Origin of the sequence: Nostoc commune NIES-4072 (genome assembly GCF_003113895.1) — a bacterium.
In the GTDB taxonomy this organism is placed as follows: domain Bacteria; phylum Cyanobacteriota; class Cyanobacteriia; order Cyanobacteriales; family Nostocaceae; genus Nostoc; species Nostoc commune.
This window is the reverse complement of the sequence record NZ_BDUD01000001.1, coordinates 5,362,950-5,420,620: the sequence shown is the minus strand read 5'-3', so window position 1 is coordinate 5,420,620 and position 57,671 is coordinate 5,362,950. Positions and strand designations below refer to the sequence as shown.

At 41.4% G+C, this 57,671-nt stretch carries 57 protein-coding genes, 1 tRNA gene and 4 pseudogenes (2 of these 62 cut by a window edge); 25 read left to right on the top strand and 37 right to left on the bottom strand.

Translation table 11 applies throughout. The features are described 5' to 3' along the window. The 5 genes from CDC33_RS24090 to CDC33_RS37935 form a co-directional block, all read right to left on the bottom strand. Window positions 1-147 carry the start of an ADP-ribosylglycohydrolase family protein gene (locus tag CDC33_RS24090; RefSeq protein ID WP_109011064.1) on the bottom strand. It extends 786 nt beyond the left edge of the window, so the window shows 147 of its 933 coding nt (coding positions 1-147); it begins with the start codon at window positions 145-147; the stop codon falls past the left edge of the window. A gap of 77 nt (window positions 148-224) precedes the next feature. Then, the gene (gene aroQ / locus CDC33_RS24085) at window positions 225-686 is read right to left on the bottom strand and encodes a type II 3-dehydroquinate dehydratase (protein WP_244919335.1); all 462 of its coding nucleotides are present in this window, start codon (window positions 684-686) and stop codon (window positions 225-227) included. A gap of 7 nt (window positions 687-693) precedes the next feature. Beyond that, the gene (locus CDC33_RS39040) at window positions 694-834 is read right to left on the bottom strand and encodes a hypothetical protein (protein WP_167407621.1); all 141 of its coding nucleotides are present in this window, start codon (window positions 832-834) and stop codon (window positions 694-696) included. Window positions 835-1,312: 478 nt separating this feature from the next. Beyond that, complete coding sequence (topA, locus tag CDC33_RS24080; protein WP_109011062.1) at window positions 1,313-3,961, bottom strand: type I DNA topoisomerase; 2,649 nt, start codon at window positions 3,959-3,961, stop codon at window positions 1,313-1,315. 85 nt (window positions 3,962-4,046) lie between these two features. Next, a complete protein-coding gene (locus tag CDC33_RS37935) occupies window positions 4,047-4,292 on the bottom strand; it encodes a hypothetical protein (protein ID WP_146195857.1) in 246 nt (81 codons plus the stop codon). Between the two features lie 224 nt (window positions 4,293-4,516). Between CDC33_RS37935 and CDC33_RS24075 the strand changes: the two genes are divergently transcribed. Together CDC33_RS24075 and CDC33_RS24070 are read left to right on the top strand one after the other, a co-directional pair. Next, complete coding sequence (locus CDC33_RS24075; protein WP_109011061.1) at window positions 4,517-4,810, top strand: DUF8820 family protein; 294 nt, start codon at window positions 4,517-4,519, stop codon at window positions 4,808-4,810. Further along, on the top strand, window positions 4,797-5,888 hold the full coding sequence (locus CDC33_RS24070) for a DUF6745 domain-containing protein (RefSeq protein WP_109011060.1): 1,092 nt from the start codon (window positions 4,797-4,799) through the stop codon (window positions 5,886-5,888). Before CDC33_RS24075 ends, CDC33_RS24070 begins: the two co-directional genes overlap by 14 nt. A 206-nt stretch (window positions 5,889-6,094) precedes the next feature. Here the strand turns inward: CDC33_RS24070 and CDC33_RS24065 are convergent, their stop codons facing one another. Beyond that, entirely contained in the window at window positions 6,095-7,702 is a 1,608-nt protein-coding gene (locus tag CDC33_RS24065; protein ID WP_109011059.1) for an iron uptake porin, read from the bottom strand. Window positions 7,703-8,091: 389 nt separating this feature from the next. Here CDC33_RS24065 and CDC33_RS24060 point away from each other — a divergent pair, with 389 nt between their 5' ends. The 4 genes from CDC33_RS24060 (at window position 8,092) to CDC33_RS24045 (ending at window position 10,952) form a co-directional block, all read left to right on the top strand. Then, the gene (locus tag CDC33_RS24060; RefSeq protein WP_109012687.1) at window positions 8,092-9,033 is read left to right on the top strand and encodes a metal ABC transporter substrate-binding protein; all 942 of its coding nucleotides are present in this window, start codon (window positions 8,092-8,094) and stop codon (window positions 9,031-9,033) included. Window positions 9,034-9,146: 113 nt separating this feature from the next. Next, on the top strand, window positions 9,147-9,923 hold the full coding sequence (locus CDC33_RS24055; RefSeq protein WP_109011058.1) for a metal ABC transporter ATP-binding protein: 777 nt from the start codon (window positions 9,147-9,149) through the stop codon (window positions 9,921-9,923). An 11-nt stretch (window positions 9,924-9,934) separates the two neighbouring features. Then, complete coding sequence (locus CDC33_RS24050; protein WP_109011057.1) at window positions 9,935-10,804, top strand: metal ABC transporter permease; 870 nt, start codon at window positions 9,935-9,937, stop codon at window positions 10,802-10,804. 75 nt (window positions 10,805-10,879) lie between these two features. Further along, window positions 10,880-10,952 (top strand) — tRNA-Phe (locus tag CDC33_RS24045). A 604-nt stretch (window positions 10,953-11,556) separates the two neighbouring features. Here the strand turns inward: CDC33_RS24045 and CDC33_RS24035 are convergent. Further along, entirely contained in the window at window positions 11,557-13,284 is a 1,728-nt protein-coding gene (locus CDC33_RS24035; RefSeq protein ID WP_109011055.1) for an Rqc2 family fibronectin-binding protein, read from the bottom strand. A 518-nt stretch (window positions 13,285-13,802) separates the two neighbouring features. Further along, window positions 13,803-15,038, bottom strand: a pseudogene (locus CDC33_RS24030) (glycosyltransferase family 4 protein); the annotation flags it as partial. A gap of 673 nt (window positions 15,039-15,711) precedes the next feature. Between CDC33_RS24030 and psaK the strand changes: the two are divergent. Continuing rightward, window positions 15,712-15,972, top strand: a complete 261-nt coding sequence (psaK, locus tag CDC33_RS24025) for a photosystem I reaction center subunit PsaK (RefSeq protein WP_109011053.1) — start codon at window positions 15,712-15,714, stop codon at window positions 15,970-15,972. 157 nt (window positions 15,973-16,129) lie between these two features. On the opposite strand, the gene CDC33_RS24020 is transcribed toward psaK, so the two are convergent. From CDC33_RS24020 to CDC33_RS23990, 7 genes and pseudogenes are all read right to left on the bottom strand, one after another. After that, window positions 16,130-16,870 (bottom strand): DUF3891 family protein, encoded by a 741-nt coding sequence (locus tag CDC33_RS24020; RefSeq protein WP_109011052.1) that lies wholly within the window; start codon window positions 16,868-16,870, stop codon window positions 16,130-16,132. Between the two features lie 387 nt (window positions 16,871-17,257). Then, complete coding sequence (locus CDC33_RS24015; RefSeq protein ID WP_109011051.1) at window positions 17,258-17,950, bottom strand: manganese catalase family protein; 693 nt, start codon at window positions 17,948-17,950, stop codon at window positions 17,258-17,260. Window positions 17,951-18,122: 172 nt separating this feature from the next. After that, window positions 18,123-18,423 (bottom strand): annotated as a pseudogene (locus CDC33_RS24010) (GlsB/YeaQ/YmgE family stress response membrane protein). A 331-nt stretch (window positions 18,424-18,754) separates the two neighbouring features. Then, window positions 18,755-19,186 (bottom strand): EamA family transporter, encoded by a 432-nt coding sequence (locus CDC33_RS24005; RefSeq protein ID WP_109011050.1) that lies wholly within the window; start codon window positions 19,184-19,186, stop codon window positions 18,755-18,757. Between the two features lie 347 nt (window positions 19,187-19,533). Next, a complete protein-coding gene (locus CDC33_RS24000; RefSeq protein ID WP_109011049.1) occupies window positions 19,534-21,639 on the bottom strand; it encodes an acylase in 2,106 nt (701 codons plus the stop codon). Window positions 21,640-22,199: 560 nt separating this feature from the next. Then, window positions 22,200-23,582, bottom strand: a complete 1,383-nt coding sequence (hemN, locus tag CDC33_RS23995; protein ID WP_109011048.1) for an oxygen-independent coproporphyrinogen III oxidase — start codon at window positions 23,580-23,582, stop codon at window positions 22,200-22,202. An 88-nt stretch (window positions 23,583-23,670) separates the two neighbouring features. Beyond that, complete coding sequence (locus tag CDC33_RS23990) at window positions 23,671-24,348, bottom strand: biliverdin-producing heme oxygenase (RefSeq protein ID WP_109011047.1); 678 nt, start codon at window positions 24,346-24,348, stop codon at window positions 23,671-23,673. A 421-nt stretch (window positions 24,349-24,769) separates the two neighbouring features. Between CDC33_RS23990 and acsF the strand changes: the two genes are divergently transcribed. Next, window positions 24,770-25,846, top strand: coding sequence for a magnesium-protoporphyrin IX monomethyl ester (oxidative) cyclase (acsF, locus tag CDC33_RS23985; RefSeq protein ID WP_109011046.1), 1,077 nt, complete (start codon window positions 24,770-24,772; stop codon window positions 25,844-25,846). Window positions 25,847-26,225: 379 nt separating this feature from the next. Here acsF and CDC33_RS23980 read toward each other — a convergent pair whose 3' ends face one another. The 4 genes and pseudogenes from CDC33_RS23980 to CDC33_RS41990 all read right to left on the bottom strand — a co-directional run. Beyond that, complete coding sequence (locus CDC33_RS23980; RefSeq protein ID WP_109011045.1) at window positions 26,226-27,191, bottom strand: MvdD family ATP-grasp ribosomal peptide maturase; 966 nt, start codon at window positions 27,189-27,191, stop codon at window positions 26,226-26,228. 77 nt (window positions 27,192-27,268) lie between these two features. Beyond that, on the bottom strand, window positions 27,269-28,273 hold the full coding sequence (locus CDC33_RS23975) for an MvdC family ATP-grasp ribosomal peptide maturase (RefSeq protein WP_109011044.1): 1,005 nt from the start codon (window positions 28,271-28,273) through the stop codon (window positions 27,269-27,271). A gap of 169 nt (window positions 28,274-28,442) precedes the next feature. Then, window positions 28,443-28,751 (bottom strand): microviridin/marinostatin family tricyclic proteinase inhibitor, encoded by a 309-nt coding sequence (locus tag CDC33_RS23970; RefSeq protein ID WP_109011043.1) that lies wholly within the window; start codon window positions 28,749-28,751, stop codon window positions 28,443-28,445. A gap of 151 nt (window positions 28,752-28,902) precedes the next feature. Then, window positions 28,903-28,989, bottom strand: a pseudogene (locus tag CDC33_RS41990) (transposase); the annotation flags it as partial. Window positions 28,990-29,509: 520 nt separating this feature from the next. Here CDC33_RS41990 and CDC33_RS23965 point away from each other — a divergent pair. The 4 genes from CDC33_RS23965 to CDC33_RS23950 all read left to right on the top strand — a co-directional run bounded on the left by CDC33_RS23965 (window position 29,510) and on the right by CDC33_RS23950 (window position 34,347). Next, complete coding sequence (locus CDC33_RS23965; protein WP_109011042.1) at window positions 29,510-31,771, top strand: DUF1796 family putative cysteine peptidase; 2,262 nt, start codon at window positions 29,510-29,512, stop codon at window positions 31,769-31,771. A 266-nt stretch (window positions 31,772-32,037) separates the two neighbouring features. Beyond that, window positions 32,038-32,841 carry a TIGR04255 family protein gene (locus CDC33_RS23960; protein WP_109011041.1) on the top strand — a complete coding sequence of 268 codons (804 nt, stop codon included), beginning with the start codon at window positions 32,038-32,040 and terminating at the stop codon, window positions 32,839-32,841. Continuing rightward, a complete protein-coding gene (locus tag CDC33_RS23955; RefSeq protein ID WP_109011040.1) occupies window positions 32,838-33,518 on the top strand; it encodes a transcriptional regulator in 681 nt (226 codons plus the stop codon). Before CDC33_RS23960 ends, CDC33_RS23955 begins: the two co-directional genes overlap by 4 nt. Continuing rightward, window positions 33,427-34,347: a hypothetical protein gene (locus CDC33_RS23950; protein WP_244919334.1), complete on the top strand. Its 921-nt coding sequence runs from the start codon at window positions 33,427-33,429 to the stop codon at window positions 34,345-34,347. The genes CDC33_RS23955 and CDC33_RS23950 overlap by 92 nt, the downstream gene beginning before the upstream one ends. A gap of 23 nt (window positions 34,348-34,370) precedes the next feature. Here CDC33_RS23950 and CDC33_RS23945 read toward each other — a convergent pair whose 3' ends face one another. From CDC33_RS23945 to CDC33_RS23935, 3 genes are all read right to left on the bottom strand, one after another. Continuing rightward, window positions 34,371-35,870: an acyl-CoA synthetase gene (locus CDC33_RS23945; RefSeq protein ID WP_109011038.1), complete on the bottom strand. Its 1,500-nt coding sequence runs from the start codon at window positions 35,868-35,870 to the stop codon at window positions 34,371-34,373. A gap of 109 nt (window positions 35,871-35,979) precedes the next feature. Next, window positions 35,980-36,960, bottom strand: a complete 981-nt coding sequence (locus CDC33_RS23940; RefSeq protein WP_109011037.1) for a magnesium transporter CorA family protein — start codon at window positions 36,958-36,960, stop codon at window positions 35,980-35,982. 302 nt (window positions 36,961-37,262) lie between these two features. Beyond that, entirely contained in the window at window positions 37,263-39,323 is a 2,061-nt protein-coding gene (locus CDC33_RS23935) for a tetratricopeptide repeat protein (RefSeq protein WP_109011036.1), read from the bottom strand. A gap of 400 nt (window positions 39,324-39,723) precedes the next feature. Between CDC33_RS23935 and CDC33_RS23930 the strand changes: the two genes are divergently transcribed. Then, on the top strand, window positions 39,724-40,569 hold the full coding sequence (locus tag CDC33_RS23930; RefSeq protein ID WP_244919333.1) for a hypothetical protein: 846 nt from the start codon (window positions 39,724-39,726) through the stop codon (window positions 40,567-40,569). Window positions 40,570-40,597: 28 nt separating this feature from the next. Here CDC33_RS23930 and CDC33_RS23925 read toward each other — a convergent pair whose 3' ends face one another. After that, window positions 40,598-42,490, bottom strand: a complete 1,893-nt coding sequence (locus CDC33_RS23925) for an aspartate kinase (protein ID WP_109011035.1) — start codon at window positions 42,488-42,490, stop codon at window positions 40,598-40,600. Between the two features lie 286 nt (window positions 42,491-42,776). Between CDC33_RS23925 and CDC33_RS23920 the strand changes: the two genes are divergently transcribed. From CDC33_RS23920 to CDC33_RS23900, 5 genes are all read left to right on the top strand, one after another. Continuing rightward, complete coding sequence (locus CDC33_RS23920) at window positions 42,777-43,250, top strand: OmpP1/FadL family transporter (RefSeq protein ID WP_109011034.1); 474 nt, start codon at window positions 42,777-42,779, stop codon at window positions 43,248-43,250. Between the two features lie 357 nt (window positions 43,251-43,607). Then, window positions 43,608-44,090, top strand: a complete 483-nt coding sequence (locus tag CDC33_RS23915) for a tetratricopeptide repeat protein (protein WP_109011033.1) — start codon at window positions 43,608-43,610, stop codon at window positions 44,088-44,090. Window positions 44,091-44,111: 21 nt separating this feature from the next. Continuing rightward, window positions 44,112-44,606: an ABC transporter substrate-binding protein gene (locus tag CDC33_RS23910; protein ID WP_109011032.1), complete on the top strand. Its 495-nt coding sequence runs from the start codon at window positions 44,112-44,114 to the stop codon at window positions 44,604-44,606. Between the two features lie 51 nt (window positions 44,607-44,657). Then, on the top strand, window positions 44,658-45,116 hold the full coding sequence (locus CDC33_RS23905) for an ABC transporter ATP-binding protein (protein WP_244919332.1): 459 nt from the start codon (window positions 44,658-44,660) through the stop codon (window positions 45,114-45,116). Window positions 45,117-45,130: 14 nt separating this feature from the next. Beyond that, entirely contained in the window at window positions 45,131-46,006 is an 876-nt protein-coding gene (locus tag CDC33_RS23900) for an ABC transporter permease (protein ID WP_109011031.1), read from the top strand. On the opposite strand, the gene CDC33_RS37925 is transcribed toward CDC33_RS23900, so the two are convergent. After that, a complete protein-coding gene (locus CDC33_RS37925) occupies window positions 45,946-46,143 on the bottom strand; it encodes a hypothetical protein (RefSeq protein ID WP_146195856.1) in 198 nt (65 codons plus the stop codon). The genes CDC33_RS23900 and CDC33_RS37925 overlap by 61 nt on opposite strands. Before the next feature lie 56 nt (window positions 46,144-46,199). Continuing rightward, on the bottom strand, window positions 46,200-46,643 hold the full coding sequence (locus CDC33_RS23895; RefSeq protein WP_109011030.1) for a hypothetical protein: 444 nt from the start codon (window positions 46,641-46,643) through the stop codon (window positions 46,200-46,202). Between the two features lie 45 nt (window positions 46,644-46,688). On the opposite strand from CDC33_RS23895, the gene CDC33_RS23890 reads away from it, so the two are divergent. Next, window positions 46,689-46,913 carry a hypothetical protein gene (locus tag CDC33_RS23890; RefSeq protein WP_109009340.1) on the top strand — a complete coding sequence of 75 codons (225 nt, stop codon included), beginning with the start codon at window positions 46,689-46,691 and terminating at the stop codon, window positions 46,911-46,913. Window positions 46,914-46,966: 53 nt separating this feature from the next. Here the strand turns inward: CDC33_RS23890 and CDC33_RS23885 are convergent, their stop codons facing one another. The 4 genes from CDC33_RS23885 to CDC33_RS39030 form a co-directional block, all read right to left on the bottom strand. After that, window positions 46,967-47,344: a hypothetical protein gene (locus CDC33_RS23885; RefSeq protein ID WP_109011029.1), complete on the bottom strand. Its 378-nt coding sequence runs from the start codon at window positions 47,342-47,344 to the stop codon at window positions 46,967-46,969. 3 nt (window positions 47,345-47,347) lie between these two features. Next, complete coding sequence (locus CDC33_RS23880) at window positions 47,348-47,689, bottom strand: hypothetical protein (RefSeq protein WP_109011028.1); 342 nt, start codon at window positions 47,687-47,689, stop codon at window positions 47,348-47,350. Window positions 47,690-47,792: 103 nt separating this feature from the next. Beyond that, window positions 47,793-48,902 (bottom strand): hypothetical protein, encoded by a 1,110-nt coding sequence (locus CDC33_RS23875; protein WP_146195855.1) that lies wholly within the window; start codon window positions 48,900-48,902, stop codon window positions 47,793-47,795. Beyond that, window positions 48,884-49,039 (bottom strand): hypothetical protein, encoded by a 156-nt coding sequence (locus tag CDC33_RS39030; protein ID WP_181374116.1) that lies wholly within the window; start codon window positions 49,037-49,039, stop codon window positions 48,884-48,886. Before CDC33_RS39030 ends, CDC33_RS23875 begins: the two co-directional genes overlap by 19 nt. A 2-nt stretch (window positions 49,040-49,041) precedes the next feature. On the opposite strand from CDC33_RS39030, the gene CDC33_RS39025 reads away from it, so the two are divergent. Continuing rightward, entirely contained in the window at window positions 49,042-49,422 is a 381-nt protein-coding gene (locus tag CDC33_RS39025) for a hypothetical protein (protein ID WP_219930061.1), read from the top strand. Here the strand turns inward: CDC33_RS39025 and CDC33_RS40630 are convergent. Continuing rightward, window positions 49,352-50,242 carry a transposase gene (locus CDC33_RS40630; RefSeq protein ID WP_244919430.1) on the bottom strand — a complete coding sequence of 297 codons (891 nt, stop codon included), beginning with the start codon at window positions 50,240-50,242 and terminating at the stop codon, window positions 49,352-49,354. The genes CDC33_RS39025 and CDC33_RS40630 overlap by 71 nt on opposite strands. 115 nt (window positions 50,243-50,357) lie before the next feature. Here CDC33_RS40630 and CDC33_RS23855 point away from each other — a divergent pair. Then, window positions 50,358-50,615: pseudogene (locus CDC33_RS23855) on the top strand (photosystem II D2 protein (photosystem q(a) protein)); the annotation flags it as partial. Between the two features lie 608 nt (window positions 50,616-51,223). Here CDC33_RS23855 and CDC33_RS23850 read toward each other — a convergent pair. The 4 genes from CDC33_RS23850 to CDC33_RS23835 are packed head-to-tail and all read right to left on the bottom strand — an operon-like array spanning window position 51,224 to window position 53,743. Further along, window positions 51,224-51,619 carry a four helix bundle protein gene (locus CDC33_RS23850; protein ID WP_109007605.1) on the bottom strand — a complete coding sequence of 132 codons (396 nt, stop codon included), beginning with the start codon at window positions 51,617-51,619 and terminating at the stop codon, window positions 51,224-51,226. Between the two features lie 55 nt (window positions 51,620-51,674). Further along, complete coding sequence (locus CDC33_RS23845; protein ID WP_109011026.1) at window positions 51,675-52,940, bottom strand: hypothetical protein; 1,266 nt, start codon at window positions 52,938-52,940, stop codon at window positions 51,675-51,677. Next, window positions 52,941-53,426 carry a hypothetical protein gene (locus CDC33_RS23840; protein WP_109011025.1) on the bottom strand — a complete coding sequence of 162 codons (486 nt, stop codon included), beginning with the start codon at window positions 53,424-53,426 and terminating at the stop codon, window positions 52,941-52,943. 2 nt (window positions 53,427-53,428) lie between these two features. Next, window positions 53,429-53,743: a hypothetical protein gene (locus tag CDC33_RS23835; protein ID WP_109011024.1), complete on the bottom strand. Its 315-nt coding sequence runs from the start codon at window positions 53,741-53,743 to the stop codon at window positions 53,429-53,431. A 217-nt stretch (window positions 53,744-53,960) separates the two neighbouring features. Here CDC33_RS23835 and CDC33_RS23830 point away from each other — a divergent pair, with 217 nt between their 5' ends. Both CDC33_RS23830 and CDC33_RS39020 read left to right on the top strand, forming a co-directional pair. Then, complete coding sequence (locus CDC33_RS23830) at window positions 53,961-54,542, top strand: tyrosine-type recombinase/integrase (protein WP_109011023.1); 582 nt, start codon at window positions 53,961-53,963, stop codon at window positions 54,540-54,542. Continuing rightward, complete coding sequence (locus CDC33_RS39020) at window positions 54,539-54,691, top strand: hypothetical protein (protein ID WP_181374114.1); 153 nt, start codon at window positions 54,539-54,541, stop codon at window positions 54,689-54,691. The genes CDC33_RS23830 and CDC33_RS39020 overlap by 4 nt, the downstream gene beginning before the upstream one ends. Before the next feature lie 235 nt (window positions 54,692-54,926). Here CDC33_RS39020 and CDC33_RS23825 read toward each other — a convergent pair whose 3' ends face one another. From CDC33_RS23825 to CDC33_RS23815, 3 genes are all read right to left on the bottom strand, one after another. Beyond that, the gene (locus CDC33_RS23825) at window positions 54,927-55,388 is read right to left on the bottom strand and encodes an Arm DNA-binding domain-containing protein (protein ID WP_109011022.1); all 462 of its coding nucleotides are present in this window, start codon (window positions 55,386-55,388) and stop codon (window positions 54,927-54,929) included. Window positions 55,389-55,448: 60 nt separating this feature from the next. Further along, window positions 55,449-56,222, bottom strand: a complete 774-nt coding sequence (locus tag CDC33_RS23820; protein ID WP_109011021.1) for a hypothetical protein — start codon at window positions 56,220-56,222, stop codon at window positions 55,449-55,451. A gap of 124 nt (window positions 56,223-56,346) precedes the next feature. Next, window positions 56,347-56,739 carry a hypothetical protein gene (locus tag CDC33_RS23815; protein WP_109011020.1) on the bottom strand — a complete coding sequence of 131 codons (393 nt, stop codon included), beginning with the start codon at window positions 56,737-56,739 and terminating at the stop codon, window positions 56,347-56,349. 338 nt (window positions 56,740-57,077) lie between these two features. On the opposite strand from CDC33_RS23815, the gene CDC33_RS23810 reads away from it, so the two are divergent. Then, window positions 57,078-57,380 carry a hypothetical protein gene (locus CDC33_RS23810; RefSeq protein ID WP_146195854.1) on the top strand — a complete coding sequence of 101 codons (303 nt, stop codon included), beginning with the start codon at window positions 57,078-57,080 and terminating at the stop codon, window positions 57,378-57,380. Then, window positions 57,355-57,671: the 5' portion of a MerR family transcriptional regulator gene (locus tag CDC33_RS23805; RefSeq protein ID WP_109011018.1), read on the top strand. It continues 154 nt past the right edge of the window; only the first 317 of its 471 coding nucleotides appear in the window; the start codon lies at window positions 57,355-57,357; its stop codon lies beyond the right edge, outside the window. The genes CDC33_RS23810 and CDC33_RS23805 overlap by 26 nt, the downstream gene beginning before the upstream one ends.

Sequence of the window (57,671 nt, the reverse complement as noted above, 5' to 3'; positions counted from 1 at the left end):
CAACGCAATCAAACTCTCAGTACCTAGAACCGCCATTCTGCCCAAATCCAGGTAACTCTGAGACTGTATATTACCAGTACTTAAACTTTCCCCTAGGAATGCTCCGAGTAAAGTACCTCTAAACCGACTTATAGGAGAGTAACGCATACAATTTTAGATTTTAGATTCAAGAATTTAATCTAAAATCCAAAATCCAAAATTTAAAATCAATTGATTTTTCATGCTTATATGCTTCTTAAATGATTAACCAGTGCTTGTAAGCCTAACAAGTAACTTTGTGCGCCAAAACCACTTATTTGACCAATCGCTACTGGGGCGATGTACGAATGATGGCGAAAATCTTCCCGACGGTAAATATTACTTAGATGTACTTCGACTGTGGGCAAGTTAACAGCCGCGATCGCATCTCGCAATGCCACACTTGTATGGGTATATGCCCCTGCATTAATCAAAATCCCGTGATGTTGTCCTAATGCGGCATGAATAGTATCTACCAAAATTCCTTCATGATTTGACTGCACAGAAAAAACTTTCGCCTGTATCTTGAATCCCTCTTCTTCTAACAGGCGGTTAATTTCAGCTAGAGTCAACGCACCATAAATTCCTGGTTCTCGCTGTCCTAGCAAATTTAAGTTTGGCCCATGCAGTGCCAGAATGCTTAAGGATTGCAACGTCGAGTTGAGCACTTTGAGATTAGTGGCGACGACGCGAGCGATCGTTTACAGGAATCGGAATCAGTTCCGGTTCCGGTTCTGCCTCTGGCCCTAACAGGCTCTCAATTAGCCTCCGTGCTAATTCCTTAACCTTTTCCAGCACCTTTTCTATATAGTCCATGAACTGACGGCTCCTGAGATACTACCTCAATTTTTGATTAACAGGTACGCAGAAATTGGCATATTTTCGCACCTCTGGCTTCCAACCGGGCTGATAAACAATCCCGTGTTTGGGACATAAGCCACTTCTAAAATTTGGCGTTGTGTTTTCCCTTACTTTTTAGAGTATCACACTTGCACCTACTGAACTGCATCCTATCAAGGATGGATATCAAGGGTCAAGAGTTAGGGATCGGACTTTGGACTCTTGATTAGGAATTTTAGATTTTAGATTTATTTTGCTTACAAGGGGCAGGGCATAAACCAATACGCTTGGGTTAAGCAAATTTATCTGTTAAAGCAGGCTGTTCTTGAGCAGGGGAGGCAGGGGGAGAGAAAAAAGCTTAACTGAACTGTATTGGGGCATAAACCCCAAAATTCTTTTAATTCAAAATCGTTCGACTGAGCAAAGTCGAAGTCCAAAATTAGCTGACTTACAATTAACCTTCTGTGCCCTTTTTTTTCGTAGAGGTTGTTGACTTAGCAGTTGACTTAGATTTGGAAGTCGTTGATTTAGTCGTTTTGCGAGTCGATTTCCCTGTTGATGCTTTAGCTGACAACAAGTTCAGCGCCTCAGCCAGGGTTATATTTTCTACCGTTTGACCTTCTGGGATACTCACATTAGTTTTGCCATGCTTAATGTAAGGGCCATAAGGGCCATCGTAGATGTTTATTGTTTCTCCATCATCTGGATGTGTACCCAATTCGCGTAAAGCGGCCTTAGATTTGCTGTTTGTAGAACTGCGTCCTTTTTTGGGTTCAGACAATAACTCCAATGCACGTTCTAAGCTAATTGTCAATACATTATCAGCAGCTTTTAGAGAACGGTAGTCTTTCCCTTCCTTACCCTGGTCATGAACTACATAAGGGCCAAAGCGCCCTAAACTTGCTTGGATTTTGCCGCCAGTAACTGGATGAACTCCTAATGTCCGGGGTAGTGCCAACAGACCAACAGCCATTTCTAGGGTAACGGTTTCTGGGGTGACACCCTTGAGTAGGGAGGCTTGTTTAGGTTTGGGGTTTTCGTCGGTTTTGTCACCCAATTGGACATAAGGCCCATAAGCACCAATTTTCACATAAATTGGTTCGCCAGTTTCGGGATGCCGGCCTACCTGGTCGGGGCCTGTGATTTTTTGTCGCAGCAATACTTCTACCTGTTTGGGGTCGAGGTCGGCTGGTGTCAAGTCTTTGGGAATTGAAGCGGTGATAACCCCCTCACCATTTTCAACTTCAATGTAAGGGCCATATTTCCCAATGCGGACTTTGGCATCTAGATTCTCCAGTTCTACAGTCCTAGCTTTGGTGGCATCAATTTGACTTTCCTGTTCTTTTACCAGGGTTTCTAGCCCTTTTTCTCCCAAATAGAATTGCTGCAAGTAGGGTAGCCATTTCGCTTCACCTGTAGCAATGTCATCCAAGGTTTGCTCCATCTTTGAGGTAAAACTGGGATCAACAACGTCCGGGAAATATTTTTCCAATAAGTCGGTGACGGCAAAAGCGGTGAAGGTGGGAATAAGAGCGTTACTCACCAAATGGGCATAACCTTTGTCAATTATTGTGCCAATAATGCTGGCGTAGGTACTGGGACGACCGATACCTTCGCTTTCTAAGGTTTTCACTAAAGAAGCTTCGGTGTACCTAGCTGGCGGTTGGGTTTCGTGCCCAACTGCTTCTAAATCTGTACAATCGGGATGATCTCCGACTTTCAGATTCGGCAAAATCACTTCCTGGTCTTCCAGTGCTGCTTCTGGGTCGTCTGAACCTTCAACGTAGGCACGTAAGTATCCTGGAAATTCAATCCGTTTACCAGAAGAACGGAATCCAGCATCCTCAACTTGCAATTGCACGGTAATTTGAGTTTGGCGGGAATCAGCCATTTGACAGGCGACAGTCCGCTTCCAAATCAAATCGTAGACAGCAAGTTCTCGACCGCCCAGACCAGTTTCTTGGGGGGTGCGGAAGGTGCTACCTGCTGGACGAATTGCTTCGTGCGCCTCTTGTGCGCCTTTAGATTTGGTGGTGTATTGCCGTGGTTGGGGACTGAGGTATTGTTGACCGTAAAGCTTTTCTACACAACTCCGAGCAGCTGCGATCGCTTGATCTGACAAATGTACCGAATCTGTCCGCATATAGGTAATATACCCCTGCTCGTACAAATTCTGGGCAACCCGCATCGTGTCACGAGCTGAGAGGCGCAATTTCCGGTTAGATTCTTGTTGCAACGTTGAAGTGGTGAACGGTGGCGACGGTTTGCGCGTCACTGGGCGTTCCTCCATCTCGGTAACACTCCAGGTTTTCCCTGTTAGGCGTTCCTTGAGGGCTACAGCTTGGTCAACGTTTAGCAACAAGACATTGCGACCTGCGGTAATTTGTCCAGTTGCTGCGTCAAAATCGCTGCCGTTAGCGATTTTGGTTCCTGCCAATGTTACCAGTTGGGCAGCAAAGGGGGTTTTTTCCTTTGATAAACTAGCTTTCAAATCCCAGTACGTACCCTCGCGGAAAGCGCGGCGTTGGCGTTCCCTAGTGACTAAAAGTCGCACAGCTACAGATTGCACTCGCCCAGCAGATAATCCCCAGGCGATTTTTTTCCATAGCAGTGGAGACAGAGTATAACCCACCAGTCGATCTAAGATCCGCCGTGTTTCTTGGGCGCGAACCAACTGCTCATCGATATTGCGGCAGTTTTTCAGGGCTTTTTTGATCGCCTCTTGGGTAATTTCGTGAAACACCATCCGCTTAGTCGGAACTTTCGGCTTCAGCAATTGGTATAAATGCCAACTAATGCTTTCACCTTCCCGGTCTTCGTCCGTTGCCAGAATCAGTTCATCTACATCTTTGAGGGCATCTTTGAGCTGGGTAACAATTTTCTTTTTGTCTTTCGGGACAACATACACCGGTTCAAAGTCGGCGTCCACATTTACCCCTAGCTGCGCCCATGATTCTCCTTTGACGGCAGCAGGAATTTCACTAGCCGACTGGGGGAGGTCACGCACATGACCCATAGACGCCTCCACCCGATAGCCTGCTGGCAGGTAGTTGCGAATGGTACGAGCTTTGGTTGGAGATTCGACAATGACGAGAGTTGACATGGAAATTTTAATAAAAAGAAGAGCTACTAAGCTAAACAGTCAAGTTGAGGTAATTTTTGCAAATTGTCAAGATAAAAGGTCACGCTTAGGGCAGTGATTTAATCCTCACATAAACTGCCTGCTTGGGATAAAATCTGCTGAACTTATGGCCCAGCCTGTCCCAGAGGGTAGAGGAGGGGAACGCTGGGTGTGAATTTCCAGCTATTTCAATCTTTAACTTATCTAACGCATAATTGGCGACTACAGTTTTCAAAATATCTTGGGGCATGGGGCATGGGGCATTGGGCATGGAGGGATGAAGGAGATAAGGCAATGCTGCTCGGTTAAGCATTTTCAACCCGGAATTGAGTTTGGGGAAAAGGGAAAAGGGTTTTTCTCCCTTTCTCCTTATTTCCCTTAATCGACAAGTATTGGAAGATAAGGTAGAAATAAGCAATTCCCAATGCCCCATGCCCAATTCCCAATGCCCACTTTCATATAGCTTGTGCCAAAATTAAACCAAATTTGAAAGCAAAAGCGAAGTAGGGTTTGTACCCATGTCAGGAAAGCAAAACCATGAAACCGATTCGCCAAGGTGATGTAATTTTACTGCCTGTGCAGCAAATTGAAGGACAAAAAATACCTCACTTAACTTTGGCAGAAGGCGAAGTTACAGGGCATAAGCATCGCATTACTGAGGGAGACGCGGAATTATACGATAAAGATAGCACACTCTATTTGCGTGTGTTTTCAGAGTCGGCATTACTTGCCCATGAGGAGCATAAAGCTATTTCTATTCCCCAAGGTGACTGGATGGTGAAAATTCAACGGGAATACGAGCCTGAAGGTTGGCGATATGTCGCTGATTGAGAAGTTAACGCCTGAGCAAGAAGCTTTGATTCCAGTGTATCGGGAAAAGTGGAGAGCGATCGCTCTTTCAACTGAGCGAATTGATCGTGAAAAAGCGGCGGAAGCGGTCAAAGCTGCCTATATTGCAATTGACTATGAACAGCCTGAAATCTTTTTTCAGGATAGTCCTTATGCAGCCTGCAACTGGATGCTAAAACGAATGTCATCTCAATTTATAGACAATTACCTCAATGAACCAAATAGTTTAGGGAGCTTATTTTCGTTACTTTTTTTTCACGAATTGTTGAGTAAACTCAATCAACTGTTTGGAAGCCAAGTATGTAAGCAATTAGATAACTGTTTTTTTTATGTGGTAGATGATCCCTTAAATCATAAAATATACAACGATTTAAGTGAAAACTTTAGCATTGAACTAAACGAGCAAAGAGAGGATTTTTCGTGGTGGATTGAAATGCAACTTAATGACTGCTTTAAACCTGAAAGCCACGGTAATTGGATGACTGGGTTTGATTTCTGTATCTCTGTTTTGAACATTGTTTATCCTCAAGAGGAATGGAAAGTATTGCAATCTTTAATTCAAGAATGTGGTTGGTTGTTTGCGTATGATGATATTTGTATTATTTGCGATCGCCCCCTTCACCTGCGCTTCGACAATCAAAATCGCCTCCACGCTGAAGGCGAACCCGCCATTGAATTTACTGATGGATATAGCCTCTACTCCTACCACGGTGTAACCTTACCTGAAAAATACGGTAAAATCCACCCCCAACAATGGCAATCTCAATGGCTTTTAACAGAAGAAAACGCTGAACTACGCCGAGTGTTAATTCAGGGTATCGGTTACGCTAGAATTTGCCAAGAATTACAAGCTATTGAATTAGATTTTTGGAAAGAATATACTCTATTAAAAATAGATAATGATGTAGATGAAGAACCAATTTACTTATTAAAAATGACTTGTCCCAGTACAGGATTCATTCATGTCTTGCGAGTTCCGCCTGATATGAAATCAGCGCGTGAAGCAATTCGCTGGGTAAATTGGGAAATTGATCCAGAAGAATTTGCTGTACAAAGCTGAGTTTATCAAACCGAGCATTTTTACTGGGTTCGATTTTTGCTTTTGCACAAAAAATAAAAGACGCAAATTTTAATTTTGCGTCTTCTTTGGAGATTTTGAAAATTATACCAATTCAATTAATGATTGCAACACATCCTTGGGTAAAGACGCGATGAATCGCGTCTCTACAAATGGTCTATTTGTCGCATTCTCTTTTCAAATTGGTATTAGAAACTGAATGTGGTTCTCAGCGCGCCAATTACAACATCATCGTTGTCATTGTTATGATCTGGCGATGTTAACCAGATGACTCCTGGAGTAATGGTGATATTGTCAGTCAGCTTATATTGGTAAAATGCCTCAAGATGATAGGATGTATCCTGATCTCTATCTAATCCTGCGATGTTAGAGCTTGTCACTTTTGGCTCCACACCAGCGATGATACCTGCTAAGTTACCTTCTTTACCGAGGTCAGGAAAGCCGAGAGTGACGGCATAGTTCCAAATATCAACCTCTCCACGATCGCCATTTAATGTGCGGCTGTTGGTGTATCCAGCCCAACCACCTAAGACGATATTATCAGTGATGCCGATGGATGCTTGGACACCGTAAGAATTACTGGAAAATCGGGAATCTAACGTACCATTGCCATCTAAATCTAAGGGCGCGAGAGTTGCTGCATTGCTACCCGTAAGTAGTGGTTGGTTGTAAGAATTGATGTAAGTTAAACCGATAGTAATGCGATCGCTTGGTTTAACTGTCAACTGTGCTAGCGCACCGTAAGAACCATTAAACAAACCATTACTAGGCGTAGGGTCATTAGCTGTACCACTCAAATACCCTAGACTTAGTGCCAATTTTTCACCGAACTCGTGGGTTACTCCTAACCCTGCGCCGTTTATCTGGCCATAAATTGGGTTGCGTGTACCAAAGGTGGACAAAGCACCAAAAGAGCCATCACCGTCAAAGAGATTAATAGTATTGGTAAGGTCATCTGCTGCACCTGCGTTGGCAATAGCCACAACCTCTGTTTTTTCGCCCAACGGAAATCTGTACAAGAGTGCATCTATAGCAGCATTAGTAGTACCATCCTCGCCAGCAAAAAATAAGTTGCCCTCTGGTGTACCAATGTTAGGGCTGAGAATATTATTAGCCTGGATTCTGGTAAATAGTGTATCCTTTCCTGTGAAGCTGGTCACAAGTTCTATCCGCGCTCGTGCCCCTAAAGTTGTATTTTCCGCACCGTTGACTGTATTTCCTGACAAAACATCGCTAACGACTGCGACAACTTGTCCTTGCAGTTTAGTTGTGGTTGAGAACTGATTCGCCTCCAATTCAGCAGTTTTAGCTTCTACTGCATCCACACGACCTCGGAGTGTCGCCAGTTCGGCTGAAAAATCTTGTTGCAGCTTTTGTAATGTGGCTAAATCTTGTTTGTTAACTAAATCGCCTGTGGCTGTAGCAATAAGTTCGTTAACGCGGTCAAGACAAGCATTCAAACCAGCCGCAAACTCATACCGCGTCAATGCCCGATTACCGCGATAAGTGCTATTTGGGTATCCTGCAATACACCCATAGCGTTCAACCAAGGACTGCAATGCTTGAAATGCCCAGTCAGTGGGTTGTACATCAGAAAATTGAGACACAGATGTAACTTGCGCCATTGGATGAGCTGGCGCTATGTTCGTAACTCTTATATCTGGATTAGCTGAAACTTGCGGTTGATTGATTTCAGACTTTCCCGATGTTTCACCTGCAAATGTAGCAGTATTAAAAAATAGCATGACACAGCAGACTGCTGGACTAACTAGCAGATATTTCCAGAATTTTTCCATTTCTCTCCTCACACTGATATCCAACTCACACCCAAACCACGTTTTTTCAAACGTGTATTTTATGAGAATATTTGTCAGCAATCTTATCAGAAGTAAGCAACCTTTTTAACAAAAAAAGTCAAGAAACCCTAATTATTCAGGGAAAACTAAATTGCAGAGGGTTGTACCGTCTAAAAAAGTTTTGTTGTCATTCATTACACAGGAAATCCAGAATAATATTATGTGCCTAAAATGAGAATGAGAATTATTATAGTATAAACTTGTCAATAGGAATTTTGACAGAGGCAGAGTCAGCATCCGTTTTGGGGAGAAAATATGTGATTGTGAATTGTAGAGGAATTAGAACAAGCAAGCAAAAAAGCGGTATCTTGCCGATAATTGCTTTGCTGATGTTGTCAATAACTACTGGCTGTAGTCAATCGAATCCAAATCAGGGAACAACTTCCGAACAGTCGCCGCAAGCACAGGAAGCTGCCTCTACCCCGTCGGTGCAGTCGGAAAAAACTAAAGTAGTGACAACGTTTTTGCCAATATATTTGTTTACTAAGGCAGTAGCTGGGAATGTGGCAGATGTAGAAATTTTAGTGCCACCTGGTACGGAGGTGCATGAATACCAAGCGACACCCGAAAATGTCAAAGCGATCGCAACTGCGAATGTGTTAGTAAAAAATGGTTTAGGTTTGGAGGGATTTCTGGAAAATACTGTTAAAAATGCCCAAAACAGCAAATTAGCGGAAATTGATGCAAGTATTGGTATTAAACCCTTAAATGAAATTTCACCCGTTGTAAAAACGTCTCAAGAGGAAAAAGACGAGGAACACACCCAAGGTAATCCTCACGTTTGGTTAGATCCAGTTTTGGCAAAACAGCAAGTAACTAATATTCGGGATGGATTAATTGCTGCTGACCCAGCGAACAAAGCAACTTATGAGGCGAATGCTGCGACTTATATTAAAGAATTAGAAAGTTTAAACAGCGAATTTCAACTGACTTTGCAAAAAACTCCTAGTTGTACCTTTATTACCTTTCATGATGCGTTTCCATATTTAGCTAAACGCTATAACCTCAAGCAAGTTGCTGTAGTACAAATTCCCGAAGATCAACTTTCACCAACGGATGTGCAAAATGCAGTCAATGCGGTGAAGAAGTACAAAGTTAAAGCTTTATTTAGTGAACCAGGAGTAGATAACAAACTTCTATCGAGCCTCTCCAAAGATTTAAAATTAACTTTGCGTCCTCTGGATTCTCTAGAAACTGGCGAAACAGATCCACAGCATTATTTCAAGGCGATGAAAGCTAACTTGCAAACTCTGCAAACGGCATGTAAATAGGTTTGTCATTTGTCAGTTGTCCTTTGTCCTTTGCAAATGACCAATGACCAATGACCAATGACCAATGACCAATGACCAATGACCAATGACCAATGACCAATGACTAATGACCAATGACTAATGACATTGCTATTTTAAAAGTAGAAGGATTAACTGTTTATCAAGGCAGCTATCTAGCTGTTCGAGATGTTTCTTTTGAATTATTGCCAGGAACAGATACAGCTATCGTCGGCCCCAATGGTGCTGGTAAAAGTACTCTGGTAAAAGCAGTTTTAGATTTGATACCTCGAAGTGCTGGTACGATTGAAATTTTAGGTCGTCCAATTGCAAGACTGGGGCGTTTACGTCACTTGTTGGGCTATATGCCGCAAAACTTCATTTTTGACCGCAGCTTTCCCATTTCTGTGAGCGAATTAGTAGGACTTGGATGGGACAAAGAAGCGAAAAAAGGGGATTTATTTTTCTCCAGGCTGTGGAGACAAGACCGAGAAAAATCGGCAGCCGTAGGAGAAGCTTTACGGCGAACCGATGCTTATCATTTACAGCATCAAGCTATTGGTACTCTTAGCGGTGGTCAACTCAAGCGGGTTTTATTGGCTTATTGTTTGGTAATGCCTCGCAAACTCTTGGTACTCGATGAAGCCTTTGCTGGTGTTGATGTGCAAGGTTCAGCAGATTTTTACGCTTTGCTAAATGAATTAAAGCGTCAGGAAGGTTGGACGGTATTGCAAGTCTCTCATGATATTGATATGGTAAATCGCCATTGCGATCGCGTGCTTTGCCTGAATCAAAGCATTGTTTGTACTGGTAAGCCAGAAATTGCCCTTTCACCGCAAAACCTATTAGCAACCTACGGCCCAGGTTTTAGCCGTTACCAGCACCAACATTAATATCCATAAATATGAATTTCTTCAATGATTGTCAGATAGCAAGGCTTGCGATCGCCAATACTAATGACTTGGTAAGCTTGTTAACATTCCCTTTTATGCAGCGTGCGATCGTCGGTGCTGTGTTGATGGGAATACTTGGCGGGATGTTGGGTAGTTTTGTCACCTTGCGCCAGTTATCTTTTTTCAGCCACGCAGTTGGTCATGCAGCATTAGTAGGTGTGGCGTTAGGTGTGCTGCTACAAATAAATCCGACTTGGATGCTGTTACCTTTCACGTTGGTTTTTGGGGTTATTGTCCTCTACTTTATCGACAAAACCGACTTAGGTAGCGATAGCGTCCTTAGCATAGTCCTATCTGGGGCATTAGCGATCGGTGTGATTCTCACTAGCCTAATTAAAGGATATCGTGGCAACTTGATGGCTGTGCTGTTCGGCGATATTCTAGCGATCGATACCACAGATTTGATTTTGACGCTGCTAGTACTTGTGGGAGGCAGCATATTTTTATTATCAACTCTGCGCCAGCAAATTTTATTGACCCTTAACCCCGATGTAGCACAAGTTCAAGGTATTCCCGTCCAGTTGTACCGCTACGTTTTTGTGGTCTTGCTTTCACTCGCCGTTGCTGTAGCGATTAAAGCTGTCGGCGTTTTACTAGTGAACGCCTTTTTGGTGATTCCCGCCTCCACCGCCAAACTGATGAGTCACCACTTTAGCCGCTTTCTAATCATGTCAGTGATAGTTGGTTCTATTAGCAGTATTGCTGGCATCATTGTGTCAGGTATTTTTAACTTTGCTTCTGGCCCAAGTATTGTTCTTGTGCAATTTCTGCTATTTGTAGCCGTTTTCATCTGGTTTAAGTTGAATTTGAAAGCCGCGTAAATCTTTTTTCTCCAAGGGCTTGCTATTTTATTGGATGTTTGCTACATTGATTAATCGTGGCTCACAAAAGCCCCAGCCGGGATAGCTCAGTTGGTAGAGCAGAGGACTGAAAATCCTCGTGTCACCGGTTCAAGTCCGGTTCCTGGCATAATCATAAAAACCCCTGAAAGTCTTAGCCTTCAGGGGTTTCTTGTTTATCTAAATAACTCTATTTCAGCGCTTGTTATTGGTGTAAAAATGGTGTGGTTTTATAGCACGTTGGGCAATACGGTTCGGTTAAAGGGCAAAGGGAAAAGGGGAAAGGTTTTCAATACATCCTTTACCCTTTACCCCTTACCCTTTCCCCAGACCACAAGGAAAGTGAAAAATGCTTATCCGAACCGTATTGGCACGTTGGCTATTTTTGGACATCCTACGACCCATTAAAAAACAAAAAGACCAGCCTCCCACAGCTGGTCTGGAAAATTTTTTTTTGCGTTGTCTTCTCAAGAGAGTTAAAACCCAATTGCGCGTTCCCAAAATGCAACGGGCAACTTTTCTTAACAATATTGTAACAGTCAACACAGATTTTTCGTGAAACTTCATCAAAAAAGATCCGAATAAAGCTTAAAAGCTTCTATCTATCAGGATAATTCAGCAAATCGCAGGGTAGAAAAGGAGGGGAGTAGAGGAGCAGGGGGAGCAGGGGAAGAAAAACTATTGATTATTACCCAATTCTCCATGCCCAATGCCCAATGCCCAATGCCCAATTACTAATGACTAACGACCATTTGTGGTTTTCCCCAGAGGATGGTTTCCTGCTTGTAAATTGCAATTCCTGGTTTTGCTCCTTTGGGTTTGTAAACGTGTTTTAGCTGAGTGTAAACTACTGGCACTTGTTCACTCTGACGGGCGCGACTGTAGTAGGCGGCAAGATTAGCTACAAATTGTAAATCAGCTTCTTCTGCAACAGCACCGGGTTCTAGACGTAATAGCACATGGCTCCCTGGAATTTCTTGAGCGTGGAACCATAAGTCATAATCCCCAGCTACACGAAAGGTCAATTGGTCATTTTGGCGATTGTTGCGACCGATTAATACTTCAAAGCCGTTAGGGGTCAGGTAACGATGAAAGTTGGTGCTGGGGGGTTCATTGGCGCTGCGGCTGCGATATTCTGGATCTTCTAAATACTTTTGTCCAATCAATTCTTCGCGGATTTCTTCTAAAGCTCGCAAATCTTCTGCTGTTTGGTAGGTGTCTATCTGAGCGATCGCAGCTTCTACTTGTTCTAAATACTCAATTTCTATCTGCACTTCTAATAGTAGCGGTTCGACGGCAGCACGAGCGCGTTTGAGCTTTTGGTGTTGTTTGTAAAGACCTTGGGCATTTTGGACAGCATTTTTATCTGGCAACAGAGCGATCGCTACTGGCAGATTTGTATCAAAATCAGCAAGGATAATTTCTTTCATCCCTGGTTCCCAGTTTTGCAGGTGAGCCATCAATAAATCAGCTTTCTGTCGATATTCATCGGCTTGATCTGATTGCTGCAAGCGCGTCTTAAAGGTTTGAGCCTTATTCTGTAATTTCGCCAGAATATTATTCAATTTCTGGCTCAACTGATGGCGCAATTGAGAAAATAACTGTTGGTCAATTTGGTTACTGTAGTAGCGGTTGAGTAACTCCTGGATATTCTTGACCTTTTTAACTGCACCCCAACCCATTACGGTGTAGCCATCTTTTGTCCAAGCGGGTTGGAATTTACCCGAATCCAATGCTTGCAGCCATTCTTGCCAACGTTCAAATAGCCGTCGCCAATCGTCAGGATTAAGAGTATCGGTGGATGTTTCTGGTGCGATATTTGCTTCTAGCAGCATTAACTCCAGTAGTGCTGCACTCAAGCCACTATAACTTTTCAGCAATTGCCGCTTGATTGCTCCTGGCACTAAACTTACCCGTTCTTGCCAACGTTCTTGTGATTCGTTCAAACTGGGGACAGTTCCAGTCAGTTTTGGCGGTGTTTCATAAGGTTGTGCGGTTTGGATGGGACGGACACTAGATTGTTGCTGACTTACTTGATGAGCTGCGGTGATAATTATATTGTTGGCGTCGGTGAGGATGACGTTGCTATACTTGCCCATGATTTCCGCATAGACATGATATAGGGCGGTTTCTCCGGGACGACGGGCAAATTGCAAATCGATAACCCGCTCCCAAGGGGCGATCGCTTCAATAGCTACCAGTGCTAAACCATTTAATTGGTGTATCAGTTGTTGACTAAAAGTAAAGGTATCTGGCGATCGCGGTGGTGGATCGCCGATGCAAATATGTGCAGCTTGGGGATGCCAAGAAATTTGCAGCCAATCTCGCTGTTTCAGGGTGCGTAATGCCATAGCAATAGTGTAGCGATCGCGCTGGTAAACCTGTTCTAAGCGTGATGGTAGCCAGTTAGCGCGGATTTCGCTACAAGCAGCTGTGAGAGTGGTAAAGTCAACTGGTTGCAAAGCGATTAGTTGTTAACATTCAAATGGTAGCGATCGCTATGCTTTTATCTTCGTTTAGTCAAAGCATAGCAGACCTCAACTATCATAGCGGTTACTTGGTTTGGTGATAGCTAACGCAGAAATCTATTATTCAGACAGACTCCCAGCACTTAAATCATAGGTTACCCTTTTTATACATTTTTTAGTGTCGATTTTTGTCATATCAAGGTATATAAATAAATAGGCTAAGTAATTTCCACTAATTAAACTAATAATGGAAATCACTCAGCCTAGAGAATATTTAGAATAAATGATTGAGTAATGGTCAGTGACGACTAGGAAAATAAAATTATTGGTTATTTCCAAGTTACCCATTCACCATTATCTGTTACCCAAGAGAATTATTTAGCAACCAAAACTGGCTGTTTTGCTGTTGACTGCACTAATTCGACTGTTGACTCCACTAGTTCTTTTGCTGCTGACTGCACTAGTTCGGCTGTTGACTCTACTAGTTCTTTTGCTGTTGATGCTACTGGTTGTGGCTGCAACAGTTCGGTGTAAAGTTCACTCAGTTGATGTGCTACACCATCCCAGCTAAACTTAGTTTCGACGCGCTTTCTACCAGCTTTACCCAATTCATCACGCCATTCTGGAGCTAAAAGAATTCGGTCAATGGCAGATGCAAAGGCATCTACATCTTGCGGTGCTGCCAATAAACCAGTTTCTTCATTAACTACAGTAAACTGAAGTCCGCCGACATCACTTGCTACCACTGGTGTACCGCTTGCCATCGCTTCGATCGCTACGAGTCCAAAGGGTTCGTAGTGACTGGGAACAACGCAAACATCAGCAGCTGCATAGTAAGTTGGCAAAATATCTTGACTCAGACGACCAGCAAAAGTGGTAAAGTTGATCATCCCCAATTCGTTGACGATTTGCTCAATGCGATCGCGCTCAATGCCGTCGCTGTTACCTGGAGTACTACCACCACCAATAATTAGCTGAAGATTTTTAGAGTCACGTAAACCAGACTCGTTTACTGCACGCACCAAGGTTTCTATCCCTTTGCGTGGGTCAAAACGCCCTACATATAATACTACTTTGGCTTCTTTATCAATCCCCAATTTAGCTCTGGCTGCTTCTCGTGCAATCGAGCCAAAGCGCTGAATATCTGTACCACAGGGAATGATGTCGATATTACCTTTAGTGGAAACTAGCGATCGCATGTGTTGCTGTTCTTGCGGACTTGTCGCTACAATTCGCTCTGCTTTTTCCAACACCTCTTTTTCTACTGCTAATCGCACAGTAGCAATCTGAGGAATATTTTCTATGGTGTTGTATTTGACTGCTCCTAAAGAGTGGTAGGTGTGAATCTGTTTACTATGTTGGATTTTCTTTAACTCCATACCCACCCAACTAGAGAGCCAATAGTTAGTGTGAACTAATTGGTATGTAAAGTCATTTTTTACTTGAAATTTGAGGAAATTATCTACAAATTCTGGCAGAAATTCAAAAATTTCATCTCGCGGCACAAACTCAAGGGGGCCAGCTTTTAAACGAATAGTGCGGCAATTCTCACTGTGTTCAACAATCGAGTCTTGCTCCAGACTCACTTTGCGAGTAAACATATCAACTTGCCATCCCAGGTGCGCTAGTGCTTCACCCACGTTACGCACATAAACATTTTGTCCCCCAGCTTCTTCTTTCCCTATTTCAATCGCCGGATCTCCGTGGACGGAAATCAAGGCGATACGTTTTTCGGTGGTAGAGTTCATAGTTTGTGTGTTGCTGATTTTAACAAAGTTTTAAGCTGTTCCAAACTCGTGTATAGCACACTTGCCCGAATTGTTCAGGAACCTTGATTAATATTGATTTTAATTTACTATGCCTAATATTTTTTTACATCTTCTGCCAGAAGTATACTATTAGATCAAATACAACAAATATTTAATTTCTTTAGATATAGAAAATTGTTATCTTTAGATTTCAGATTTTTGGTAGATGAAAATTATATTTTTTCTTTTTAAGAAATTAAAAATCAAAATTGCTGAAAAGCTTATAAATACGGACTTTTAGCTTCAGTACGTTCTTTTATTTCATGTCGGATTGCTATAATCGATTCAAAATATCTAATGCTTTTGATAGAGAAATATTATAGTTCTCGTCTTCTTTGTGTAGATATAATTCCATAGATACATGCATTAACGTGAGTTTGACATAGTGAAAAAGCAACCGGACGCACAGCCTCCTGTAGAGAAAGCAGTCCGACAAATTAGGCTTTTTGGCGATTTTTGCCTAAGTTCTGAATTAATGCCGTTGAACTCACGTTGTATTAAGTAGTGAAAATAAGTGTTAAATATTAATGCAAAATCGGGTAATTTCTTGAATTTGCTTCGGAAAGTCTCAGATTATATTTGCAATCATTAATAAATTTCAGGAGCAAATCAGGTGTTTACTTCAACCCTACTAGCTGCCGCAACTACACCTCTGCAATGGAGTCCGACAGTTGCACTGATTATGATTATCGTTAATATCGTTGCCATTGCCTTTGGTAAATCTACCATTAAATATCCCAACGCAGAACCAGGACTACCCTCAGCCAATTTTTTTGGTGGTTTTGGTTTACCAGCCCTTTTAGCAACTACTGCCTTTGGTCATATCTTAGGAGTGGGCGTTATCTTAGGATTGCATAACCTGGGAAGAATTTAGGTTGTTACCTCAGCTTTTATTTGATGATTTTTTTGTCTCCGGCTTTGAGCCAGAGAGTTAGTTCTCTGGCTCTTTTTTATTGAAAAGCCAGAGAAATTCCAACACCAAAAGCCTGTATCTGGAGGCTTGAATTACTGACTATGGCGGCGACAACTGTCTAACTTTTAACGAATGTCCACTCTAGTACCTTGATGGGAGCTTCTTGTAGTGCTTGAGTTAGTTCAGTGCTGCTCTCAAATTTAATTTGGGAGAGTTCGCAAGCTTCGACGTTGACCGTGAATTTATCGTCTTGGAAGGGCCAGGGTTTGACAACAACCAAGTTATCGCTACGCTGCATGATGTCATAGCGTTGACCTTCAGGGCCCTTGCTAATTTCTAAAAACCGCTCATCAGCAGGTAGTTCTTGCTGACATAAAATCAGAGAAAGGCGATCGCACCATTGCATAAATGCATAGGCTGCATCAACTTCTTCCTTTTCGATGCCTAATTCTTTGCGCCAACGTTGCTGGTTTTGCAGTTGCTCATCTAGAAGTTTGTCTAATTCTGGAAACTGACCCCGGCTTGACTCATTTAAACGGCTGATATGCATGGAAATTAATAAAGCCACCCATCGTCCACGGTAAAGGGCATTCTTTGCCAGATCAGCCAACTTTTGGACACCAGCATCAACATCGGCATTTGAAGAGAGCATGAAGTCCAGTGGCGCACCTGCTTCAGTAAGAATGTCCTCTTCCCACTCTTTTTCTAGGTCATCGTGATGGGAAATTGCAGCGACAGTTTCATATAACCTTGCTGGAGCATCTTTACGCCGCCATTGTCCTGCAAGTTGAGCTGCTAATAAAGCATGGGCGCGGTGATAAATAACTTCCCAACCATTTGGCGTAGCGTTGACAATCACAAATCAATCTCCTGATTCTTAGTTTTGATTTTGAGTTGAATTAATTTCTGAATTCAGAAACGTCGGGGTAGATTTGAAGAGGCGATCGCTCTGACTTCTTCAGTGTAGCTTAATTTCAATATCGCGCAGAAACATGTATCCAAAGCGCGTGTTGCATCCAAATCAATATCAGCAAATACTTATCGATTTAGATTCCCGACTTCTCTAAGAAATCGGGAATCTTGTTGTTCACGAATGATTTAAGATTGCTTTAGGTTGGATAAAGCTAAATTCTCCCTCAAAAATCCCTGATGTAGACAAATAGTTTAACTATTGCTAAACAAGGTGGGCAAATAGCCCACCTAATAATTAGGAGTTTTCAAGAAGCTCTCACTGCAATCAATGAAATTAAGAGTGAGTTTCTAACGGATTCGCAATGTATTTGAATGTTGGCTCAGAATTCCAAGGGCCACGCTCATCTTGACCATTGCCGTCTGTAGATAAGTTGTAGTAAAGAGCAACAGTTTCATCTGGCTTAATATTACCAAAGAACGGATCTGTCAACTTACCCAGCGAATCTAGAGCTTTCATAAACATCTGGGTATGAGAAATTTCTCGTGTTAACAGATGGACTAAAGTCTCTTGGGTTCCTTTGTCAGTTGCCAACTTAATTAACTCTTCGTAAGTTTGACGAGCGCCAGCTTCAGCTGCAACATTAGCTCTCAAATCACGGACTACATCGCCACCTTCATTCAAGTAACTTGCAGTCCAAGCATTACCCTGACTATCTAGAAAATGAGGCCCAATTCCTCGCACTGCAAAGAGAGTGCTTTTATAAGCCTCTGTTTGATCCGTATTTTTAGTATGAGCTTCAATGAGTTTACCAACCATTTCTAAATGGCTAAATTCCTCGATTGCAATGTCTTGAAGCATGTCTTTAATTCCAGCATTCTCGACATGGAATGATTGAACCCAATATTGAAGTGCTGCACTAAGTTCTCCAGTAGCTCCGCCAAACTGCTCTAAAAGCAACTGAGCAAAACGAGGATTTGGTTCAGTAACGTTAACTGCATGAATAGGCTCTTTTTTGTGAAAAAACATAGATTTACACTTCCAAAAATTATGATTTTACAGAATTAACAACCTATTTTATTGTCTCCTAGCATCTTTCAACAATTAGGTAATTTGAGATTTAATAGTTTCTCAAACTGTTTCACTAGAAGACCAATAAAATACAGTAGTCATGTTAGTGTTGATAACTGCCAATCAGCGATTAAGCATTGCTGCTTCTTCTGATTAATCCCCATAGATAAATAGCAACAATTGCACCGATCACAGCTACTAAAATACCTGGAAGAGTTAAACCAGCGCCAGCCGCAGTAATTTGCAGAGTTCCTGTTCGTAGCAAGGTAAATAGACTTCCACCGACGAAAGCCCCAATAATATCCAAAATCATTGTGGAGAGAATTCCACCACCTTGATAACCAGGATAAACAGTTTTAGCGTAGGCGTAGCTTGCCGTTAGGCATCGCACCTGCTAAAAGTCCTAAAACTACCCAAGCAAGAATACTCATAACTGCCTCAACAATCTCACTTGTATCTAAGTTATCAACTCTGATTCACATTTCTTTCTACCAGATGGGATAAATGCTAAATCCAAAAGTTAGACAAAAAACTTTACACCAAGGTTCAGATGGAAATTGGCATTTCTATTCTATAAATAAAAATCCTAAACGAAAGTTTTGTCAGATAAATCAGGAATTATTGAATACACAAGTTTAGACGTTACTTCATCTCGAACTAAACACTAACATTATAGTTTTTGATATCTACCTTAAGATGTAAAAAATAATCTAACTTTTTGGAGATGAATTAAAATACTTTGTAAGTACATACTCAATTAGTTTAAAGGATTAGAACTAAAGTACCCACAACTACTAAACTGCTTCCTAATATTATCTTCAAGTTTAATGGTTCTCCCAGAAAAATTACTGAAAACAATAAAACTAATACCAAGCTTGATTTATCAATTGGTGCTACAAGGGAGGCTTTTCCTGTTTGTAAAGCTTGGAAGTAAAAAATCCATGATAATCCTGTAGATAGCCCAGATAATAATAAGAAGATCATCGTTTTTTGGGAAATAGCTAAAATATTAACTACATTTCCTTGAAAAAATACAATTCCCCAAGCAATTACTAAGATAACAACAGTTCGGATTGCTGTTGCTAAATTAGAATTAATATTTTCTATGCCAATTTTGGCAAAAATAGTTGTCAATGCTGCAAAGCCAGCCGAAAGTAATGCATATATCCACCACGCTATGGTGTTGCTTTCCATCTTGTCTCCTGGTTCACTAGTCAAAATTAGCAGTGTTATTTAGGCTTATGTTAGATTAAATTACTTGTTACAAACTGCAATTGCTTTTCAAAATAAATTCCCGTTAACTCCTTTGAGGAATTAAAAATTTTCTCAATTTTTAATTCGAGCGTACTCTGAGGTCGAAGCAAGCTACACACAGCGTTTGTCTGCGACACAGTACGCGTTCGCGTCAGCGTCCCGCAGGGAACGTAGAGAAGGGACGGTCATACGATGATCGCTCCAAATATCTCTAGAAAATTAGAAATTTTTGGGCGTAGGCGTAGCCCGTCGCCGACATCGCAAGTGCTAGAAACAGACTATTAACCTCAGAATATTTTACGTTCTTCTAGATGAGCAAGAATATCTGAGCGATCGCGCCACACTGTCCGCAACTTTTTGTTAGCTAACATCTGTAACTGGTCGCTAATGTGGGGCGATCCGGGTTGAGTTGCATTACCGTAGCTGGTGAGTGCCATTGCCCGTACAGGGTTGGAAAATTCAATTGCAGCCACATAGGAATCACCTGCAACGGCTTGGAACTGCCCATTTTCTCCGGGAGCGGAATTCAGTACCCGAAAAATTCCCAGGCTGCCATCCCCACCATTAGCAGATAAATCCATATCACCCAACCGTAGCCGAAAAACCTTTCCCCACGGTACATCAAGCGCCCCATAAGTCTTTTCTACCTCTGCTGCAACTGCTTGCAGAGTTGCGACTGCACTTTCAGGATTAGCTAAACCATCGGGTGTGGTGCGTGGATAATTTTCATTCCAAGGTTTACTAAAGGTTTTATCTAAGTCCATCTGTTGTACCCAAAAGGCAAATAGTACGGCTCCGCGACTATCTGCATTAGCTTGCCGATCCCATGCTTCTAAGACATTAGCTGCTTTTTGCCCTAAGTCCTGACCGTACTTGCGTGTAGCCGGAATTAAATCATCCAAAATGCGATCGGCCAGTTCCATACGAGTAGAGTGCTTGTATACAACCATTTGATCAAAAGAGATTTTGTCATCCTCAGCCAGCATTCTTACAGAACGTTGGGAGCGAAAATCCATGAAACGAGGTGCCATGTAAGGCGGGTAATTATCTGCTTTAATGGCGGCTGGAAATGTAGTTGTCCAAGGTGGATCGTTTGTATTTTGCAACCAACCACTCTTCGGGTCAACTATGCGCGGTAAATCTTGGTAAGGATGAATTTTTGTCCACAAGGTTTTAGATGTATTTCCTGGGATTATGCCTTGCCAGTATTCAAAATCACCCTTAGAGCGTACTGGAACTTGACCGTTGAATAGGTGCATAATATGCCCTTCTCGATCCGCATACATCACCGTAAACATTGGCAATTGCAGGCGCTGGAGTGTCTTTTCAAACTGGGCAAGATTTTTTGATCGGGCCATATCCCACCATTCTTGGAGTACACCTGGTCGGTCAAGACCTGCGACTCTCAGCGCTACGGCTTTACCATTTTTCTCGGCTACCACAGGGCCATGGACGGAACTTTTTACTATTAATGGTTGCTCTTGTAAAGACCCATTTTTCTGCTTCACCTTTAAGGAGAGAGTTTTTGTCTGAAAGTTAAGAACTTTGTCATCAAACTGGTATCCATTACCTGCCAGTGTGAGTTGATAAACATCCCAACCATCATAAGTATTAACAGTGTGAGTCCAACCTAAGTTGTTGTTAAAGGCGATCGCTAATACGGGAATACCTACAAGTGTTGCCCCATAAGCATCAATCCCTGGTGCGGTGATTTGAGCTTCATACCACAAAAATAAATCTGACCAAGGTAGGTGTGGGTTTGCTAACAACATGGCATTCCCATTGGCAGAATGACTTGGTGCGATCGCCCAACCATTAGATCCTGCTTGTAACTTTTCTTTGCTCAGGTCTAATACTGACTCCGGATTGACTACAAAGGTGAAATTGAGTACCCGATGTAAGTGAGCCATGACATCTTCTGCCTTGACTGGTAGCACTACCTCAACTTGATCATCAATTAACTTCGGATTTTCTTTTGCATAAGCATTGATCCCAGTAGCAAAAGCATCAAGATAACTACGAAAAGTTGAACTCTGGGCCTTGTACCAAGTACTAGCGCGTTCTGGTACTCCCGCAGTCTGTACCCAACGATCTGACTCCAGATATTCCTCTCCCCAATATTCGGCTGCGTGTCCCCGTGCTTGACCATAGAGACGCAAAAGTAAATCTCCATGACTTTGCATTTGTGCCCAACCAAAGGCATAAAATGCACTCTGGTCATCTTTACCGTAAATGTGCGGCACACCGTATGTATCCCATAATATCTCTGTGGATTTCGTTGGTACAGCTACAGTGCGGCTTCCGACAAACAAAACCAATATCAAACTGAGTATTAAGGGTAAAACGCGTATTGATTTTCTTTTGTAAACTCTGAGTAAACTATCAATCCTCATTAACACCACCATGTACACATGCAACGCCTGGTGACTGAAACTGCTATTGGTCAGTGAGGGACTGGGGATTAGAAATTGGGAGAAATGAAGAAGCAGGGGAGCAGGGAGCAGGGGGAAAAGGGGAAACTTTCTCCCCTCCTAAGCATTCCGTACCCTGCCCCAATTCCTCTTTTTCTTCCTCCTTGCTTGTTTTTCAATAATTTCTTTAGTCCCCACTACTCTTTTTGGTCACAAGGTAAAGTTGTACGCAAGTGACTTTGACAAAGCAGATTTAAGTCGATCTAACAATACCACTTTATTGAGAAATAATGTCAAAACTATAAGAGTATCTTTTATTCCTTGTAAAAAATGGGTAAACAGCTACAAGATCATGTAATCTATATATTTATCAAGAAAGATTATCAACTTAGGCATGGGATTAGTAGTAGCTTTTGCCCTCGGCAGGCAAATTACCACTATAGATTCCTGATGCCCAAGTCCTAATTAGTTAAATCCCCTCAATCGTGATTTTCAAGGTAGATTGAGGGGATAATATGTATCTGACATTCATAAAAGTAGTATCAAATAGCACGAGAAAATTTTGTCTCTCGTGTTCTTGTATGAGTATCAAAGATGACGGCAATATTTCTGACTAGTAATCTACCGATATCTGTAATCTGGATCTGATTTTTTGATAAATTGACTAGACCATCGGCTTCTAGTGGTTTTAACGCCTCTAGTTCCTCAGAGAAATATTCATCAAAATTGAGATCATACTTATTTTCAATATCTTGCTTATGCAACTGAAAGTGAGACATAATACCCATGATCACATCCCGTCTGATGATGTCATTTTGAGTAAGCTTGATACCTTTGCTAACTGGTAAAGCACCTGCTGCAATTGTGTGATAATAATCCTTTAATTCCTTGTGGTTTTGAGCATAAGCATCTTCTAGCATACTGATGGATGTAGAACCAAAACCAAACAGTTCTGTCTCAGCGTGAGTAGTGTAACCCTGGAAATTGCGCTTGAGAGTGCCATTGCGTTGAGCGATCGCTAGTTCATCATTAGTTTTAGCAAAATGATCCATCCCAATAAATAGATATTGGTTATTCGTCAATTCTTCAATGGTCATTTTCAGAATTTCTAACTTTTCCTCTGCTGGGGGTAGCGCCTCTTGAGGAATATTTTTTTGTGTAGGTTTGATCCACGGTATATATGCAAAGTTAAAAACAACAATTCGGTCAGGGTCTAACTTAACAGTCTTTTTCAACGTCTCCCGAAATGTTTCGCGGGTTTGATAAGGTAAACCATAAATAAGGTCTACATTCACACTTTGAAACTTAGCTTCTTTAACCCAACTCATGACATCAAATAGCATTTCTTCTGGCTGGACACGATTTATAGCTACTTGAACTTGGCTATTAAAATCTTGAATGCCAAAACTAATACGGTTAAATCCAATTTCTCTCAGAAAGAAAATGTAATTTTTATCAATATAACGAGGATTAATCTCAATTGAGATTTCTGCTTGTGGATCGATGTTGAAATGGCGATTGATGTTTTTCCATAAAAATTCTATTTGGTCACGATCCAAGTAATTAGGAGTACCGCCTCCCCAGTGGATTTGCAGCACTTTTCTATCTAGATCGATTAAAGCTGCGGTGTTTTTAATGTCTTGAGCTAAAGATTCTACGTAAGGTTTGGCAATATTCTTATTGTTGGAAATTACTGTGTTACAGCCGCAGAAATAGCAAGCACTTTGGCAAAAGGGGATATGGAAATATAAACTTATAGGAGTTTTGCGTTGATTCGAGGCTGCGATCGCGGCCTTAAAATCAGTTTCAGTAAATGTTTCGCTTAACTCTGTAGCAGGCGGATAACTGGTGTATCTAGGTGCGCGAGTGTCGTACTTTTGAATCAAATCCAGATCAAACTTGACACCAGGTAATAGAAAAACCATTGAGTTGCTCTCTAGTGAATGAAGGGAGTAGGGAGTTGGGGAGTAGGAGAGGAAGAATGACAAATGACAAATGACTAACGACTAATAACTAATGAGTTAGGCTATTAAACATAACTTGACCGAGTGCTTTAATTAAACTTCCTTCTAACTCTTGAGCCATCTGTAAATTGAACCCAAAGGCATTATTAGCTTCTGCAACAATCCGTTCTGCTGTTATATCATCAACTGGTAATTCATTTAATGCCTGACGATACTTATCTTTAAATGCCTTTTTGTCAGGAATTTGCTCAAAATTGTAAAAGGATGTGCCTTCATAGCCAGAAAGCTTCAGGGTTGACTGAGCAACTTTTTGTAGCATTTGACCCCCAGAAAGATCGCCCATGTAGCGAGTGTAGGCATGACCTAACAATAAGACTGGTTCACTAATAGAAATTTCCCGAATGCGGTCAATGTACTTTTGGGCAGCAGGTGAAGGTGTAACTTGCTCTCTCCAGTTATCCCTATAATAGAACACCATGTCTTTTTCGAGCGAGGATTGGCGATTAAGTTCGGGGAAGTAAACCGCACTAATCATAGGATGCTCTAAATGGCTCTTTAATGCTGCTTCTAGTTCGCTGTAGACGTAATACAAGTTGCTTAAGAACTTGGCGAAGCAGTCTCTATCCACAACTCCTTTCAGAAAACATTTCATAAATCCCACATTTTCTGCTGAGGTGTGGGCTTGTTGAGTTCCAGAGCGCAGTTTGATGGCTAGATTACTACTCATTGTTGCTTCCTTTACGTTCAAGGGCAAGGTTTCTGGACAGTCACCGACTCAGGAGGCCTGCCAGTGCCAGCTAAAAGATTGTTATTCTAGGTTTAGAGAGGATCTGCATCACTCTATCTGGCAAGTATCACTGCCGATGTAGATCCCAACTATTTTTATTTCTCCTAAGATTATTTAACTATTAATTTATATATAACTATAAAGATATTAGTATTTATTTATATTTTTCTGATTTTCACCCTTAGACACATCCTAATTAAGTAGTAACAAAACTGATTGTGCAATAGGCATTTAAACTCTCCTGAAACAACGAGTAATAAGTTTATTTCTCACAATTTACTCTCAATAATTTAACTGATGTCTACAAACAACTATTTATGCTTATATAAATTTTAAAGGATGAAATAATTAAAGGATTCTTATGGTTAAGTCTTTGGAAACTTCCCAACCTGAGTTGCTAAAACCAGGTGTAAAAGCGCCTGTTCAAGAAACATTATTAACACCCAGGTTTTATACCACTGACTTTGAAGCTGCGGCGCAATTGGATATTTCGTCTCAGGAGGCTGAGTTACTGGCAATTGTAGAGGAGTTACGAGCTGACTATAACCGTCATCACTTTGTCCGTGATGAAGAATTTCAGCAGTGTTGGGATCACATTGATGGGGAAACACGCGTCGCTTTTATTGACTTTTTGGAACGTTCCTGTACCTCAGAGTTTTCTGGGTTTCTGCTGTTTAAAGAGTTATCACGCCGTCTGAAAAACCGCAATCCGATTTTGGCGGATGCTTTTAATTTTATGGCGCGGGATGAGGCACGCCATGCGGGATTTTTAAATAAGTCAATGGCAGATTTTAATCTTTCCCTCGACTTAAGTTATTTAACCAAAAATCGCACTTATACCTTCTTTCCGCCAGAGTGGATTATTTACACAGTCTACCTGTCTGAAAAAATTGGCTACTGGCGCTACATCTTGGTGTATCGGCACATGGAGAAACATCCAGAACACCAAATTTATCCACTATTCCGTAAGTTTGAAAGTTGGTGTCAGGATGAAAATCGACATGGAGATTTCTTTAAAGCATTGCTGCGATCGCAGCCTCAATTATGGAACAATTGGAGAGCTAGATTATGGGTACGTTTCTTTTTGCTAAGTGTTTTTGCTACTCACACATTGACAGTATTTGAACGCGCCACGTTTTATCAATCCATTGGGATAGATCCGCGCGAATATAATACCAGAGTCATTCAAGAGACGAATAACACTGCTGCACGGGCATTTCCTCTGATTTTGAATACAAATCATCCAGAGTTTTTCCGGCGGTTGGAAAAGTGTTCTGATCTTAATTTGAAACTAGCAGAGATTAATAACAGCAATCGCTCACCAGTTGTCAAATTCTGCCAAAAATTACCCTTGATAGCTTCCATTATTGGGCATCTATTGCAGACTTACCTAATCAAACCTGTTGATGCTGAATCATTGAGAGGGACAGTTCATTAACTAATAACTGCATACATTAACTGAATCTACAACTCTTCTTTGGGAATCTCTTAACTCGAATTCTATAAGTTATATCTTGCAACTGCCCTCTTTCCCGCCAGAGAATGAATTCTCTGGCTAATAGCGCAAGTCCACTCAAGTGGACTCCAATCCTTATTGAGTCTTCTTTAGAAGATAGCCCCAGAATTCATGATACTGCTGGCGAATTGGTAAAGAGTCTAACCCATCAGCCTCAATCCATCTTAATTTCTTTAATTTCAGTGCGTTTAAACGCACTTTAGCTATTAGCCTGCAATTTATTGCAAGGCGGGAAAGCAACGCAAAACCATTCTCTCTAAATTTTGACTAAATTTTGAGTAGAGATCCTTTCCCCCCTGCCTCAATTCTGTAGAACCTGTGCGATCGCCTCAGAAATCGGTAAGCCAGGACAGCGTTCTAACCAGAAAAACTCGCCAACTGGGTTAACTTCAAGAAACACATGACGACCATCAGGAGTCAAAATAATATCAATAGCTCCGTAGTTCAAACCAAATTCTGCCATAAGTTTGAGCAGTTTCTCTTCAACATCTTCAGGTAGAGTGTATGGTTCCCAAGCGTCGAGTAAGGCAATTCCCTGTTTGCGCCAATCGTAACGCGCTTTATCCAAAGCTTGAGAATCAACCGCCGCCGTCAACACACGTTTGCCTACAATAATTGTCCGCAATTCCAATGCTTTCGGAATTTTTTCTTGAAATGTCATTGGACAAAAACGTAATCCATCGAGGTTATCCAGATCCTTAGATGAAATTGGATTCGTAAACACAACTTTTTCTTGTCCTTGTTCATCGTAAATAGCGAAGGAAGAGAGCATCTTTGTAATCATTCCCTCCTTACACTCTTGGGCAAATTGCTTTACTGCCACTGAATTGTTTGTAGTCAGAGTGCGTGGCGTATCTAGACCGATGTCTCGTGCTATTCGTAATTGCAGTTGCTTATTTTCGGCTCGGCGAATATTTGGCAGAGGGTCGAGATGGAAGCCCTTAATACTGGCAATCATTCCGTCAATGGTGACGCGAGATTCTTTGAGCGAGGCTTGTCTGAGTTGCTTGTCCATCGAGTCGGGAATTCTTGATCCAATTGCAATGCGGCGATACCAAACTGCTGACACTTCATTCAAATCTAATGTCTGGTCTTCAACGCTTAGAGTAACTCGCTCACTTTTGGCATAGTAAACATCTAAGGTGATTTCTGTAGGAAATCGGTCTGTATCAAAACGAAATGCTTTTCCTCCTTGGGCTTCAATTGCCTGAATAACTAGAGGAATACTTTCGTTGTCTTGGCTGTGAGTAATGATTAAAACAGTCACGTTGCTTTGCTCCGAATTAAAAATTAAAAATTAACAAGTTCCTAAATTTATAAAATCTGTCAGTTGGTTGTGAGTTTTTAAGTAAAAGCATTTTGCTTAGGGCTTGTTGAAAGTAGTGCATCTGCGATCGCATCTGCGATCGGATATTCCAAATCTCTCTCCAGCATCCCCCACTCTCCTGTAGGATTAATTTCTAAAAAAACATATTCCCCTGATGGCGTTTTGATGAAGTCAAATGCTCCAAAAATCAGTCCAAACCTTGTCATAAAAGCATCGAGGCAACAGATTAGTTTATCAGGTAATTGATATGGTTGCCAGGTAATAACCTCTTTTGTTCCCCGTCGCCAATCTTGGGTGGATGCTGCATACTCAGACGCATCCAGTGCGCCGACAAAGAGATTACCATTCACATACACTGCGCGTAGTTCTAGCTGTTTGGGGATTTGTTCTTGAAACACAACTGGACAATAGCGCAGTGTTTCAGCATCAAGTAAGTCTTCTTCTTTAACAGCGCTGGTATACATGAAAAAAGAGGAGGCTTGCATTCCATAAGAAAGAGGTCTGAGTAGCTTGGCAACCATTTTTCCTTTAACTTCCTCAAAAAACTCTCGTGTTTGTTGAGGATTGTTGGTGACGATAGTCCGAGGTATGACAAGACCAACTTCCGATGCAATTCTTAGTTGACGTAGCTTGTTTTCAGCTACACTGATCCGTTGTAAATCATCCACCCAGGTAGCTCCCCTTAGACTGTCCCAAAAGCCATCTAAGACTGCCAGTGATTCGCTAGAGCAGGCTGCTTGGAATTGTGGAGCCAATTCTTTACCTAAGTCAGGTTGCCAAATCCGTCGCATCCATACTGCTTGCACTTGCTCGGTGTTCAGGGAGCGAGTGCTATATTCCAGTTTATGATTACTCCCAGAGTTACTGAAATTTGCCTCGATTTGTACTGTCATCGGAAACTTATCAGTATCCAGGCGAAATGGCTGTGCGCCTCGTTTTGATACAGCTTCTGCAACTCTATCTATTGTGAAGTAATCACCACTATGGGTGATTAATAAAACCACATCACGGTCAACGTACATAAAATATTTTCATTAGGTTTTTGTATTGTCGCTACTGTCAACTATAAAAAAATAAACTTTTTTAATGGGAAGCCAACCCCTAAATGGAGTTGGCAAAGCTAACAGTCTTTTTCTTCTCAGAATATTTTTAAAACTGCATCTCTGGTGTACTTAAAAGTATGCAGTTATTTTATTTTTGACTTGCTAATGCCCCTCCATTATCCTCGTTGTCTGAAGGGAACTTCAGAGTAACAAATATCTGTTCATCATCAGAGGGATGCTTTTTTGTTACTCCATCTTCTCCATCAGATGGGTACTTCCGAGTTTGGAAAAGTTCATCTTTCCCCTTCTTGGTTACACCCTTGGTTACACCACAATTTCCGCCGCCAATTCCTTCTGATTCTTGATCAGATAGGTCTTCAAAGCTTTGCCCTTCTAAAAATCTAGCAAAGAAGGGTACTGCTTGTGAATTCAGTTCTTCTGGTTTGTTTTCAGACATAATTTTTCCTACGGTTAAGCAAAGATACATATCTACAATACTACATAGAATTTCATCTATGTAAGCATAAAATTCATTTGTAATTATTTGTAACACTTATGTAAATATAGTGACATTATTGTTCCATTTATGGACAATTAATACCAAAATCCTAAGTCAATAAACTTTGTAATTTAAAATTTTCAAAGTTGTGAAAGCCATAGCCTAATCTTTAAATTAGCTTAAGTTGATTATTAATTTATTCGTAAGCATTCAGGTCATTCATCCCTGCTAGGTTAGTCATTTACTCTACAGGAAATCTATCACTAGCATCCTGAAACCTAAATTTTTATATTTTAATTACAGATCAAACATTCTTACTCTAGTGTGAAAAAGCTAAAAATATTTACTACGTAGGGCTTTGACGGATTATGAGATGATTTTATTCCATAAATTCAAGAATTTTTCTCTTTTTTACATTAAAGGAGCAATAGAAAAGATTTAACTTAATCTTATCCTTATTTTTATTTGTTCTTAGTTGTCTTAATACTTTTAATGCAATATATTTGATTTGATAAGTATTCAATCTTCTATAAAAACCCGATTTAATTTTTGAAAAGCTTTACCACTGGTAGCTTTGAGCGACCTAAATCAGAGCTTCAGTGTACTTAAAAATATTAATACTGGACTCTCAGTAGTTGTGTGTAATATTGTTAAAGCAGGTTTAAGGATTGAGTCTGACCGTTTGGTATTGTACTAACTAAACCAGGATAAACTCTATGTATCGATTCCAGATCAGTGCATACACACAAACGGGTGAATCCATCGGTCTTGTCGGTTCGACTCCAGAGTTGGGAATGTGGGACATCGTAAAATGTGTCCGCCTGCGTACAAGTGGCGATCGCTATCCTTTATGGTGGACAGATGAAATTGACATTCAGCAGCCTTTATCGGGCGATGGACAGATTGAATACAAGTACATACATATTGATGCAAAGGGTAACGCCCAATGGGAAAGTTTACTAGATACAAATCGCTGGATTCCCATTGAGCCTAACGATCATTCCAGCACAATTATTGTAGATGATGGCGCATTCGGTTATGTACAACCTTATCCCTTTGGATACCTTGAGAAGTCGGCTGTCATAATGCCCGTGGAAGAAGGGGCTGAAAGGCTCAAAATTGTAGTAATTGGCAGTTCCGTTGCAGTAGGTCATAAAGCCTGGTTTTTAAAAGGTTGGGTTTGGCTGTTGGCAGAAGCTTTACAGCAAAAATATCGGCATAAACTCGTGAATGTGTCGGAAGTGGGGGCGAATGTCAGCAGAACGATCGCTCGATTTGGCTCAGTTGTCACCCCAGAACAACCAGATATCGTAATCATTGCCTTGTCTCTAGGTAACGAAGGGTTAGCTTCCTGTCCCCCTCACGAACGACGAGCAGTACAGCGACGGTTTGAAAGTGGTTTGCAGCAGCTTGTAAAAATGACGCGCGATATCGGGGCAATTCCAATTCTGGGCGGTGTCTATCCCAATGGCGATTATTCCCAGGAACATTACTGGCTGATCCGAGACACACACAACCGAATGCTAAGTTGGGGCGTACCTGTACTGGATTGGTTGGCAGCTGTGGATGATGGACAAGGACGATGGAAAGCGGGGATATCCTTCGATCCGGCTCACCCGAACACGGTCGGTCATAGCCTCATGTATCAGCAGATCGACCAGCACCTCTTCGATATCGACAAAGACAAATTAGCAAAAGAAAAACAAAGTTTTCAGCAACCAAAGGAATTTCCTATCTACTTTGATAATGCGGGCTTCCATGTCTCTGTCTGTATGGAAGAGAAGCGTTTACGGATTGTTAACCCATCACAATACAGCTACACGATCGCTCCCTATTGGCAGGAACTACAAACCGCACTGCAAAGTAAGGCTGGATTGATACCGGGTATTTACATTGCGAAGGATGTCCAACCAGGAACGCTCCCCTTCTTTGCTGTAGAGGATGGTGCGATGGCTACGCCCGCCGCAGGCATCGCAACTACAATAAACATTCCCCCTGGTGTTGATCTAGAATATAGCGCTGCCTTCAATCTCTTTTCGCCAAACAACGTTTTATTCTATGATGGGCATCTGGGGATTTTGCAAGCAGATGAACGCCACCTCTGGGTAATCAACGAATCAGACAACGAGTACAATATCCAGCCAATGTGGACGGAAGTTTGCAACGCACTTAAAGCTATACCATCGGGTGTCTATGAAGATCCGCTTTATCCCGACGCCCCCTTTCGCACGATGATGATTGGCAAGGATGGGCTAGAAAGCCGGGTGAAAGCACCACCGAAGTCTGCGATGCTTTTCCAATACAAATGCAAATTATCGGATATCAGCCGTGTCGCCATTCTTCCCCTTGGCGATCGCTGTGCCGTCCGTATGATGCTATATAAGATGGAGTACGATGGCCCTGCTTTTCCCTTTGATCTAACGCGCACTACCAATATTGGAGATGTCGCCGATGCGATCGAAAACGGTTTTGATGATATGTGGAACCCTGCTTTTCTGCATTACAGTCCTGATGCAGGCAGAATTTACCACAGTAAGTGGTCAGGTTTATCCTTTGCCCATGAAGTCGAGGAGACAGACGACCCAAGTAGCGATATGTCTCCCGTCCATGAACGGATGCGCGTTCGTTACACGGCACGCTCCCAAAGGTTTTGGTACGCATTGCGGCAATGCGATAAAGTACTTTTTGTTCGCACAGGAATTAGCGATCGCCCTGGTGTGATAGATTTGGTCAACAAGCTACAAAAACAATGCCAGGGAAAGCCATTTCATCTCTTGCTTCTTTCTCCTCAAAGCGATGATGAGTTTTTAGACCTTCCCAATGTGCTGCACTACAATGTCGAGTTTAATCCCGATCGCATGTATGACGACTTGGGGCACTGGATGTATTGCACAGAGATAATGCGAGGTATTTTGGAATCTCTTGGTGTGTCCAGCAAAAACCTCTTTTGGTGTCCGCCTAAAATCCCGAAGGGGTGAGAAATTAGTTAGGGGCAATGCCTGCGGCGGGCTGCACCAAAACTTTTCGACTACTCAAGCCATTCGATATAATGCAGCTTACAAACATAACTACGACTAGAGAAGCAATATAGATATTGGGCTTCCTCTAATTTTTTCCTGCTATGCAACAGCCTACGGTAAAATATTTCTGAAACTTCACACTATACTTCACACTATGGGCTTAAGATAGATGTAAAGAACGATAATGCACAATCTCTCTAGAAGCCTCGCAAAGGATGTAGAAAGTGGTCAATACCAATCCATTCATTGCACAGCCACCCAAGGAAGTACCGTTACAAAACGCGCCACTAATTCGAGTTATCGCGCAAGTACTCTTTCCTTCCATTCTTTCGATGGAAGATAAGGAATTTGTTCGTGTATTCCAAGAAGCGATTAGGGAAAATTACCCTTATCTACAGCCTGAGCAAACTCAGGGCTTCGTTTTTGGCCCTCAAGGTCTTGTACCAACTGTGCCTCAAATAACTTGGCGATTTATGGACAAAACAGAAACTTGGCGAGTCTCATTAGCACCCAATTTTTTGGCACTTGAGACAACTCTTTACTCAAGTCGCAGTGATTTTCTGGAACGTCTAGAAAGCTTACTTATCGCTCTTAAAGAAAGTTTTCATCCTAATATTGACATTATTGAGCGATTCGGTATGCGATACATCGACAGACTTATTGGACAAAATATAGATGATCTATCATCACTGGTAAAACCTGAGATAGCTGGCATTGCAACTGCTGGATTCAGAGAATATATTCATCAAAATATTAATCAATCTTTGTTCATCATCCCCGATGGAGGGGAACAAATCATTGCAAGGTGGGGACTTGTTCCTGCTGATACAACTTTTGATCCTGCGGCGATTGAACCTTTTGCTGAGTCTAGCTGGATATTGGATCTAGATATGTCTCTTTCAAAGAAACGAGATTTCAGTGTTGAAGCTTTGATGAATGAAGCAAAACAATTTTCTGAAAGAATTTATACGTTCTTTCGATGGGCAGTGACTGATGAGTTTTTGCGGCGCTTTGGAGGTGAATTATGAGTAATTTACTAGACAGAACATTTGATCTATTACCTGAAACTTCTGCGCTTGGAGCTATGCAGAAATCTACCCCTAATCGCTTTCCCCCTATAATTTTAATGGCTCCTAATAGCACTGCTAATTCTATAGCAACTAATAGGAATATTTTGGCCCCTTTAGAGATGACAACGAGTGGGCTGGCTCTACCATCAACTAGTTCTCCAGAATCAACACAGAAGGCTCTTAGCGAACTGAGAAGATTGAGTGGATTAACCTGGGATCAACTTGCTAAACTCTTTAATGTCTCACGCAGAAGCCTTCATTTTTGGGCAAGTGGGCAACCATTATCCCGCTTTAATGAGGAGCATCTTCATCGAGTCTTAGGTGCTATCCAATACATTGATCGAGGAAGTGCAAGTCTCAATCGCAGTCTTTTACTGAAACCTGGCAGTAATGGTACACCCCTTTTTGACTTAATGGTTGTAGGTAAATACGAAGAATTCAAGCAGATTATTGGTTCCGGCAATGCACCTCAAAGACCACAGCTAAGTCCTTTGTCTGAAGATGCACGCGCAGCACGTAAGCCACAGAATCCAGCAGAACTGGTTGACGCTCTCCAAGATCCTATCCATCTTGAAGTTAGACAATCCAGACCTGCTAGAGCAGCAAGGAGTCGAAAAAATCGTAGTGGTCAATGAGCGTGATATTTGGATTCAGAAAATAGACACCACTCTTCAGAAGTGGTGTCAGGGTGATTGTGTGCTTGGAGAACACTGGTTTGTCCATCGCTTTAATCCTCAATACCCTTTGACATCCGATTCTAATGATGTTGCAGAATCAGAAACTGACCTTGTGGAATCCGATGTTAAGGGTTTTGTTGTGGTTACACAGACATGCGATATTGTACGCTCTTGCGCTGATCGTCCATTCATAGAGGTGGTACCTCTGGTGGAGGTTAACGAGCAACGTTTGTCTGAAATTCAGCGAAGTAGGCGACCTCAGTTTGCTTATGTTCCAGGAGTTGCAAAATTTAATCTTGTTGCTGACCTTGATCGTGTGATGACATTAGAGAAGGCTGTTATTACAGAATGGGAGCGCGAGCCAGGATGCCGCAATGATCAAGAGATTAGAGCATTTGGGCAAGCATTAACACGAAAACGTGCTCGCTTTGCTTTCCCTGACGACTTCAACGACTTTGCTAAAAAGCTTCAAAACCGTCTGCGAGATAAGCATGATAAATCGAACAGTGAAGGAGAAGCACTTCGCGCCTTACGCGAAATTAGAGTGCGTGCAGAACCTTCATGGAATAGCTCTGAAATTCGACTAATATTTTGGTTTATTCGAGACGAGGAACAGAATCAATTTGAGGGAATAGGATGGGATCAATTTCTCAAACAGTGGTTGAAATTAATCCCTGAATCTGGACGATTCCAAACCGTAGAGGGTTCGATAGTAGCTCTGGAAGATATGACAGCAAAGGAGTATATTGAGAGTGATCTACTTGATTTAGATCACTTGTCATCCTAATGTGCATAATTTTACGATCGCTATCAGCAAAATAATTCAACCACTGTTGGCTTAGTAACTTTCCCCATAGCGTTGCGTGGTAATTCTTCAACTATCAAAATTTGGGTTGGCACTTTATAAACAGCCAATCGTTCTTTTGCCCAACTCCTGAAAGCTTCTAATGTTAAAGGTTGTGACCCTTGCAATACTAACGCCGCACAAACCCGTTCACCCCATTCTAGATCAGCAACCCCAACCACTGCACATTCCTGAATATCTGGATGCGATCCCAATACTTCTTCAATTTCTAGAGCCGAAACTTTATACCCTCCAGTTTTGATAATATCCACACTCATCCGTCCCAGAATTCGGTAGTTGTCATTCTCAATTACGGCGGTGTCTCCGGTACGGAACCAGCCATCTTGAAAAGCTTTGGCGGTTGCTTGGGGGTTTTGCCAATATTCTATAAACACTCCAGGACCTTTAACTTGGATTTCTCCTGGTGTTCCGGCTGGAACTAACTCTCCGTTCTCATCTACTAATCTCACTTCAACTTCAGGTAATGGCTTCCCTACATACCCAGACAAGCGTTCACCGTGTAAAGGGTTCGATAGCGCCATACCAATTTCAGTCATGCCATAGCGCTCAAGCAGAAAATGGCCACTGATGGTCTGCCACTTTTCTAAAACTTGAACTGGTAACGCTGCCGAGCCAGAAACCATCAGGCGCATCTTAGCACAGCCTTCTGACATACTTTTTTGGCGTTCTTTAGAGGCATCCCAAGCAGCAATTAGCTTTACATAAATTGTTGGTACTGCCATAAATAGGGTTAAGTCACCGTCACAAATTCGCCTCCATACGGTTTCGGCATCAAACTTGCTCAACATCTGGCACTCCGCGCCAGCCCATAAAGCACAAGTTAGGACGTTAATAATCCCATGAATATGATGTAATGGCAGTATATGTAAAATGCGATCATCCGATGTCCACTCCCAAGCGGTAGTTAAACTAGTCACTTGCGCTTGAATATTCTGATGGGTTGTAACTACACCTTTGGGTTTACCTGTTGTACCGCTAGTGTAGAGAATTAAGGCGCGTCTAGTGATATCTACCTTTGGGAGCAAAGCAATATCAGATGGGAGCGTTTCTGAGGTGAGGATGAATCTCAAATTGTGTTTTTCGGCAAGCGATGCCTGCGGCGGTAAACTACGCAGTATACTTTCAAAATTAGGATGAGCAACAATAATCGAGGCTCCAGAATTGGTAATTACATACTCCAGTTCTGGCCGCGGGTGGGAAATACACAGAGGTACAGCTATACCACCAGCACGCCAAATTCCCCATTGAGTGGCTACATACTCAAACCCAGGCGGGATGAGAAAGGCAACTCGCTGCTCCTGTAAATCTTCTGAATTATTAAGAAGAAGTGTTGCTATTAGACTAGAAGTGTGCAGCAAATCTCGATAGGTAAATTCTCTATCCGTTGTAGCGATTGCTGTTTTATCGTTGTGTTCTTCAGCACGAATAATCAATGGGATATTCACGTTTATTTACCGATTTAGGGTTGATTCAGTCTACTTACAGAAAGCATATAGTAATGCTAAACGAGATGTAAATTTTACTATTCCACCAATGTCTGTAACCTGAAAGACATTACAACCAACGCTGCTTTTTAGCATAAGCAATACTACCAATTACAATTAATGCCATCACGCAGATTACAGCAGGATAAAACCAAGGTTGTTCTAATTCAGGCATATATTTGAAGTTCATGCCATAGAAACCAGATATAAAAGTAATTGGTAAAAATATGGTTGAGAGGATAGTTAAACGATTAATTCGTTCACCGGTTTTGCTAGCAATATTATCGCGTTGAATTTCCATTAGTTCTGACATCCAGGCTCTCAACGCTTGATATTCTTGCCAAAGTTTATCAACGTGATGAACTAATTCTTGATTGAATAGTTCCTTCACTGGCTGGGTGATCCAATGGAAATCTTCGTAATCCATAATAGCCATGAGTGACTTGATGCTTTGAAAATTACGGCGTCCGGAACGAGTCGATTGCCTCATCGTGGCAATTTTTTGGTATGTTAGTTCATCACCAGAATTATCTAAAACTTCATCTTCTAAATCATCAAGTTTTCTAGAAATATAGTCAAATACAGTATGGTAATTATTCAGAACCTCTTTAAAGATGAGATAAAAAACATAATCGATTCCTAATGTTTCAATATCTTTAGTTCGTTTTTGCAGATTATTAGCTAAAATACTTAAAACTTTTAATTCAGTGATTTCAAAGGTGATAATAAAATTATTACCCAGCACAATATTGCCACGAGCAACCTCAAACTCGTGATTTTTTATTTGAGGAGTTAATATTTCATAGCTATCAAATAAACAATCTTCTACGTTTTCATCAATTCCTACAGGGGAATGGTTGAAAATCATATTAACACGCGATGGATTAAGACCAAAGTGCTTAATAATTTTGGCTGTTCCAGTGCGATCGCGAAAGTGAATACAGCGCAACCAAATATTGCGAGAACTATCAATTTGCTTCAGTACCGTATCGACATGATTGCTGGTAAATAATTCCAGGTTGTCTGGATGAAAAGTAAGAAGAGTTAGCATATAGCCATCCTAATTGAGTCGTGGGAAAACACTATGACTCATGTTGATCGATAATTTATTAGTCTACAAGGACACGTAAAATGTCAAAGCTTACGGTTTATGGCGGTGAATAGACATATTGCAATCCGCTTGTAATGATATTTTACCCCAGAAGATCCCCCCAACCTCTCTTAAAAAGGAGGAAACCGGAATCAAAGTCCCTCTTAAAAAGGGGGATTTAGGGGGATCTAAAACGTTCTGCTACCGACCAAAGGACTTTTAAAATATCCTCTTAAAATGGTATTACTGTATTGAGTCATAGCTCAATTTCTTTCTCTTTTCCCAGATTTAGGGCGGGTAACTTTCACTGATGCTGACTTATTTTGCAGAATTGCAATTTCTCTTTGTGCATCTTGATAACTATCTTTTTCACCTTGCTGCTGGAATAGTTTGGCAGCTTTTTTGAAGTCTGCGATCGCTCCCTGTTTATTTTTCTGCTTAGTGCGAATCACGCCCCGGTTATAATAGGCTAAGGCATTGTTAGGATTAATTGCGATCGCTCTTGAATAATCTTGATTTGCAGCTTTTTTATTTCCCAGTTCGAGATAGGCATTACCACGGTTATTATAAGCTGCTAAATTATTAGAATCTAGTTTCAGCGCTTCAGTGTAATCTTCAATAGCGCCTTTATAATCTCCGAAAGAAAAGCGGTGAATACCTCTGTGGATGTAAGCAGCAGTAAATTTAGGATCAATCTGTAAAATAGCGTTGTAATCTTCAGTAGCTTCTAAGTTATCTCCCAGATCGCTGTAAACATCACCACGATTAAGATAAGCTTCGATGTATTTAGGATTAATGTTAATTGCGTCTGTATAATCTTTCAAAGCTGCATATTTTTGCTTATTAATAGATTGAGTTAAACCCCTTTGATAATAAGCTTTAGCATCGGTAGGATTAATTTTAATTACTGTATCAAAATCTTGGATTGCTTCAAGCCTTTGTCTGAGACGACGGCGAAGAATCCCTCGCTGCAAGTAGGCTTCGGTATACTGAGGCTTGAGAGCGATCGCTTTGTTAAAATCTCCAATTGCCCCTTTATTATCCTTCAGTTGAGTACGGGCCAATCCCCGGCCATAGTAAGCATAAGCATCTTTAGAATTTAACTTAATTGCTTGGGTATAATCTGCGATCGCTTCTTTGTACTTGCCTAATTCAGACAAAGCAAATCCTCGATCAAAATAAGCATTACCATCTTGCGGATTGAGCGAAATAGCTTGGCTAGAATCTGCTTGCGCTTGCTCGTAGTCTCCTAATCGATAATACGCATCGCCTCGCCTATTATAAGCCAGGGCGTTTTTTGGATCTAATTCAATCGCTTGGTTAAAATCTTCAATTGCTCCTTCATAGTTTCCTGCATCATATTTATTGACTCCCTCTTGGTATAATGTCTGTTGAGCGTTTGTTAGAGGTTTTAGCAACTTCAATTGCCACGCTCCAACGCCAAGTGTGATACAGCCAGCTACCCCAGCCATAACTACTAATAATTTTTTCTGATGCTGTTTTTCCCGTTCGTGATCAACATTTGTGATCTTTTTCAGGTCGTCTAAAACTTCAGTTGCATACTGGTAACGTTTCCGATAGTTAAAACGCACCATTTTATTAATAATTTTGGCTAATTTTCTGTTAACTTTTAAATTTTTGTTCTGCCAAACTATTTCACCTGTCAGCCGATTTTTCTGAGTTCGCAAATTAGATATTTCGTTTCCAGATAAACCTAGAAGTGCTGCGATCGCAACCATACCCAAAGCATATATATCGCTATTGTATTTGAGATTGCCGTTAACTTGTTCTATCGGCATATATTCGAGATTGTCAACGGTGTTAGTGATGGTTTCATTAACAGTACTAAAATTAACCAAAACTAACTTTTTGTCTGATTCACGGCGAATAATATTAGCTGGGTTAATATCTTGATGAATCACGCCATAGCTATGTACAATCACCAAAATCTCTAATATATCTGATAAAAGACTAATTACTTGGTCTTCACTCAAAGGTTGCCCCTGGATAATTTTGTCGGTTAAAGGATTACCAACTATAAATTCTTGGACTACATAAAATTCTTCCTTTTCTTCAAAAGAAGTAATGAGCTTTTGAATTTTATCGTGTTCTTGTCCTAATTTTTCTAAAGTTGCTGCTTTGCTGTCAAACAAGCGCCGTAAGCTTGTTAAAGCTTGAGGACTGTTACCAGGAGAACGTAACTGCTTTACTATAAATTGGCTATTAGCAAGATTAATATCTTCAACTAAATAGGTTTTTCCCTTTTCACCATCATTGATAATTTTTAGTATTCGATAATGTCCATTTAATAAATGATTATTCATCAATATAAATATAATCTGATAAATTATTTGATTATAACTTAGGTGTTTTGCTAGTAATTTTAGTAAAATATATTCTTTAAAAAAAGATTAATGCCATTCTGGCAGGTAAAAGTATTAATTATTAGCTAATATTACATATTCGTACAAATATTGTTCTGTTTTCGATCAAAAAAATGTTATAGACTGAATACGGTTACATATTACCAGACTTGAGTAAAGTTTGTAAATTAAACCAGATGTAGGGAAGGAGATGAGTAGGTAGTGGAGATATTTTGATCTTGATTCTTCAGCAATCCCACTCATGACATTTAATTTTCTGATGAGATAAAAATAGAAATTTGAATTATCCATGACCCCATATAGAAGATTGAAAATCAACATATTTGGGCGGAAAAAAGACGTGGGAGCTACTGCGAAGCGTCAATTGCTTAAGGCGCTCAATTGCCGCGATCTAGCTGCCCTTAAGAGCTTGATTATAGAATGGCAAAGCATTCTGGGATCGGAAAAGTTAACTGATTTGATTGTTAACGAGGTAATGCTCGAATGTGATTCTGACAGCCACAGTTGGTTTTGTCAAATTTTCCTTGGACAAGCCGAATATAAACAGATGGAGGAAAAAGCTCAAAGTAACGTCTTTAAAACTTTAGTGAGCAAAGGTTTGAAACCGGGCAAAGACTTTAGCTTTGGAATTGATGGTACGATGATTGTAAGCGATCGCGCCAAGCAAATCTTACTTACCCAAGTACCACAGAAGCATCAAGCATCATTTGAGGCACAGTTAGAAACCTCGTTAGGCTCAGATCCAGTTACCACCATCGAACAGCAGTTAGGGTGTGCATTTTTTAGCAATTTGACTGAGATTGCTATCCAACAGATGCAAGTACTGAGTAATTCCCAAGCTGCGGCTTATTTAGGAGTGCTATTGGCTGGATTAGTATCGCGTCATCCTGAACTTAAGGATGCTGACTTTCCTACACGATTTATTGCTAATACTCTCCAAGGACTGTCCCAAGAACGAGCAATGCTAATCTTGAACGATCCAGAGACAAATCCTCAGTTCGATGAAATTATTATCTTTGGGCATTTATTAGCAGCAATGGGAGATAAAGAATATCACTGCATTGCTGAGGAAGAGGGTGGTATCAGCCTTGATCAACTCAAAAAACTTGATTTAGTTTGGTGTGGTGAACGTCGGCTTTCAGAAATGGTAGCCATGATGGAAAAATGGGATTTCAGAAATAGATAATCAGCAATTAAAAATTAAAAATTTAATTCTACGCTGGTACGACAAATTTCTCACTACCAGCTAGTCCAAAAGCAGCATGAATGACTTGCAAAGCTTTAACACCTTGCTCTTGGGCCACGACACAGCTAATTTTTATTTCTGAGGTGGCAATCATTTGAATATTAATTTGGTGTTCGGCTAGAGCTTCAAACATTTTAGCGGCTACACCTGGTTGTCCCACCATACCTGCACCTACAATACTCACTTTAGCGATCGCACTATCTAAAACAACTTCACCCCATCCTAATTCTGCTGCTACTTGGGTAAGCATTTTTTTTGCACTTTCCCCATCTATCCGCGAGACTGTAAAAGCAATATCTCTTCTGGGAACACCATCAATCACCCGACAACGTTGAGATTGGATAATCATATCAACGCTGATATTATGCTGCGCTAATAATCCAAACAACTTCGCCGCCATCCCCGGCCGATCTGGTAATTGCCGAATAGCAAGACGCGCTTGGTTCAAATCGAGAGCGACACCACGAACGGGAGAAGTGGGGAGTGGGGAATGGGGAGTGGGGAGTGAGGGGGATAAAAGAATTAATTTATCTTCCCCTGCTTCCCCTGCTCCCCCTGCCCCCCCTGCTTCCCCTGCTCCCCCTGCCCCCTGCCCCCCTGCCTCTATCTCAAAGGCGCTACGGAGTGCGTTGACGGCGCGATCGCATTCGGTGGCATTGACTACGCAGCTTACTTTCACTTCGCTGGTGGAAATCATCTGGATGTTCACGCCTGCTTCTGCCAAAGTGGCGAACATCTTTGCAGCTACACCGGGACGTCCAATCATTCCCGCACCTGCGATACTGACTTTGGCAATATTCTGTTCTACCATTACCTCGGCTTCGTCAGATTTAGGGTTAGATGGACTCCTTAGTGCTGGGGCGATCGCTGCTGCTACTGCTTCTGCCCGTTTTAATATTGGTGTGGTGACAGTAAAGGCAATGTCATTACTGTTACCTTCATGAACTGACTGAATAATTAAATCTACGTCTACTTTTTGCCGAGAAATTTCGCCAAATAACCTTGCTGCTACACCTGGTTTATCGGGTACGCGCAACAAAGCCACCTTTGCTTGGTTAGTGTCAAATTCTACAGCATCCACCGGAAGGGCAATTTCTAGATTGATTAGCGATCGCCCTTGGGGTTTGGCTGATGTTACCCAAGTACCGGGAGCATCCGTCCAGCTAGACCTAACTACTAAGGGAACACCATAGTTACGAGCAATTTCCACTGCGCGGGGATGCAGCACTTTTGCTCCTAAGCTAGCTAGTTCCAACATTTCATCGCAGGTGATGTCATCCATCAACTGGGCTTCGGCAACTAAGCGGGGGTCTGTAGTTAAAATCCCTGGTACGTCTGTATAAATTTCACAAAAATTTGCTTGTAATGCGGCTGCGATCGCCACCGCCGATGTGTCAGAACCACCACGCCCCAAAGTTGTAATTTCCATTTCTCCGGCGTTGGATGTGCCTTGAAAGCCTGCTACTACAACTACTTTACCTGCATTTATGTGACGAGTTAGGCGAGTAGTTTCAATATGTAAAATCCGAGCGCGGCTGTGTTCGGCTTCGGTAACAATTCCTACCTGAGCGCCAGTCATAGAAATTGCTGGTTGTCCTAGTTCCTGCAAAGCCATACTAAGTAAGGCGATGGTGACTTGTTCCCCAGTGGAAAGCAACATATCCATTTCCCGGCGGTTAGGATTTGAAGAAATTTCATTAGCCAGTTTGACGAGTCCATCGGTGGTTTTGCCCATTGCCGAAACCACTACGACAAGCGAATTTCCAGCTTTAACAGTTTTGTAAACGCGTTGTGCAACAGCTTGAATCCGTTCGACTGAACCGACAGATGTACCACCGTATTTCTGAACTATGAGCGCCATAACTTTTATACAATCAATTGTGTCTACTTTGCTTAATGCCCCCGCCGGGTTAGGAAGCCTTGAAGATATTAATAGATATTTAGTTTACTAAAGATTGTGTAGCATACCCTCATGTTTGACAGGGTTTTGTTCCTCTATTTGGAGGTACTCTTCAGGGGTAAGGTAGTTTTGTTTGGGCGAGGCTATCATATTTGAAACTTTAAGGTTTAAGCCATACTGATTTCTAGGGTAGCGTTTGCTGTTGATTAGAAGGTCAAAAAAAGTTTATTCTATCTAGTGAAAAAAATTGCCTGATACCTTATCGCTTGCTGTATATCAAGAACTTAACCCTCGTTTGGCAATTGTCGGTGATGTAACTTGGACAAACTGGAGCCGTTTTAAAGAACTGCGAGTTCAATTTGACAATCCAGTTCAAGCAGATACCGTACAGCCGGAGAATTGGAATGATAGTTACCGTTTTGGAGTTGGGGCCAACTATGCTGTGAGCGATCGCTTAACACTGCGAACGGGTATCACTTACGATCCTAGCCCTGTTAGTGAAGAATTTAATACGCCCCGATTACCCGGTGGCGATCGCACTTTGCTTGGGTTCGGCGCTAGCTATCGTCCTTCCAAGTCATTCAATTTCGACATTGGTTATACCCACGTATTTGTAAACGATAGCTACATTAACCAGTCAAGTACTACAGCAGGTACGCTCAAAGGTACTTTTGAAGGTGGCGTGGATATAGTTGGGTTACAAGTAAGCTGGCAATTTTAACTAAAATCAACTTTTTATACACTGTCACGCCCCCAATTGGCAGCAAAAAACCTCCAAATCAGATCGCGTCACCAATTTTGGAAACATCGTTTTGCTTTGGCATAGTCATTACTTTTTTGGGGATATTTTCTCAGTTATTAGTCACTAAGTATTTGTCAACTACCTATAGTCAATTTTTATTTTTATAACTCTAAATATCGAGTGTGGTATTAGTCGTATGCTGGATATAATAAATAACACAGAAAATTCATAATTAACAATAAAATACCGCAAATTTAAAGATGGCTTTAAAAATCATTTAATAGATATATTTTGTGAGAAAGTTAATACAAACGTATATTCACTGATTTTAAATTCATGGATTCTTTACCTATCAATTCCTTACTTGAAGAGTTGAAAAACCCAGATGCCACAGTCCGCGAAAAAGCAACCAGAAAAATCTGGCGGATTTGGTTTCAGCAAAAGGGAATTTATGGGCTGGAAATAATTGATCGCAGTCAAAAGTTACTTGATGCAGGTGAAATTACTGAAGCCGAAACAGCGCTGACAGCACTAATAAAAGACCAGCCAGATTTTGCCGAAGCTTGGAATCGTCGAGCTTTTCTGTATTACAGTATTGGAGATTATCAAAAATCTTTGGCAGATTGTCAGATAGTCGTGCAGATAAATCCAATACATTTTGGGGCACTTCACGGTATGGGTTTGTGTTATGCAGCACTAGGAGAGTATGGTGAAGCCATTAAAGCTTTTAAAGCTGCTTTAGAAATTCAGCCTTATTCGCTAGTGAATCAAAAGTTGATTCTAGAATGTACATTTAGATTCAGTTACAACGGCAAATAGAAGAGAATACCATCCTGTTTTATGAATCCGTCATCACCCTTATCAACAGCAGTTAATCGCCTTAGTCGCCGCAATTTTACTCAATACAGTTCTATCTGGATTTGTAGTACCTTCATTGCTGGTTGTAGTAACAGCAACCAACCATCAACTAGTAATTCTCAGTTGAATAAAGTTACATTTGGCACAAACTGGATAGCACAAGCAGAACACGGCGGATTTTACCAGGCGATCGCCACTGGTATTTACAAAGACTATGGTTTAGATGTTACCATCAAAATGGGTGGCCCCCAGGTTCCCAGTGGTACTCAATTGTTGATGGGGGGTGCGGTAGATTTCTTCATGGGTTATGGCATAGATGCCGTGAATGCTATAGCACAAGGTATTCCCAAAATCACAGTCGCAGCAATTTTTCAGAAAGACCCCTGGTGTCTTATTGCACATCCCAACCCAGCAATTAAAACCCTTGCAGACCTCAAAGGCAAACCATTTGAATTCGTTGCTCTTTCTCTTTTTTGATAATCAAAAGCCATTTTATAGTTTCTACAAGAAGGTCTAAAGTTGGCGAGAATGTCTAAAAAAGATAGCCAAAAATTGGTGCAGCAGACATTAGAACTGGTAGGATTAAAAGGTTTTGAAGAAAACTATCCCCGCCAGTTATCAGGTGGGATGAAAATGCGGGTATCAATTGCTAGGGCATTAGTTACTCAACCAAATATTTTGTTGATGGATGAACCATTTGGGGCACTAGATGAAATTACTCGTAGCAAACTCAATGGTGATTTACTAGATTTGTGGCTTCAAGAACGCTGGACGGTGGTTTTTGTTACCCACAATATTTACGAAGCAGTATACTTATCAAATCGCGTGCTAGTTATGGGGAAAAGTCCCGGAAGGATTGTAGCTGATGTAGAAATTGATGTTCCTTATCCTCGTAACGATGACTTTCGCACATCATTGCTGTATAACCAATATTGCCGTGAAATTTCTCAGCATCTAGCTAAAGCTATGAGTTTTGCGCCAATTTAAAATTTTTAATTTATATGCTATTCATCCGTCGTACCCAATCACAAAAGACATCGAGCAAGTTTATTTCTGTTGAGGTTTTGGCACCGATGGGAGTTGGTATTATAGGATTATTTTTATGGGATATATTTGTGCGGATAACACATCTGCCTCCTTATATCCTTCCTGGCCCTTTATTAGTATTTAAAACCTTAATTACTGACTGGAACGAGCTTTTCCCATCACTATTAATTACACTGCAAATCACAGTTGTTGCTTTTATTGCTGCGGCTATTTCTGGTTTACTAATAGCGATTTTGTTCGCCCAAAGTAAATGGATTGAACGCAGTTTATTTCCCTATGCAGTCATTTTACAAACAACTCCGATAGTTGCGATCGCACCCTTAATCATTCTCTGGCTAAAAAATAACACTTTTGCCGCCTTAGTCGTTTGTGCCTGGATTGTCGCCTTTTTCCCCATCGTATCCAACACTACACTAGGACTCAACAGCGTTGACCGGAACTTGCTCAACCTATTTCAACTTTACAAAGCTTCTCGCTGGCAAACTCTGCTGTATCTCCGTTTACCCAGCGCTATGCCCTATTTCTTAGGCGGTTTAAAAATTAGCGGTGGTTTAGCATTAATTGGCGCAGTTGTAGCCGAATTTGTCGCTGGTACTGGTGGGACAAAATCTGGCATTGCTTACCGGATTTTAATTTCTAGCTACAACTTACAAATTCCTCGGATGTTTGCAGCATTATTTCTCACAACTGGGTTGGGTGTATTAATTTTTGTCAGCTTGAGCGCTTTATCTGACTTTATATTAAGTAAGTGGCATGAATCCCCAGAGAATCATTTTTGGGGTGAAGGTGCTTGTGGCTGCTCATCGGCTGCCGGTTGTTGTACTAAATAGCCAAGGATAGCGGTAGCAATTCCCCCAATAGTGCCTGCGGTTGCGTGGTTGATAGCGCCAGTACTGCCTAATAAATTAGATCCACCAGCAATTAATCCAAAAATAGTAGCAAGTGTGTTCAAAGTTGATTTAGACATAATTGTAATTTTGAGTGGTTGGTTGATAGTATTCCCAAAAAAATAGAGAAAGATGACTAAACCTTATTAAAAGGATCTTCCTCTTCCATCTTGCGTAAATCCTGAAAATCACGGATTTTAAAATTCCCTTGCGTCTGCAAGAAATTTTCAATGTCTTTCATTGAGGTATAAAGACGATTTGTCCTATGTTCAACCGTTTGCGTGACTTGAGCAATCAGTAAAGTTATCGTATCTTTTCGGTTTATATAGTCCTGAATGTGCAAATCAAGCTTGTGATTTAAATCTCTAATTTTTTCAGCATTATCAGCGTGTTCTTTCAAGTCCTCTTTTATTTGAGCAATTGAGGTTGAAATATTATTTAAATTATTAACAAGCTTTATTGCTAAAGTTCCTAATACGGAAATGCTTACTAAAATCCCAGTAAACACACCAACTGATTCTAGAGTGACAGTGATTACTGGGCTTGATGTAGTAGCTATTGATGGTTGCGTAGTAATCATAAATATTAAAAGAATATAATTTAAGCATCATTTAATTAAAGATTTATGTCGCAACCATTGTTTGTTTTGAAATCGAAAACCAAGTATAGTGAGCAACCAAATCAAATTCGTGTCGAACTAGAACCTATAGAAGATCCAGCTAGTATCAATTTTTGGGCTGATAGTAAAAATCCATCTGGGCGTTGTGAGCTTTATCTTTCGACAGACCAAGATTTTAATTTTCCCGTTGGGGGAAAATTCAGGGTATCATTTATTTTGACCCCAGTTTAAATTTTTAATAAACAATCTATCTTTAATTGCAGTAATTAAAGATAGATTACATCTTAATGGAAAGTAGCTTTTCTAATGCCAGAGATGCGTTCAATCTTGCCTTTATCTACGCCAGCAAGCTTGTAGGTTTTATCCTCCAATTGGTCGGCGGCGTTGTCACCAAAAAGACCTGCAACTTTACCCTTAACTACTAGCAACTTGCCAGACTTCATTTTACCATCAGAATTTTTATATCTAATGCCAATGCGCCAAAGAATGCCAGTACGAAGTAATTCTTTGACTGGAAGAACTTCTTCATTGCCTTTAGGATCAGCAACTTTTTCTAGTCCAGTTTGTGCTTTAATGCCTTCGTAAGCATCACTAGTCAAAATGTAATAAAAATCGCTAGCACCAGCACCAAAAATCGCTTTATGTAAAACAGGGAGTGCCATTATTTATCCTAACCTCATGCGACGGGGAATATTTGTTGTCTTGACATCTTGCCCAGCAACTTTTTTGGGTAGCAACCCGCCCATTGCTGAAGTAAATTTGCTTGCAATACACAGGACAGTTCGCACTTTATTATCTTTAAGCCGGCAATTAATTCGGATTAAATGACCTTCTTCAATCGCTTTACTGATGGTGAGTTTGCCCTTATATACTGTATTGTCTGGATCAGGTGCTTTTGCAATACCTACGACAGTCTTAATGTCATCGTAAATATCAGGTAACAGTGCAGTGAACTTATCATTATCAATTGTGATAATGTGTGGAACTTTTGGTAGAGGTTTTACCATAAAATCAAATTGAAATGTTTGATTTAATCTAGCCTCATTTATGAATGTTTTACGACGGAACCCCTTAAGCCTCCGCTTTTATTGATGTCTTACGGAGGAAGGCTTATTTAAAGAATTTTACCCATTTAGGCTTTTTGTCTTTTGTGCCTTCTGGATAATAGTCAACTCTTACAAGTTGCACATTAATCTCTTTTAAGGGTTGTCCCTTACGTTGACCAACTTTATAAAAACTTCCCTCAGTATATTTAGGGTCAATTATGGTTTTTGCTTGATTAATTACTTTTTCTGCTTCTTCTTTTGAAAAGGCATTTATAAATACTTTAGTATTATCTTTAAGTGTTAATATCCCTTCCCATGACCCCTTTTGATATCCATTTAAAGGTGCTGTAGTTGGGGCTGTAATAATTGTTGGGTGTGGGATAGTTACGGGATAATAATCTTTTCCTAAAGTTCCGTCTTCTCGCTTCTCAACAAACAAGCAAATTAATTGGGGAATATGACCTTCTGGAGAAAGTTGATATCTTTCTGGCAATGCAACAACTGCATTATCCATTAAGCACAAACTTGATTGAATACTTGCTAAAGAATTCATTTCATGAATCAACCAGGCTTCTAGCTTCTTGGGACAGTGAATTGTCCGATATCTAATAATTGGTGTTTTATCTTCATTACATCCAATTATGGTTGGAACAGATATCTCTACAAAGTCTGAATTATCCTTATTGCATTGCAAACCCTCAATATCAAATAGTTTTTCAAAAATAGATTTAATTTCTGATTCCATGCCTGCTGGAACCTTGATTTTTTTAGGTTCTTTTAAAGCTACAGGTTTGTGAGTCTTTGGGTCGCAGGAATCAAAAGTTTTAATTTCTATTTCAATTAGTGGATTGCATTGCTGTGCTTCAATGTCGAATAGTTTTTCAAAAGTAGCTATAACCTGTTGTTCCGTTCCTGGCGCAACTTTTATCTTTTTAGGTGGTTGCAAAGCTACAGGTTTATGAGTTTCTGGATCGCAGGAAGCAAAAGTTTTAACTTCTATTTCAACTAATTGATAGCATTCTAAAGCAGCAGCATTTGCTATCTGTTCAAAATTTAGAGTTTCTTGTGATTCAGTTCCCTTAATTACTTGAATATTTTTATATACAAATTGTGGTGCTTTTGTTTGAGGATTGCACCCTTCAAAGCACTTAGCATTTATATTTGAAAATTCCACTTTTGCATCCTCACCTTTGTCTCCCTTATCTGCCTTATCTCCTTTATCTCCCTTATCTGCCTTATCTCCTTTATCTCCCTTATCTCCTTTGTCTCCCTTTCCTTGATCTCCTTTATCTCCTTTGTCTCCCTTATCACCTTTGACTCGTGGCCCTGGTTCGCCTGGAGGGCCTGGTTCTCCTACTCCTGGTGGCCCTGGTTCGCCTGGAGGGCCTGGTTCTCCTACTCCTGGTGGCCCTGGTTCGCCTGGAGGGCCTGGTTCTCCTACTCCTGGTGGCCCTGGTTCGCCTGGAGGGCCTGGGGGGCCTGGTTCTCCTACTCCTGGAGGGCCTGGGGGGCCGCTCACAAGTGTAGGTTTTTTACAATCAGATCTAGAAAGAGGTAAGACTTGGAAGACTTGGGGGGAAAGTAGACAAGGAAGCTTTTTTACGCCAGAACCATTCATTGAGATTAGGAAGTATTGGCAGCAGCAGCAGATGTACTGTGGTAGGGTTGTGGAAACAAACCAGTTAAAGAAATAGCCTTGCCGTTAAGTAAGTCAGCAAGAATATGAATTAAACCTTGAAGAAAACAAGAAATCTTACAAACAGTTTTTTTGGGAATATCTTGTTTTTTGTCCAGATGATTTGGAGAAAGTTCTTTCGATAAATTATTTAGGTAATGTGGCTCTATATCAGTGCCAATTGTTATAGTCCAAAGGGTAGCTACAGCCATAGCTAACCATACCCTTTCGGCTCTATTTGGTTCTCGTAAACGAGTTTTATGCCACTGCCAACCATCACTTTTGATATCCCGATAACTACACTCAATCCAAGAACGTAAAGAATACCAGAGAGCATCCCCTTGTTGGGGTAGTAAATCCGTGACAATTAACCAAGGATCTTTGTAACCTTCATCCCAACGGGCAAGTATTGTGCAATTGAGTGGATTAGTTTTAAAACAGGTGACTATTCCAGACCAACTCGTCCCTGTTTTTTGTACTAGTTTATCTAAAAACTGCCATTCGGTCTCTCCTCTAATTTGATATGTTCCAGTATAATTAATTCGTAAAAAAGGATGCCAATTCAAAGCGCAAATTGCGTCAAACAACCAGTCAGCATAGAGTCCTCTATCTGCTGAAACAACGACTTGCATTTCCGGAGGAACAACATCTTTCAATGATTGGAATAATTGCTGCCAATGAGGTTTCCAAGCTCCTTTTTCTGTTCCTTTGACAATTTTCCAAGCTACAGGAATGCCGCAACCCCGATAGAGAACATGAACAGAAAGAACCGTGAAGTGTTGTCCAATATTAGTGCTATCTACCGCAAGAGGAAGCCATTTTTCTTCACTGTTCCACATACTCAAAATCCATTGGAGTAGGGGAGCAAAGCACTTAGTTACATCTATAGCAGTTCTTTTTTTTCCTGTTTTGGCATCTGCTTCTTGATACCATTCTTTTAGTCTTTGTCGAACACACTTCTTCATGTTGTTCGTGCCAGTCACAGGCTTATGGATGAGCGCCGTCGGCATCGTCGGTTTGGCACTCAACCTGCGGGCTTATGATTTCGTCTCCCAAGAATTGCGGGCGGCGGAAGACCCTGAGTTTGAAACCTTCTATACCAAAAACATTTTGCTTAACGAGGGTATCCGCGCTTGGATGGCTCCTCAAGATCAACCCCACGAACAATTTGTATTCCCTGAGGAAGTTCTACCTCGCGGTAACGCTCTCTAATATTAAAAGCCGACCCATGACTTAAATTAGGGTTGTGGTTGCTGAAAATTGACACCAACCAGATTAAATAATCTTTTTTGCATAAGCCAAAAAAGTGTCAATATTTCCCATTCTCCAGTCATCTCCCGCCTTTTGGTGGGAGATTTTTTTATATATCGTTAATATCTCTAAATTTATGTGTTATCTTGAATAAAGGTTATAAACCCAGAGTAAATGCTCTGCCCTTTTGAGACTAAGACCGCTTAGGCAACAAGGAGGTGATGCCCATGATAGAAAGTAGTAAATGCATGGGTCATCAGGTTGCAGTTAGCCGGCTGTGCGCCGGGGCTGTTCTCTAAAAGTTAGCCTTAGTTATCTTTGAGATACTAAGTTAGCTCAAGTAGCTAGGCAAGCTCGGAGTTCCTTCCGGCAGTCTGGTTGCAACCTGAAGACCCGCTAGACCGCTTTGAGTTAGATCATCCGATATAACTCAGAGCGGATAGTTTTTTATGGATAAATTTTATCAACAAGAAAACTCTCTTTACTGCTACTTCTGGCAAAGATAGATCAGGGAAATGATAACTAACAATTTTCGCCCATTCTTTGAGATACTTATTCTTTAGCATTCTTCAACCAATTAACCAATCTTCTGGTTGATTAATCATCTTGACTAATCCGCTTAATACTTGATTATATGCACCAGATAAATTTTTTTCCTCTTCTATCGATAAATACTGATATCTGAGAGCAAACTTCAGCCAAACCTGGGTTTCTGCTGCTTCTGCTTCACATTCGTTTAATTTAGCGATAAATGAGGCTTTATATCTTCTTTTTCGCCAAGCCTCTGCTAAGTTGGCACAAACTGAGCGAGATGAACGACGAATTTGGTCTGTAAGAGAGTATCTTTCTTCCTCTGGGAACCGTTTTGATATCTCAAAAATAGTTATAGCTGCCTGAAATGCTTTTTGGTAGATGATTAAATCTTCGTGGGTTATAATTTTTCTGCGTTCTTCCTCCTTGTCCACTTTCCCTCCTTGTCTACCTAGTCTTACCTCATTCTAGATGTTTTTTGTAAAAAACCTACACTTGTGAGGGGGGGCCGGGTGGTCCTGGAGTTCCTGGTAATCCAGGTGGGCCTGGAATAAGTGGTTTTGCAGCATCGGCTTTAGCTATTTCGGCATCAGCTAAAGCTCTTTCAGCATCAGCTTTGGCACTGACAACTTGATCTTGAACTCCAACAATTTCATCTTGAAGCCCTCCTAGTTCATCCTGAAGCCCCCCTAGTTCATCTTGGAGTCCGCCGATTTCATCTTGGACTACACCAATTTCATCCTGAAGCCCACCAATTTCTCCCTCAAGCCCACTAATTTCACCTTGAAGCCCACCAATTTCTCCCTCAAGCCCACTAATTTCACCTTGAAGCCCACCAATTTCTCCCTCAAGCCCGCCGATTTCACCTTGAAGCCCACCTATTTCTCCTTGGAGTCCGCCAACTTCATCTTGAAGCCCAATTACTTCACCTTGCAGTCCACCTAATTCACCTTGCAGTCCGCCTATTTCACCTTGCAGTCCGCCTATTTCACCTTGCAGCCCGACTATCTCTCCCTCAATTCCAACAATTTCGGCTTCTACACCTGCTATTGCTGACAAAGCAGCTGCGGCTTCTGCGGCGGCGGCACCAATCGAAGCCAACACAGGCCCAATGGCGGCAGCAATTAAGGGCGCTGCAACGATTGCTATTAATGCTGCAAGCCCTGCTGTTACTGCAATAATTTCTGCTTTTAAGTAGTTAATTTCGCTCTCAAGTTCACCAATGGATCTATCTTGATCGCCCTGCCAGCTAATTAGATTGTGAATCTGCGGCTCTAAATAATCTTTTGCCCTTTGTACTGCTTCAGCAATAATTCCCTCTCGATCTAAATTGCCTCCTTTAAGTGCAGCAATTTCTTGAAGGGCTTCATTGGCGGCATCTAAGGCATTAAAAGCAACTTGCTCTGCGTCATCCGCTACATTATGAGCAGCTTTGGCAGCAACCTGAGCATCATTGCTTAATGTAATCGCATCAGCTTCAGCGCTTTTAGCTGCACTCAACGCCTGTGATGCATGTCTGTCAGCATCTTCAGCCTGATTCTGTGCATTTAGTGCTTGTTGGCTGGCTGCTTTAGCCAAGTCTTCAGCATTAGTGGCTATTGAAGATGCCTGTGATGCTGTTCTTTGTGCATCTTGAATCTGAGATATTAGTGCATTAATTTGATTTTGCAATTGCTGACAGCAATCGCATTGATGACCAGCACAATTACTAATATTTGATAGTGAGGAGATTAGCGATTGTCCAGCAGAAGACATCTAACAAACCTCACTACCAATTTTAGAAATTAGGGCTTCAATTGATGCAAATTCACCCTGGTCAAGACAAACCTTACCATCTGGGCAGAATGTTGTCGGATCAACACATTTTTTGCCTTCAGCACACGCTCCACCGTTAGCACACACACCTTGGCAGTCAGCTAATGATCGATAAATTCCTTGTGTTTTGTATTGAGTTGAGAGTGTACAGACTCCGTTAATGCAATCGTAGGATTCAGCAGAGACAGAATATATCCGCATGAAGTGGAAATTCTGTCCATTTGCGACCCCTATGTAATTGCCTGCCGAGTGACATCGAGTTACTGTAACTGTTTGTCCACTTGTACCAACAAGATGCTCACCTTGAGCGCCCCACACATTATCAACTAGAACTGTGTACCATTCCTGTCCGCTTGGAACTGTGCCTGAGTAGCCGCAGTTTGAATCAGGCCCACTTCCACTTGCGCTAATTAATGTTTTAGCCATTGTTAAACAGCATTAGGATCAAAAGTTGGAGCGTTGTATGTGCCATAGAATCTTTCTGTAAATTGAAACTGAGTTTTTGGCGCACCGTTCCGAGTTACCGGGGAAGAAATTGTAATATCACTTGTTGCTAAAACAGAAGCGTCTGTATTTGCATTTAGCCAAGTGTGAGCAGTTTGAATAATTGCCGCGTACAATTCCAGCGCTGTAGGGTTAGCACTTGTCAAAGCAGGTAGAGAACTCAGTGGAATTTCTAATACTTTTGGTGTTCCTGAAAAGGTGGAGTTTGCCCCAAATAAATCGGTGATTCCAGGTTGCATACAATCTTATTTTTGTAAACGAATAAATCCGTTGTAGGCGTTAGCTAAATTTATGTAAATATTCCAGTTTTTATGTAAAACAAGCACATTCACTGAGGACGTGTAATGCTTGCTGCTAATAGGATTGAAGCGAATATTTCTAATACTTTAATTTAGGAATATTCCAGTTTAACCATTGGGAGTGGTTAAACCGGAACAAGCAGAAGTTATAAATAATATGAAAAATAATCGAAATGGACAGGCCGCAGTTTTGACCGACGCGGATTATTCCAAAATTCGTAAGCAGATCCGTAGTCAAAAATATAAACTGCTTTTGGATCTAGCTTGGTACACCGGGGAACGCTGGGGGGCGTTGGTGAAGTTGCAACTTTTGGATGTGTACAATCTTGACGGTTCACCCAGTGAGTATATCAATTTTCGCGCCAGGACTCGCAAGGCAACACCCAACGGGAAGCGACAGACGCGCCAGGTGCCGGTTCACGATACTCTAGCTGAATTGCTAGCAGCATATAAACCAGTAGAGGGTTCAATTTGGTTATTCCCGTCTAGAGAGGGAGATAAGCCAATGTGCTTACGGGGGGCTGATCAAATTTTACGCACAGCTGTACAGAGAGCCGGACTTGAGGCTAAGGGTATATCGACTCATTCCACCCGCCGCACTTTTATTACGAAGTTGGCAAAGCGCGGTGTAGGACTGGCAACAATTAAAAAAGCCACTGGTCATACTGACTTGAAGGTGCTTTCACGTTACATCGAGGTGAGTGACGAGGATGTCAGGAGTGCGATCGCAACTCTATGAACGCCAAACTCCTCCAATTGCAAATTGAAATTTTCTTCGAGCGGTTGCAGAAAGGGGAATACGACCATCCCTTATATTTAGCTATGACACTGGAGAATTTAGCTTCTCAGGCATGGGATGAGGTAGACCGGGTTTACCCAGAATTGTGACAAACCGCAGTCGCGGCGGATAAACTCGAAGCGATACATCTTACTAACAGGTGCGAAACTGCGATCGCACTTCTCCCTAGAAAGTGCGATGCCTGCGGCGGGCTGCGCCTACGCATTTTTCATTGGTCATTGGTCATTGGGAATTGGGCATGTTGCAGGACTGAAGCCCTTGCGGCATTTCTGACAAAACCATCTTTGAACTAGTCTCTTGTCAGACAATTTATAACTACCGTTTTTAAAAATTAGCGTTGTCTGATTGCATCTTGGGCATGGTGGACGGCTCATGTTTCCAGCCTCGGATTAGGTTCTCAATTTCACATGGTAATTTACCATCCCAGATCCAAACTTCCACATCTGCCTTTTTGCGCTTGGCGATGATACTGTCCACGCTACCCAGGTAAAGGCGGTTTTTTTTCCTGCCTACCATCCAGCAATAGCGGTAATACCAATATTTATTACCAGAGCGCTCGACCCAGTATTTCTCTATCCAGTGGGTATCGTGTTGGGGCGCAAGTTTTTTAGTATCAGTTAAAACTTGCGCCCCAACACTTTTGTACTGAAAGTCTGACTCTGAAATTTGCGCCCCAACACTATGTAACTCTTGGGGGGTGGGTTCATCCCAGAACGGATCGTAAACGGGAGTGGGGAGTGAAGACTTAGCAAAAGCTTCTAAATCAAAAAGTGTAGTTTGTTTCATAATCAAACTGGTTATATAGTCGCTGCTCCTTTGGGGGCAGTTTTTTTATGCAGTTATTCCCTAGTAATCCCTTGGGAGGTTACCAGGGAACCAAGATTTTAAAGCAAGTAGAAAATCAGATAACTTAAGCGTTTCGTCTTCCCAGTAACAGTTGCGTAAACAAGCAATTAACCATCCTTGAGGATTAGGGATTACTTGACGCTGACTACGCTTAACAAAGTGCTTAAGAGCTAATCGGACATCTTCAATATCAAACTCAAACATTTCTCTAGTTGATGGTTTATTTGGGTCAAAGTATATTTGGTACTCAGCACAAGCTATAAGTATCTCGTGTTGTCTTTCTAACTCTTCAAATTCGGCGGTAGTAAGAGTAATACTATTGCTGCTGCTGTTAACCCCCGGTTCGGCATTAGTACCATTTGAGGCGGGTAAATCGTAACTAGAGTTATGGTTATGTAACTTTTTTTTTCGCCGTTTTTTAGGTGGATTTAACCATGACAATGGTCTTACAAGTAACTTGGTTATCTTCCAAGAATATTGTTTAATTACTTGTAAAACACGGCATGATACCAGTATTTCAAATATCTTTTTGAGGTAGTTGTGAGCATAAGGTTTACCTCTAGTCTTGGCTACCCAGGTATTAAATTCTGATAAATCTGGCTCTATCTCGCTGGCAATTTGCCCTTGCCTCATTAACCACTGCCAAAGGATTTTTGCGGCGGGTGGAATATGATGTTGATAACAAAATGCTTCGTGTGCTTCCGTCCAGGGAGGCGAACTTTTTGGTGAATTTTCTGGCATAATACTATTAGTTTGATTAGTTTGATGCGTCATCAGTCCACCGGGAAGTTCAATTTTAGGTGGACTCTTGGTTTTTTAGACAATCGGCGATCGCACTCCAGAAATGGCGGACGCGATCGCACACAATAAAGCCGTTCTACCTTATGGTAGGACGGCTTTATTCTTCTTTGTTGTCAGACGCTTCTGAGATTAGGTTGTATATCTCTTGCTCTAGCTCTGCTATTTCCTGAGTGAGTTCTAGCTTATGAGCTTTGCTTTGGTGTAACTGCGTCTCAAGCTGTTTTTGTTGGTTGTCAACGTAATCTGAGTATTTAGACTCAATCAGTTTGAGACGCTGGAGGATTTTCCCATTAGCTGAATTTCCTTTGAGGGCACTTGCCCCACTGGAATCTTCCCCTCGACAACCATTCTTAGCAAATCTGCTTTGCTGTAACCCATAGCTTGAGCTACTATCTCGAAGTTCTCCCAGTCTGCGCGACTCATCCGCACTGAGACTATCATCGAATCCTCTGCTAGTTTCTTGGGCCTTGCCATCTAAGTTTAAAATCACAACGTCATCCCCACCATATTGTATTACGGAATAATTTTGTTGTACAAAACCATTGACTTAGTTCTGTATGACAATATAGCATTAGGAAGTTGTGTATGACAAAACTTTGCAACACAACATCGCTCCCCAACGCCTGACAGTTCGCGTTGCAACCGGAGCAAGCACCCGCGCCTAGACCTTGCGCGGAAACACCCTGTACCTGATGCCCAACTGCATTTACCCGTAAGTCGTAGCGTCGCGGGGTAGCAGTGCAAATAAAAAGGCAATCACTACGCGCAAGCGATCGCCTTCGTTTAATGCAAATGGAATTTTCGATTATCAATGAGGAGATTGTACCAATGTCCAAGCCATTAGGCTATTACACAGCATACACACCCGGCGATGATTCACTTTTAGAAAAACTGCAAGAGGAGTATGGGTCAACTTTTGAGAAAATCAGCAAGCGAGAAAAATTGGTTATCCTCACCGTTTTGGCATCACATCTAGGGTGTCAGCTTGAGGGAGATGTCAGGAGTGAAATTTTTGCAGTTGCAGCAGAGATGAGAGATCAGCTTTCATCCCCTGACCAGGCAGGAGTAATGTTCGCGATAATTTCTCAAATCCGTTGGGGGCAGAATGCAGAACCTGTACACCATTCCTGAAGCAGCGCGGGAAACGGGCATCCCACAAAGTACCATTCGTTCATGGTTACGCCGACATCCTGAAGTGTTCCAATTTGACATTCACGTTGTCACCGATGAACACGGGCAGAAGTTGTGGACTGAATCAGGAATTGAACTGTTGCACAGCCGACGTGCAACGAAAACTGCAACAGATGACGATGCAGAAATTGATCCAGAATCCGATGCACCCGATTTACTTGAGTCACTACTGGAGGAAGATTCACAGCGCCTAGCTAACGAATATTATCGACAGCTACCCGGTCGCACCTT

What these genes read in the sequence shown, in the direction of transcription:
- CDC33_RS39040 (WP_167407621.1), bottom strand. Translation starts at nt 834, where the DNA reads ATGGACTATATAGAAAAGGTGCTGGAAAAGGTTAAGGAATTAGCACGG.
- topA (WP_109011062.1), bottom strand. Translation starts at nt 3,961, where the DNA reads ATGTCAACTCTCGTCATTGTCGAATCTCCAACCAAAGCTCGTACCATT.
- CDC33_RS37935 (WP_146195857.1), bottom strand. Translation starts at nt 4,292, where the DNA reads ATGCTTAACCGAGCAGCATTGCCTTATCTCCTTCATCCCTCCATGCCC.
- CDC33_RS24075 (WP_109011061.1), top strand. Translation starts at nt 4,517, where the DNA reads ATGAAACCGATTCGCCAAGGTGATGTAATTTTACTGCCTGTGCAGCAA.
- CDC33_RS24070 (WP_109011060.1), top strand. Translation starts at nt 4,797, where the DNA reads ATGTCGCTGATTGAGAAGTTAACGCCTGAGCAAGAAGCTTTGATTCCA.
- CDC33_RS24065 (WP_109011059.1), bottom strand. Translation starts at nt 7,702, where the DNA reads ATGGAAAAATTCTGGAAATATCTGCTAGTTAGTCCAGCAGTCTGCTGT.
- CDC33_RS24060 (WP_109012687.1), top strand. Translation starts at nt 8,092, where the DNA reads ATGTTGTCAATAACTACTGGCTGTAGTCAATCGAATCCAAATCAGGGA.
- CDC33_RS24055 (WP_109011058.1), top strand. Translation starts at nt 9,147, where the DNA reads ATGACTAATGACATTGCTATTTTAAAAGTAGAAGGATTAACTGTTTAT.
- CDC33_RS24050 (WP_109011057.1), top strand. Translation starts at nt 9,935, where the DNA reads ATGAATTTCTTCAATGATTGTCAGATAGCAAGGCTTGCGATCGCCAAT.
- CDC33_RS24015 (WP_109011051.1), bottom strand. Translation starts at nt 17,950, where the DNA reads ATGTTTTTTCACAAAAAAGAGCCTATTCATGCAGTTAACGTTACTGAA.
- CDC33_RS24005 (WP_109011050.1), bottom strand. Translation starts at nt 19,186, where the DNA reads ATGGAAAGCAACACCATAGCGTGGTGGATATATGCATTACTTTCGGCT.
- CDC33_RS24000 (WP_109011049.1), bottom strand. Translation starts at nt 21,639, where the DNA reads ATGAGGATTGATAGTTTACTCAGAGTTTACAAAAGAAAATCAATACGC.
- hemN (WP_109011048.1), bottom strand. Translation starts at nt 23,582, where the DNA reads ATGGTTTTTCTATTACCTGGTGTCAAGTTTGATCTGGATTTGATTCAA.
- CDC33_RS23990 (WP_109011047.1), bottom strand. Translation starts at nt 24,348, where the DNA reads ATGAGTAGTAATCTAGCCATCAAACTGCGCTCTGGAACTCAACAAGCC.
- acsF (WP_109011046.1), top strand. Translation starts at nt 24,770, where the DNA reads ATGGTTAAGTCTTTGGAAACTTCCCAACCTGAGTTGCTAAAACCAGGT.
- CDC33_RS23975 (WP_109011044.1), bottom strand. Translation starts at nt 28,273, where the DNA reads ATGTACGTTGACCGTGATGTGGTTTTATTAATCACCCATAGTGGTGAT.
- CDC33_RS23970 (WP_109011043.1), bottom strand. Translation starts at nt 28,751, where the DNA reads ATGTCTGAAAACAAACCAGAAGAACTGAATTCACAAGCAGTACCCTTC.
- CDC33_RS23965 (WP_109011042.1), top strand. Translation starts at nt 29,510, where the DNA reads ATGTATCGATTCCAGATCAGTGCATACACACAAACGGGTGAATCCATC.
- CDC33_RS23955 (WP_109011040.1), top strand. Translation starts at nt 32,838, where the DNA reads ATGAGTAATTTACTAGACAGAACATTTGATCTATTACCTGAAACTTCT.
- CDC33_RS23940 (WP_109011037.1), bottom strand. Translation starts at nt 36,960, where the DNA reads ATGCTAACTCTTCTTACTTTTCATCCAGACAACCTGGAATTATTTACC.
- CDC33_RS23935 (WP_109011036.1), bottom strand. Translation starts at nt 39,323, where the DNA reads ATGAATAATCATTTATTAAATGGACATTATCGAATACTAAAAATTATC.
- CDC33_RS23925 (WP_109011035.1), bottom strand. Translation starts at nt 42,490, where the DNA reads ATGGCGCTCATAGTTCAGAAATACGGTGGTACATCTGTCGGTTCAGTC.
- CDC33_RS23915 (WP_109011033.1), top strand. Translation starts at nt 43,608, where the DNA reads ATGGATTCTTTACCTATCAATTCCTTACTTGAAGAGTTGAAAAACCCA.
- CDC33_RS23910 (WP_109011032.1), top strand. Translation starts at nt 44,112, where the DNA reads ATGAATCCGTCATCACCCTTATCAACAGCAGTTAATCGCCTTAGTCGC.
- CDC33_RS23905 (WP_244919332.1), top strand. Translation starts at nt 44,658, where the DNA reads ATGTCTAAAAAAGATAGCCAAAAATTGGTGCAGCAGACATTAGAACTG.
- CDC33_RS23900 (WP_109011031.1), top strand. Translation starts at nt 45,131, where the DNA reads ATGCTATTCATCCGTCGTACCCAATCACAAAAGACATCGAGCAAGTTT.
- CDC33_RS37925 (WP_146195856.1), bottom strand. Translation starts at nt 46,143, where the DNA reads ATGTCTAAATCAACTTTGAACACACTTGCTACTATTTTTGGATTAATT.
- CDC33_RS23895 (WP_109011030.1), bottom strand. Translation starts at nt 46,643, where the DNA reads ATGATTACTACGCAACCATCAATAGCTACTACATCAAGCCCAGTAATC.
- CDC33_RS23890 (WP_109009340.1), top strand. Translation starts at nt 46,689, where the DNA reads ATGTCGCAACCATTGTTTGTTTTGAAATCGAAAACCAAGTATAGTGAG.
- CDC33_RS23885 (WP_109011029.1), bottom strand. Translation starts at nt 47,344, where the DNA reads ATGGCACTCCCTGTTTTACATAAAGCGATTTTTGGTGCTGGTGCTAGC.
- CDC33_RS23880 (WP_109011028.1), bottom strand. Translation starts at nt 47,689, where the DNA reads ATGGTAAAACCTCTACCAAAAGTTCCACACATTATCACAATTGATAAT.
- CDC33_RS40630 (WP_244919430.1), bottom strand. Translation starts at nt 50,242, where the DNA reads ATGTGGAACAGTGAAGAAAAATGGCTTCCTCTTGCGGTAGATAGCACT.
- CDC33_RS23845 (WP_109011026.1), bottom strand. Translation starts at nt 52,940, where the DNA reads ATGTCTTCTGCTGGACAATCGCTAATCTCCTCACTATCAAATATTAGT.
- CDC33_RS23840 (WP_109011025.1), bottom strand. Translation starts at nt 53,426, where the DNA reads ATGGCTAAAACATTAATTAGCGCAAGTGGAAGTGGGCCTGATTCAAAC.
- CDC33_RS23835 (WP_109011024.1), bottom strand. Translation starts at nt 53,743, where the DNA reads ATGCAACCTGGAATCACCGATTTATTTGGGGCAAACTCCACCTTTTCA.
- CDC33_RS23830 (WP_109011023.1), top strand. Translation starts at nt 53,961, where the DNA reads ATGAAAAATAATCGAAATGGACAGGCCGCAGTTTTGACCGACGCGGAT.
- CDC33_RS39020 (WP_181374114.1), top strand. Translation starts at nt 54,539, where the DNA reads ATGAACGCCAAACTCCTCCAATTGCAAATTGAAATTTTCTTCGAGCGG.
- CDC33_RS23825 (WP_109011022.1), bottom strand. Translation starts at nt 55,388, where the DNA reads ATGAAACAAACTACACTTTTTGATTTAGAAGCTTTTGCTAAGTCTTCA.
- CDC33_RS23820 (WP_109011021.1), bottom strand. Translation starts at nt 56,222, where the DNA reads ATGACGCATCAAACTAATCAAACTAATAGTATTATGCCAGAAAATTCA.
- CDC33_RS23810 (WP_146195854.1), top strand. Translation starts at nt 57,078, where the DNA reads ATGTCCAAGCCATTAGGCTATTACACAGCATACACACCCGGCGATGAT.